The 42,177-nt window shown below is 74.8% G+C and carries 43 protein-coding genes; 17 read left to right on the forward strand and 26 right to left on the reverse strand.

Translation table 11 applies throughout. From position 1 onward, the window contains the following. Positions 1–114: 114 nt before the first annotated feature. A complete protein-coding gene (locus tag AB0N04_RS35195) occupies positions 115–603 on the forward strand; it encodes an ATP-binding protein (RefSeq protein WP_360223421.1) in 489 nt (162 codons plus the stop codon). Positions 604–856: 253 nt separating this feature from the next. On the opposite strand, the gene AB0N04_RS35200 is transcribed toward AB0N04_RS35195, so the two are convergent. Beyond that, on the reverse strand, positions 857–1,180 hold the full coding sequence (locus tag AB0N04_RS35200) for a plasmid stabilization protein (RefSeq protein WP_360223418.1): 324 nt from the start codon (positions 1,178–1,180) through the stop codon (positions 857–859). A gap of 277 nt (positions 1,181–1,457) precedes the next feature. On the opposite strand from AB0N04_RS35200, the gene AB0N04_RS35205 reads away from it, so the two are divergent. Continuing rightward, positions 1,458–2,396: a SigB/SigF/SigG family RNA polymerase sigma factor gene (locus AB0N04_RS35205; RefSeq protein WP_360223415.1), complete on the forward strand. Its 939-nt coding sequence runs from the start codon at positions 1,458–1,460 to the stop codon at positions 2,394–2,396. Between the two features lie 173 nt (positions 2,397–2,569). Here AB0N04_RS35205 and AB0N04_RS35210 read toward each other — a convergent pair whose 3' ends face one another. Next, positions 2,570–2,977 (reverse strand): SgcJ/EcaC family oxidoreductase, encoded by a 408-nt coding sequence (locus AB0N04_RS35210; RefSeq protein WP_360223412.1) that lies wholly within the window; start codon positions 2,975–2,977, stop codon positions 2,570–2,572. 91 nt (positions 2,978–3,068) lie between these two features. Then, complete coding sequence (locus AB0N04_RS35215; protein WP_360219412.1) at positions 3,069–3,620, reverse strand: hemerythrin domain-containing protein; 552 nt, start codon at positions 3,618–3,620, stop codon at positions 3,069–3,071. Between the two features lie 199 nt (positions 3,621–3,819). Between AB0N04_RS35215 and AB0N04_RS35220 the strand changes: the two genes are divergently transcribed. The 7 genes from AB0N04_RS35220 to AB0N04_RS35250 all read left to right on the forward strand — a co-directional run bounded on the left by AB0N04_RS35220 (position 3,820) and on the right by AB0N04_RS35250 (position 7,810). After that, positions 3,820–4,284, forward strand: a complete 465-nt coding sequence (locus tag AB0N04_RS35220; protein WP_360219409.1) for a hypothetical protein — start codon at positions 3,820–3,822, stop codon at positions 4,282–4,284. Between the two features lie 79 nt (positions 4,285–4,363). Beyond that, complete coding sequence (locus AB0N04_RS35225; RefSeq protein ID WP_360219407.1) at positions 4,364–5,296, forward strand: DUF5133 domain-containing protein; 933 nt, start codon at positions 4,364–4,366, stop codon at positions 5,294–5,296. A gap of 120 nt (positions 5,297–5,416) precedes the next feature. Then, positions 5,417–5,875, forward strand: coding sequence for an SRPBCC family protein (locus tag AB0N04_RS35230; RefSeq protein WP_360219404.1), 459 nt, complete (start codon positions 5,417–5,419; stop codon positions 5,873–5,875). Positions 5,876–6,046: 171 nt separating this feature from the next. Beyond that, a complete protein-coding gene (locus AB0N04_RS35235; protein WP_360219401.1) occupies positions 6,047–6,490 on the forward strand; it encodes a hypothetical protein in 444 nt (147 codons plus the stop codon). Between the two features lie 96 nt (positions 6,491–6,586). Continuing rightward, complete coding sequence (locus AB0N04_RS35240; protein WP_360219398.1) at positions 6,587–6,901, forward strand: DUF6296 family protein; 315 nt, start codon at positions 6,587–6,589, stop codon at positions 6,899–6,901. After that, positions 6,898–7,470: a type 1 glutamine amidotransferase domain-containing protein gene (locus tag AB0N04_RS35245; protein ID WP_360219395.1), complete on the forward strand. Its 573-nt coding sequence runs from the start codon at positions 6,898–6,900 to the stop codon at positions 7,468–7,470. The genes AB0N04_RS35240 and AB0N04_RS35245 overlap by 4 nt, the downstream gene beginning before the upstream one ends. 49 nt (positions 7,471–7,519) lie before the next feature. Further along, complete coding sequence (locus tag AB0N04_RS35250; protein ID WP_360219392.1) at positions 7,520–7,810, forward strand: helix-turn-helix domain-containing protein; 291 nt, start codon at positions 7,520–7,522, stop codon at positions 7,808–7,810. Between the two features lie 196 nt (positions 7,811–8,006). Here the strand turns inward: AB0N04_RS35250 and AB0N04_RS35255 are convergent, their stop codons facing one another. Both AB0N04_RS35255 and AB0N04_RS35260 read right to left on the reverse strand, forming a co-directional pair. Beyond that, positions 8,007–8,561: a dihydrofolate reductase family protein gene (locus AB0N04_RS35255; protein ID WP_360219389.1), complete on the reverse strand. Its 555-nt coding sequence runs from the start codon at positions 8,559–8,561 to the stop codon at positions 8,007–8,009. A gap of 649 nt (positions 8,562–9,210) precedes the next feature. Then, positions 9,211–10,146, reverse strand: a complete 936-nt coding sequence (locus AB0N04_RS35260) for a LysR substrate-binding domain-containing protein (protein ID WP_360219386.1) — start codon at positions 10,144–10,146, stop codon at positions 9,211–9,213. A gap of 81 nt (positions 10,147–10,227) precedes the next feature. Between AB0N04_RS35260 and AB0N04_RS35265 the strand changes: the two genes are divergently transcribed. Continuing rightward, a complete protein-coding gene (locus AB0N04_RS35265) occupies positions 10,228–11,139 on the forward strand; it encodes a serine/threonine dehydratase (protein WP_360219383.1) in 912 nt (303 codons plus the stop codon). A 231-nt stretch (positions 11,140–11,370) separates the two neighbouring features. Here the strand turns inward: AB0N04_RS35265 and AB0N04_RS35270 are convergent, their stop codons facing one another. Together AB0N04_RS35270 and AB0N04_RS35275 are read right to left on the reverse strand one after the other, a co-directional pair. Beyond that, complete coding sequence (locus tag AB0N04_RS35270) at positions 11,371–12,153, reverse strand: glucosamine-6-phosphate deaminase (RefSeq protein WP_360219380.1); 783 nt, start codon at positions 12,151–12,153, stop codon at positions 11,371–11,373. Between the two features lie 89 nt (positions 12,154–12,242). Beyond that, positions 12,243–13,583: a threonine/serine exporter family protein gene (locus tag AB0N04_RS35275; protein ID WP_360219377.1), complete on the reverse strand. Its 1,341-nt coding sequence runs from the start codon at positions 13,581–13,583 to the stop codon at positions 12,243–12,245. 284 nt (positions 13,584–13,867) lie between these two features. On the opposite strand from AB0N04_RS35275, the gene AB0N04_RS35280 reads away from it, so the two are divergent. Continuing rightward, a complete protein-coding gene (locus tag AB0N04_RS35280; protein WP_360219370.1) occupies positions 13,868–14,689 on the forward strand; it encodes a hypothetical protein in 822 nt (273 codons plus the stop codon). Between the two features lie 47 nt (positions 14,690–14,736). Here the strand turns inward: AB0N04_RS35280 and AB0N04_RS35285 are convergent, their stop codons facing one another. Then, positions 14,737–15,465 (reverse strand): hypothetical protein, encoded by a 729-nt coding sequence (locus tag AB0N04_RS35285; protein WP_360219367.1) that lies wholly within the window; start codon positions 15,463–15,465, stop codon positions 14,737–14,739. Between the two features lie 270 nt (positions 15,466–15,735). Then, entirely contained in the window at positions 15,736–15,942 is a 207-nt protein-coding gene (locus AB0N04_RS35290) for an alpha/beta hydrolase (RefSeq protein ID WP_360219364.1), read from the reverse strand. A gap of 176 nt (positions 15,943–16,118) precedes the next feature. Here AB0N04_RS35290 and AB0N04_RS35295 point away from each other — a divergent pair, with 176 nt between their 5' ends. Continuing rightward, the gene (locus tag AB0N04_RS35295; protein ID WP_360219361.1) at positions 16,119–16,901 is read left to right on the forward strand and encodes a methyltransferase domain-containing protein; all 783 of its coding nucleotides are present in this window, start codon (positions 16,119–16,121) and stop codon (positions 16,899–16,901) included. Between the two features lie 23 nt (positions 16,902–16,924). On the opposite strand, the gene AB0N04_RS35300 is transcribed toward AB0N04_RS35295, so the two are convergent. Continuing rightward, entirely contained in the window at positions 16,925–17,395 is a 471-nt protein-coding gene (locus tag AB0N04_RS35300) for an SRPBCC family protein (RefSeq protein ID WP_360219358.1), read from the reverse strand. A gap of 133 nt (positions 17,396–17,528) precedes the next feature. Next, positions 17,529–18,161 (reverse strand): AAA family ATPase, encoded by a 633-nt coding sequence (locus AB0N04_RS35305; RefSeq protein WP_360219355.1) that lies wholly within the window; start codon positions 18,159–18,161, stop codon positions 17,529–17,531. 231 nt (positions 18,162–18,392) lie between these two features. Here AB0N04_RS35305 and AB0N04_RS35310 point away from each other — a divergent pair, with 231 nt between their 5' ends. Both AB0N04_RS35310 and AB0N04_RS35315 read left to right on the forward strand, forming a co-directional pair. Then, a complete protein-coding gene (locus AB0N04_RS35310; protein ID WP_360219352.1) occupies positions 18,393–20,084 on the forward strand; it encodes an alpha/beta fold hydrolase in 1,692 nt (563 codons plus the stop codon). Then, complete coding sequence (locus AB0N04_RS35315) at positions 20,081–21,670, forward strand: alpha/beta fold hydrolase (protein ID WP_360219349.1); 1,590 nt, start codon at positions 20,081–20,083, stop codon at positions 21,668–21,670. The genes AB0N04_RS35310 and AB0N04_RS35315 overlap by 4 nt, the downstream gene beginning before the upstream one ends. 108 nt (positions 21,671–21,778) lie before the next feature. Here the strand turns inward: AB0N04_RS35315 and AB0N04_RS35320 are convergent, their stop codons facing one another. The 3 genes from AB0N04_RS35320 to AB0N04_RS35330 form a co-directional block, all read right to left on the reverse strand. Further along, a complete protein-coding gene (locus AB0N04_RS35320; RefSeq protein ID WP_360219346.1) occupies positions 21,779–22,333 on the reverse strand; it encodes a hypothetical protein in 555 nt (184 codons plus the stop codon). Positions 22,334–22,461: 128 nt separating this feature from the next. Then, positions 22,462–22,923 (reverse strand): MarR family transcriptional regulator, encoded by a 462-nt coding sequence (locus AB0N04_RS35325; protein WP_360219343.1) that lies wholly within the window; start codon positions 22,921–22,923, stop codon positions 22,462–22,464. 100 nt (positions 22,924–23,023) lie between these two features. After that, positions 23,024–23,494: a hypothetical protein gene (locus AB0N04_RS35330; RefSeq protein WP_360219340.1), complete on the reverse strand. Its 471-nt coding sequence runs from the start codon at positions 23,492–23,494 to the stop codon at positions 23,024–23,026. A 152-nt stretch (positions 23,495–23,646) separates the two neighbouring features. Between AB0N04_RS35330 and AB0N04_RS35335 the strand changes: the two genes are divergently transcribed. After that, positions 23,647–24,348 carry a DUF4328 domain-containing protein gene (locus AB0N04_RS35335; RefSeq protein ID WP_360219337.1) on the forward strand — a complete coding sequence of 234 codons (702 nt, stop codon included), beginning with the start codon at positions 23,647–23,649 and terminating at the stop codon, positions 24,346–24,348. Between the two features lie 63 nt (positions 24,349–24,411). On the opposite strand, the gene AB0N04_RS35340 is transcribed toward AB0N04_RS35335, so the two are convergent. The 6 genes from AB0N04_RS35340 to AB0N04_RS35365 form a co-directional block, all read right to left on the reverse strand. Further along, entirely contained in the window at positions 24,412–24,741 is a 330-nt protein-coding gene (locus tag AB0N04_RS35340) for a hypothetical protein (RefSeq protein ID WP_360219334.1), read from the reverse strand. A 224-nt stretch (positions 24,742–24,965) separates the two neighbouring features. Further along, complete coding sequence (locus tag AB0N04_RS35345) at positions 24,966–26,357, reverse strand: FAD-dependent oxidoreductase (RefSeq protein ID WP_360219331.1); 1,392 nt, start codon at positions 26,355–26,357, stop codon at positions 24,966–24,968. A gap of 97 nt (positions 26,358–26,454) precedes the next feature. Beyond that, the gene (locus AB0N04_RS35350) at positions 26,455–27,342 is read right to left on the reverse strand and encodes a hypothetical protein (RefSeq protein WP_360219328.1); all 888 of its coding nucleotides are present in this window, start codon (positions 27,340–27,342) and stop codon (positions 26,455–26,457) included. Between the two features lie 162 nt (positions 27,343–27,504). Next, positions 27,505–27,936, reverse strand: coding sequence for a tRNA (N6-threonylcarbamoyladenosine(37)-N6)-methyltransferase TrmO (gene tsaA, locus AB0N04_RS35355; protein WP_360219325.1), 432 nt, complete (start codon positions 27,934–27,936; stop codon positions 27,505–27,507). Between the two features lie 84 nt (positions 27,937–28,020). Next, on the reverse strand, positions 28,021–28,725 hold the full coding sequence (locus AB0N04_RS35360) for a hypothetical protein (protein ID WP_360219322.1): 705 nt from the start codon (positions 28,723–28,725) through the stop codon (positions 28,021–28,023). Between the two features lie 141 nt (positions 28,726–28,866). Next, positions 28,867–30,108 carry an MFS transporter gene (locus AB0N04_RS35365; RefSeq protein WP_360219319.1) on the reverse strand — a complete coding sequence of 414 codons (1,242 nt, stop codon included), beginning with the start codon at positions 30,106–30,108 and terminating at the stop codon, positions 28,867–28,869. 140 nt (positions 30,109–30,248) lie between these two features. On the opposite strand from AB0N04_RS35365, the gene AB0N04_RS35370 reads away from it, so the two are divergent. Then, positions 30,249–31,184, forward strand: a complete 936-nt coding sequence (locus tag AB0N04_RS35370; RefSeq protein WP_360219316.1) for a LysR family transcriptional regulator — start codon at positions 30,249–30,251, stop codon at positions 31,182–31,184. Positions 31,185–31,296: 112 nt separating this feature from the next. Here the strand turns inward: AB0N04_RS35370 and AB0N04_RS35375 are convergent, their stop codons facing one another. Beyond that, complete coding sequence (locus AB0N04_RS35375) at positions 31,297–31,983, reverse strand: LuxR C-terminal-related transcriptional regulator (protein WP_360219313.1); 687 nt, start codon at positions 31,981–31,983, stop codon at positions 31,297–31,299. Between the two features lie 327 nt (positions 31,984–32,310). On the opposite strand from AB0N04_RS35375, the gene AB0N04_RS35380 reads away from it, so the two are divergent. Then, positions 32,311–35,481: a cytochrome P450 gene (locus AB0N04_RS35380; RefSeq protein WP_360219415.1), complete on the forward strand. Its 3,171-nt coding sequence runs from the start codon at positions 32,311–32,313 to the stop codon at positions 35,479–35,481. Between the two features lie 69 nt (positions 35,482–35,550). Here the strand turns inward: AB0N04_RS35380 and AB0N04_RS35385 are convergent, their stop codons facing one another. The 5 genes from AB0N04_RS35385 to AB0N04_RS35405 all read right to left on the reverse strand — a co-directional run. Continuing rightward, complete coding sequence (locus AB0N04_RS35385; protein ID WP_360219310.1) at positions 35,551–37,257, reverse strand: ricin-type beta-trefoil lectin domain protein; 1,707 nt, start codon at positions 37,255–37,257, stop codon at positions 35,551–35,553. 164 nt (positions 37,258–37,421) lie between these two features. After that, positions 37,422–38,462, reverse strand: a complete 1,041-nt coding sequence (locus tag AB0N04_RS35390) for an ABC transporter permease (protein ID WP_363365645.1) — start codon at positions 38,460–38,462, stop codon at positions 37,422–37,424. Next, positions 38,459–40,111 carry a sugar ABC transporter ATP-binding protein gene (locus AB0N04_RS35395; protein WP_360219304.1) on the reverse strand — a complete coding sequence of 551 codons (1,653 nt, stop codon included), beginning with the start codon at positions 40,109–40,111 and terminating at the stop codon, positions 38,459–38,461. The genes AB0N04_RS35390 and AB0N04_RS35395 overlap by 4 nt, the downstream gene beginning before the upstream one ends. 162 nt (positions 40,112–40,273) lie before the next feature. After that, positions 40,274–41,323 carry a substrate-binding domain-containing protein gene (locus AB0N04_RS35400; protein ID WP_360219301.1) on the reverse strand — a complete coding sequence of 350 codons (1,050 nt, stop codon included), beginning with the start codon at positions 41,321–41,323 and terminating at the stop codon, positions 40,274–40,276. Between the two features lie 473 nt (positions 41,324–41,796). After that, positions 41,797–42,177, reverse strand: a 381-nt coding sequence (locus AB0N04_RS35405) for an amidohydrolase family protein (protein WP_360219298.1), incomplete at its 5' end; no start/stop codon positions are given.

The raw sequence follows: 42,177 nt of genomic DNA on the forward strand, positions 1-42,177 counted from the left end.
GATTCGTCGCCCGCGAGATCTACCGCCACCTACCCCGCACGATCCAAACCACTGAATCGCTCCCACAGACCGCTTGACGATCTATAGGAGCTTCCGAGACGGGAAGGTGGAGCCGTGAACGGCTATGTGAGACCGCCGCCGCTGGCGGGGGTCGACGAGACGAGGCGCCTCGCGTTCGCCACCAGCGTGGGTGCGGTGCGGTGCAGCCGTGCCTTCAGCCTCGAGGCGCTGCGGGCCTGGCACTGGTCCGGCACCTACGACTCCGGCACCGCCGCTGGGGAGGAGCGGCGGGCCGTCGTCGAGGACGTCCTGCTGATGGTCTCGGAGCTGGTCACCAACGCCTGCCTGTACGCTCCCGGTGGCCCGCGGGAGCTGCGGTTGTCCTGGGACGGTATCCGCCTGCGGGTCGAGGTGGTCGACGACAGCCCGCTGCCGCCCCGGCCGCGTCCGTTCGCGGAGCCGGGACGGCCTGGCGGGCACGGCCTGCGCGTGGTGGACCGGCTCGCCCGGGCCTGGGGCTCGGTGCCCGAGGGCCGGGGCAAGGCGGTCTGGCTGGAGGTCTCGCCCCCGCTCGACGGGCACGTCTACCGGGGGCGGTACTGACACCTTCCGTGCGCTCCACGCGGACGCCCTCCGGGCCCTACGTGCAGTGGACCGTCACCGCTGCCCGGGATGCGGCGCCGGGGGCGGCGCCGGATCGGGATCCGGAAACGGCGGCACCGGCGGGGGCACCGGATCGGGGCCCTCGCCCGGCCGGGGTGCGGGGTTGGGGTGCGGGAACGGCTCGGTGTCCGGGTCAGGTGGCGTCGGGATGGTCATGGCGATGTCTCCGTCCGGCGGCGGGGTGGGGGTGCGGTCAGCGGCCGAGCGCGTGCGCCAGCTCGCGCTTGTTCATCTTCGAACGGCCCTTGATGTTGCGCTGCCTGGCCTCGTTGTACAGCTGGTCGTAGGTCGGGCCCTGGGCGCCCTGGTGCGAGCGCAGCCCACCGCGGCGGCCGGACGAGATGTCGTGGGTGGAGCTGCGGCTCGCGGTCTTCGACTCGCCGTGCCGTGCGCGTTCCTTGTTGACCGTCCGGGCGGCGATCTCCTCGGCCCGGTCCTCACTCTCGCCGCGGTCGAGCGCACTCTCCTTGATGTGCTCGTACTGGCGCTCCCGCTTGGGGCTGGATCCTCGGGGCATGACCGGCACTCCTCTCGGCTTCGCGGTCGTTGCCCGGGCACGCCTACCCGGGCAAATCGAAACAAACCGGCCGAATCGTGAATTCAATGTCGCATGTCGGGTAGAACAACCGTGCGGCGGATCGGCAGAGACCCGCCGACCAGCACCGAACCGGGTGCCACCGGGACCTTCGCTTGAAGAAGCCGGGCACGGGTCCTGGGGGGAAGAAGCCCGCGATGCGCGAGCGAGAGCTCGCCGGCGTCGTCCGGGCGTTGACCCCGATGCCCAGGAGATTCAAGTGATCACTCCCCTCGATACCGCCAGTCCCACCGGCCGGGATCCCGCCGGGCCCGTCGACCCCGTCGAGTCCTCCGGCCTGCCCGCCGACCTTCCGCCGAAGCCCACCGAGGCCGAGCTGCGGGTGATGGGCAAGTCCGAGGCGCGCGAGCTCAGCGACGCGCTGTTCGAGCGCCTGGCCGGTCTCGCCCGTGAGACGCACGCGTACAGCTACGTCCGCGGCACGATCATCGAGCTCAACATGCCGCTGGTCCGCTTCATCGCGGCCCGGTTCCGGCACCGCCCCGAGGACATGGACGACATCCTCCAGGTCGGGACGATCGGCCTGATCAAGGCCGTCGACGGGTACGACCCGCAGCGTGGCGTCGAGTTCGTCACCTACGCCATCCCCACCATCGCGGGCGAGATCAAACGGTTCTTCCGGGACACCTCCTGGCCGGTGCGGGTGCCCCGCAGCATGCAGGAGCTGTACCTCACCGTGTCCCGCGGCTCGGACCGGCTGGAGCAGGAGCTCGGTAGGCTGCCGCGACCGGAGGAGATCGCCGAGGACCTGCACCTCACGGTCGAGGAGGCCACCGAGGGTCTGGTGGCCGGCCGGGTGTACCGGCCCAACTCGCTGGACGCATTGCGCGACCAGGACACCGACGAGAGCGGGAGCGCTCTGCTCGACCGCCTGGGCGCCTGCGACCCGGGCATCGAGCTCGCCGACTTCCGCACCGCCGTGCGCCCGCTCCTCGAACACCTGCCGGAGCGCGAGCAGACCGTGCTCAAACTGCGGTTCTGGGACGGCTGGACGCAGTCCCAGATCGCCGAGCGGATCGGCGTCTCCCAGATGCACGTCTCCCGGCTGCTCTCGGCGACCCTGGCGGGGCTGCGCGAACAGCTGGAGGACCAGGACGCCGACGGCTGGACGGACGACCCGCCGGAGGCGGAGGAGTGAGCCCCACGGGGCCGACGGGGGCCCGAGCGGGTGAACGCCCGGCGGCTTGATCCGCCGGGCGTTCACCCGCTGGCCCGCACGGTCGGCCCGCGGGCGTTCACCCGCTGGCCCGCACGGTCGGCCCGCGGGCGTTCGCCCGCCGGCCCGCACGGTCGGCCCGCCGCCCGGCGCGGTCAGTCCGCGTCGCCCGGGTCCGGGAACGAGTGGTGCTCGTGGGTGACCACCCAGCGCCCCGCGTCCTTGCGCAGGCCGACGGTCAGCCGCAGGCGCTGCGCGGGGCGGTCCGCGAGGTCCTGCGGCGTCCCGCAGCGCAGCAGGGCGAACGCGAACGCCACCTCCGACCCGGCGGTGACCTGCAGCGACTCGATCTCGAAGACGGCGCCCCGGGCCTGCCACTCGAAGAACGGCGGCCAGCTGTCCCGGTAGGCGTCGATGCCGCGCACCCCCTCGTACGGCGGGGGCACGTCGAACATCACCACGTCCGCCGCGTGGTCGGCCACGACGCCGTCCAGGTCGCCCGCGTGCACGGCCGCCGCCCAGCGCTCCACCAGTGCCCGGACCTGCTCCTCGTCAGTGGCCATGGTCAGGATGCTCCGCCACCCCGGCCCGCCCCGCAACGGCGGGGCGGGCCGGAGCCGCGGCCCGACCGGTGACCGGCGGGGCCGGGGTCGCTCAGGAGGACTTGCCGCGGCCGGTGACGAGGTCGCGGGCGCGGTCCACCAGGCCGGTGCCGGCGGCCAGCAGCTTGTTGTCCGGGGCGTTCGGGTGGGGCCGGGTGGGGGCGAGCTTCTTCGCCCGGCGCACCTGGTCCCCGAGTTCGTCGAGCGCCCCGGGCGGGCAGGCGTCCGCCAGGGCGGGGAAGAGGTTGCGCTCCTCGTCCTGGATGTGGGCCGTCACCTCGGCGACGAGGCGGTCGACCACCACGTCGAAGCGCACGTCGCCGCAGTCCACGCCCTCCAGCTCCTTGAGGAGCTTCTCCACCCGCTCGTGGTCGGCCACCTCGCGGTCCGCGATCGCGTCCCCGCCGGGGACGTGCTCGCGCACCGCCGGGTACAGGTACTGCTCCTCCGCCACCGAATGCCGGACCAGCTCGATGGTGACCTGGTCGGCGACCTCGCGGCGCCGTTCGTCGCCCACCGGAAGCGCCTGGAGCCGGGCGAACATCTCCTCCACCTCGCGGTGGTCCGTCATCAGCTCGTTGACCACGTTGCCGCCGTGTCCCATGACCTCTGCTCCTGTTCCCGACGAGTGTGCCGGTCGACGCTCGGACGCGTGCCCGCTCGGGCGCGGGCACCTCGGACCCGGCGTCTTTCCGTGTTCGGGCGAGATATGCAGGGACCGGGGGCGGCGCTAGAAATCCGGGCCGTCGGGTAGGCGCGCGGTGGTAGCGGGACGTCCGGTACCGGGACGGAAGGGGAACTCCATGTTTCTGCTGGGATTTCTGCTGTTCGCGGCGTCCGGCGCCTTCATCGGGCTGCTGATCGCGGACAACCTCTCCGGAGGCCCCGAATACCAGGTGACGGTCCTCGGCCACGACCTGGTGACGCTGAACAGCCTGGCGATCTTCCTGTCCGGCGTCGCCCTCGCGCTGCTCTTCTGCCTCGGCCTGGCTCTGATGGGGGCGGGTCGGCGGGTCCGGCGCCCGGCGCCGGTGGCTGCGGGCGGCACCGTCCACCGCGAGGCCGATCCGCAGCGTCCGGCCCGACGGTCGCGGGTCGGTGAGGAGCGGGTCGGTGAGGCGCGCGACGGCGAGGACCGGGCCGGTGCGGAGCAGGACGAATCGCTGACCGTCCCGGGGAGCCCGGCCGACGAGCAGGGCGGCCGAGCCGAAGCCATTCCCGTCGCGCCGCGCAAGGAGGCCCGCAGACGGCACCTGTTCGGCCACTGACCCGGCCGCGGCCCACGGCCGGGGGCGTGGCTCCCCGGCGTGAGCGGCTGCATACTGTCCGAACACGTCGGAGGTCCTCATGCCCATGGTGGATGTCGCCGCGCTCGCCCGGCTGGTCGCGGAGTACGACGCCCTGTCCGCGCTGCCGTCCGCCGAGGCCCGGCAGCGGCTGCGCGACGTCTGCTACACGATCGGCATCTACACCGGTGAGACCGACCCGGCCCGCGCGGTCGCCCGGGCCCGGACCCTGCTGGACCCGGCCCTCCGCGCCGCGGCGGCGGCCGCGGTGCAGCCGGTCGTGGCGGTCGCGGACCGGGCGACCGGTCCGCTGCTGGCCGAACTGGAGGAGCTCGCCGGCCGCGAGCGCGGACGGCACCGGCCGAGCCTGCACGACGTCGTCCAGCTGACCAGAGTGGTCCTCCCGGACTGCGTCGGCGCCGCCGTGAGCACCTGGTCCGACGACGGTTCCGTCGAGACCCTCGCGGCGAGCTCCCCACAGCTGCTGGCCCTCGAGCGGATCCAGGGCGAGGCGGGCACCGGGCCGCTCGCAAGGATCCGCGGCCAGGGGGAGGGGCAGGTCGTGGTCCACCTCGACCCGGGCCGCCCCGGCCGGTTCGCCGACCGGGCCAGGCGTTGCGGCGTGCGCGCCGTGGCGACGGAGCACCTGCGCACCCTGCCGCACGGGTGCACCGCCTTCAGCGCGTACCTGCGCACTCCGGTACAGCCCGGCACACCGGCGGCGGCCCTGGTCACCGTCCTCGCCCTGCAGGCGTCGGCCGCGCTGGACCGCTCCGCCCTGACCCGCACGGTCGCCGACCTGCTCGACCGGCGGCACGCCACCGGTCTGGCCCTCGGCATCACCATGGAGCGCTTCGGGGTCTCGGCGCACACCGCACTGACCCTGCTCGCCCGGGCGGCCCAGCGGCTGGGAACGGACCTCGACACCGTGGTCCGCCGCCTCGCCGCGGACGGCCGGCTGCTCCCCGCGGGCGCGGACGGGCCCGGTCCGTGACCGGTCCGGGGGAACGGCTTCCGTGCGGCCGGGCCCGGCGCGATGGTTACGCGGGCGGCGACCGGGCAGACGCGCGATCGGCCGGGAAGCGCCCGGTTGCACGACGCGAGGAGGCTTCAGATGAGCATGGTGAAGGAATCCGTCGACGTCGGCGTCCCCCTGCACGCCGCGTACAACCAGTGGACCCAGTTCGAGGAGTTCCCGCGGTTCATGGAGGGCGTCGAGTCGGTGACCCAGTTGGACGAGCGCCACAACCACTGGCGGACCAGCATCGGCGGCGTCACCCGGGAGTTCGACACCGAGATCGTCGACCAGCTGCCCGACGAGCGGATCGCCTGGCGCACCATGGACGGCGACGTCCGGCAGAAGGGCGTCGTGACCTTCCAGCGGCTCGACGACTCGCACACCCGCGTCAACATGGCCATCGACTTCCAGCCCACCGGGATGGTCGAGAGGGCTGGCGACGCCATGGGCATGGTCGACCGCAGGGTGAAGGGGGACCTGGTGCGGTTCAAGGACTTCATGGAGGAGCGCGGCCGGGCCGAGGGCGGCTGGCGGGGGCGGATCAGCCCGAGCTGAACCCGCCCTTCCGCCGTCCGGGCGGCTCCGGTCCCTCCCCGTGGGGCCGGAGCCGCCCGGGCTTCCGCCCGCCGCCGCCCGTGCTGCGGTGACCGGTCGCCTGCCTCCCGGTCGGGCCCGGTCCGCCACCCCGGCCGGAATGTCTTCGGCCCCCCGGGGTAGGCGCCCGACATGGAGGACACCGGACCCCCGGCGGACGACTGGACCACCGGCGACGACGCGGACGGGCTCGACCTGTGCGACCACTGCGGACAGGCCGTCGCCAACTCCGACCTGCTCGGCGCGCTGGTGCCGGACTCCTCGGCGCTGCACGCCACCGACCCGGCCCTGGACGGCAAACGGGTCCTGCTGGCCTGCTCCGTGGAGCACCTGGCCACCCTGATCGAGCACTACCGGGTCCGCCCGTTCGTCCCCGCGGAGCAGTGGGCGGGGAAGGTCTGCCGGGCGATCGCCGACTACGACGAGCCCGTACCGCTCAGCCTGGTCGCCCGGCTCAGTGGTCTCTCCGTGCAGGAGGCGTCGCAGGGCGTGGAATGGCACAACGCCCGCGCCCGGGAGTGGCGGGAGACCTACGGCGAACAGGGGGCGCCCGAAGAGGACGACGGCGAGCCGTGATCCGGTGGGCCGTCACCGCGAGAACGACGGTCACGACGGACCGCCGAACGACGGAGCCGTGAGAACGACGAGTCACGACGGGAAGGACGACGAGCCATGAGGAACGCCAGGCACTACCGTCTCATCGCCACCGACCCGCACCAGGAGATCCTGCTCACCGCCACCGGGGCGACGGGCAGTCAGGGCACCGAGGTGTACGTGGACGACTCCGGCGTCGTCCGGGCCGAGGTCGACGGCCACGGCGACGTGCGCACCGTCACCAGCACCCTCTTCCTGGGGCGCCCGCTCCGCATCGAACCCTGGTCTGACCCGGCCGGTCCGACCACCCGGGGGCGTTCGCGCCCCGACCCGACAGGCAGCCCGGCTGCCCCGACCCTGCACCGATCCCAGCCGACGCAGGAGGAGAGATGACCCATCACGCCAAGGCCCTGGCCATCGTCATGAACGACGGCGTCGAACAGGACGAACTCCTCGTCCCCGTACGCCACCTGCGCGAACAGGGAGTGCAGGTCGACATCGCCGCCCCCGAGCGGGACCCCATCCGAACCCTCGTCCGCGACAAGGAACCGGGAGAGACCGTCGACCCGACCCACACCCTCGACGAGGTCGACCCCACCGGCTACGACCTGCTGCTCATCCCCGGCGGCACCCTCAACGCGGACGCCCTCAGGCTCCGCCAGTCCGCCGTCGACACCGTGCTCGCCTTCACCACCGCCGGCCGGCCCGTCGCCGCCATCTGCCACGGACCGTGGTTGCTGGCCGAGGCCGGAGTCGCGTACGGCAAGCGCCTCACGTCCTTCCCGTCGCTGCGCACCGACCTCGCCAACGCCGGTGCGACCTGGGCCGACGAGCCCCTGGTCCAGGACGACGCGAACGGCTGGCGGCTGGTCACTTCCCGCAACCCCGACGACCTCGAACACTTCCTGCGGGGCGTCGACGCCGCGCTGCGTGAGCGCTCCGAGGCCGCCGGCCTGCGCTGATCAGCTCAGGGGGCTGAGCGGCGTGCGGATCCAGCCATATCCTGAAGCGATGAGCGACCAGCACCCGGTCTCGGGGTGGACCTTCCTCACCAACCACGCCCGCGTGCTGGTGCAGATCGCCCGGGACCCGGGCATCCGGGTGCGCGACATCGCCACCCGCTGCCTGCTCACCGAGCGGGCGGTGCAGCGGATCATCGTCGACCTCGAAGAGGCCGGCTACCTCACGCACGAGCGTCGCGGCCGCGCCAACCACTACGAGGTGATCGCGGGCAAGCAGCTGCGGCACCCGGCCGATGCGGGCCCGACCATCGCGGAGCTGCTGGCCGTCCTGCTGCGCTGACCGGCGGTCCTGCTGCGCCGGGGTGAGTGCTGCAGGACGGCCGACCGTGCGGTCACCGCGGCTGTCCGGCTCGGCCCGCGCCGCGTACGGCTGCGCATCGCGGCCTCGACACGCAGCGATCCCCGCCGTCCCCTTGCGTGGAATCCCCCTCGGGCGAAGGGGGCCGACGGGACGTCACCAGGGAGGTCCGGACGGCTCAGTCCCGGGCGCGGCGGTAGCGCTCGTAGACCACGCGGGAGGCGAAGACGCCGGTCTCGACCAGCTCCAGCCGGATCTGCTCGGTGACGGGCGGCAGGAAGGGGGTGCCGCCGCCGACGACGACCGGATGGCGGAGGATCCGCAGTTCGTCGACGAGGCCGAGTTCGACCGCCGCGGCGGCCAGGCCCGCACCGCCGACCGCGAGGTCGAGGTCGGTCGCGCCCTGTGCCGCAGCGGCCTCCTCGGTCAGCGGGGCCCGGGCGAGCCGGGCGTTGCCCCGGACGGTGTCCAGGGTGCGGCTGAAGACGACCTTGGGGACGGCGGACCAGGCGTCGGCGAACGCGGCGTGGAGCTCGTCGCCGCGCATCGACGGATCCGTCTCCCAGGGCAGCATGGTCTCGTAGAGCTTGCGGCCGCAGAGGAACCCGCCGAGCTCGCGGACCTGCCCGAGGTGGAAGCGGAACTGCTCGTCGCTCGGGATCGTCCAGGCGAACGCGCCCTCGCGGTCGGCGATGAAGCCGTCCACCGAGACGCCCATCGAGTAGATCAGCATGGCTTGGGCCTCCTGGGTGCCGGGGTGACGGACGGGGGTGTGACGCACCTCTCCCGCCCGGGTGATCGTACGGCCGGGCCCGCCGCCGGGCCGCGAACGCCGTGCCGCGGGTCGTGCGTGCGGGGCGGGCGTTGTGCGGCTGAGCCCCCGGCGTGCGCTCCCAGGCTGTGACGGAGGCGCCCTGCGCCGTGCGGAACTCCCTTGTCGGTGGCGGCGGTTAGTCTTGCGCCGCTGCCCCGCAGGTGGGTGGTGCCCGGGTGGCGGGCGGCGTTTGGCGGGAATCGGGGCGGTGGTGGTGCGGGTGGTGGACGTAGGGTGTGCGCTGCAGAACTGTGAACGACTCGACGGGGGACGACGATGAAGGTGGCTGCCAGAAGCCGGGACTTGGCCGGGCTGGAGCGCAAGCTCCGCAGCGCGGGGCGCCCGTGGACGCTCGCCGAGGTCGTGATGACCGCTGACGGGCAGTGGGCCGTGGGGGCGGCGAGCCGCCGGACGGCGAGCGGTCCGGAGCGGGGCCGGGAGGAGCACCGGGGGGCGGGTCCGCGCGACGCGGCTGGCGCCTGACCCCGGGCCGGACACGGCGTCAGGCCGCGGGCCTCGGGCCGGTCCGGCGGATCCTGCCAGGGCGCCGGGTCCCACCGGGCACGCGCTACCCGCCCTCGGCCGCGGTCTGCCGGGCGGCCGTGTGCAGGAAGGCGATCAGCTCGCGGACGAGGGTCGTCGGGCGGCGCTGGTGGACGATCGAGATCTCGCGGGCCGGCGCGCAGCCGGCCAGCCGGTGCAGGGCGAGCCGGGACCGGTCCGTCCTGGTCAGGACACTGGACGGGACGAGGGCGACGCCGAGCCCCGCGGTGATCAGCGCGAGGATGGCGTGGTAGTCCGCGGACTCGTACGCGACGCGCACCCCGACCTCGGCCTGCCGGGACAGGCCCTCCAGGCAGACCCGGTTGGGGATCCCCGGGGCGCCGGAGATCCAGGACTCACCGGCGAGCTCGCGCAGGCCGACGGGCCGGTGCGCCGGCCGGTCGGCGAGCGGGTGACCAGCCGGGACGACCAGACGCAGCGGGTCGTCGAGCAGCTTGTGCCGCTCGAGGCCCGGGTGCGGCGCCGCGGGCACGCCGGGATGGTAGCGGTGGGTGATCAGCGCGTCGAGGTCACCGGACGTCACCAGCCCGTAGCCGCCGGGCGGTTCGATGTCGACGAGGGAGAGTTCGGCCCGGGGGTGCCGGTCGCGCAGTGCGGCGAGGGCGGAGGGGACGAGGACCTGACCGGCGGTGGCGAACGCTCCCAGGGCCAGCCGCAGCGGTTGCTCGGCGATGACGGCGCCGATCTCGGCGCGCGCCCGGCGCAGCTCGCCGACGACCCGTTCGGCCTGGGCCAGGACGAGGGCGCCGACCGGGGTGAGGACGACGCCGGTGGCACGGCGTTCCAGGAGCCGGACGTCGAGGTCCTTCTCCAGTTTGGCGATCTGCTGGGACAGCGCCGATGGGGTGAAGGCGAGCCGGCGGGCGGCCTCGGCGATCGAGCCGGAGTGCGCCACCTCGACGAGGATGCGCAGCCGTTGGACGTCCAGTTCCCGTTCCATGCCGCCCACCGTAAGCGCGGCTAACGGCCGGCAAGGAATCCTCGCTGGTGCTGATGGCTCGGCGCCGCCGATCATGAGGGCATGAACCCGACGCAGACGCTCTCTCCCGCCGCCGTCGCCCGTGCCGCCGAGCGGATCGGCCCCTACGCCCGCCGGACCCCGCTGCTCGACCTGGAGCTGGACGGCCGGCGGGTCCTGCTGAAGCTGGAGCACCTGCAGCGCAGTGGCTCCTTCAAGTTCCGCGGCGCCGTCAACGCGGTGCTGGAGGCCGGGGCGGCCGGCCCGGTGGTGGCGGCCTCGGGCGGCAACCACGGTCTGGCGGTGGCCGAGGCGGCGCGGCTGCTGGGCGTGCCCGCCACCGTGTACGTGCCGGAGTCCGCGCCCGTCGCGAAGACCTCGCGGATCGAGGCGGCGGGTGCGCGCCTGGTGCGGCACGGCGCCAGGTTCGCGGAGGCCGCGGTGGCGGCCCGGGAGGCGGCGGACCGGGCCGGGCACCGCTTCCTGCACGCCTACGAGGACCCGATCGTGATCGCCGGGCAGGGGACGCTGGCCGCCGAGGTGGTGGCGCAGGCCCCCGAGGTCGACGCGATCGTGGTCGCCGCGGGCGGGGGCGGCCTCGCGGCAGGGACGGTGCTGGGCGCCGGTGGTCGGACGGTGGTGGCGGTGGAGCCCGAGGGCTGCCGGTGCCTCCATGACGCGCTCGCGGCGGGCGGGCCGGTGGACTCGTCGGTGGAGTCGGTGGCGGCCTCGGCGCTGGGTGCCACCCGGGTGGGCGACCTGGCCTTCGGGGTGCTGTCCGGGGCGGGGGTGCGGTCCGTGCTGGTCGGGGACGATCAGCTGGTGGCGGCGCGGGACCGGCTGTGGGAGGAGTGCCGGATCGCGGTCGAGCCGGCCGGGGCGGCGGGCTTCGCGGCCTGGCTGGCGGGGCTCGTGCCGGGGCGCCGGCCGTGCGTGGTGCTGTGCGGGGCCAACGCGGAGTGGACGGCCGGGTGACGCTCCCGGCGCCCGCCGGGTGACGCCGCGGCCGTCCCCGGGCCCGGCGGGTGCCGGGGAGCGTGCGGGCGGCCGGGAACGCGAAGGCTCATCGGGAACGCGGACGCCGCCGGGAACACGAAAGCTCGCCGGGAACGCGAACGCCGCCGGGACGGGTCGGTCCCGGCGGCGTGGCGTGGCGTGGCACGACGGCCGCGGTCGCCCGCGGCGCGGGCCGTGGAGGGACCGGCCCTACAGCCCCTGCCAGGCCGGCTTGGCGGCGTAGGTGTCGCGGAAGTAGCCGGCCAGCTTGAGGCCGGAGGCGGCGGCCTCGTCGACCACGACGGTGGCGTGCGGGTGCAGCTGGAGGGCCGAGGCGGGGACGGCCGCGGCGAGGGGGCCCTCGACGGCCAGCGCGACGGCCTCGGCCTTGGCCTCGCCGGTGGCGAGCAGGACGAGGTGGCGGGCCTCCAGGATGGTGCCGATGCCCTGGGTGATGACGTGGTGCGGCACGTCGTCGATGCTGTCGAAGAAGCGGGCGTTGTCCTCGCGGGTCTGCCGGGTGAGGGTCTTGATCCGGGTGCGGGAGGCCAGCGAGGAGCAGGGCTCGTTGAAGCCGATGTGGCCGTCGGTGCCGATGCCGAGCAGCTGGAGGTCGACGCCGCCGGCCTGGGCGAGGGCCCGGTCGTAGGCGGTGGCGGCGGTGGCGATGTCCTCGGCGTTGCCGTCCGGGCCGAGGAAGGAGGCCTCGGTCAGGCCCAGCGGTTCGACGACCTCGCGCAGCACGACCGAGCGGTAGGACTCGGGGTGGCCGGCGGGCAGGCCGACGTACTCGTCGAGCTGGCAGACGCGGGCACGGGAGGCGTCCAGCCGGCCGTCGCCGACGCGTGCGGCGAGGGCCTGGTAGATCGGCAGCGGGGTGGATCCGGTCGCCACGCCGAGCAGGGCGTCGGGTTTGCGCGACAGCAGATCGGTGATCGCCGTGGCGATGAGTTCGCCGGCCGCAGTGGCGTCAGGGACGATCACGATTTCCATACGGGTCCACCGTTTCTGAAAACGACAAGGAGGTCTAGACCATTCTGTCGTGAACGGGGGCCCCAGGTCCAGCCGGGTCCCGGGGCCGGTCACCAGGGGCCGGACCGGTGGTCGGGCGGTTCCGCGGCCGGCGGTGCGGGCGCGGCCGCCGGCGTGCCCGCGGAGGGGGCGGGGGACGGGCCGGCGGGCGGCGCGGACGACCGGCCGGACGGGAGCTCGGCGATGACGGCGCCCGCCAGCAGACCCACGGCGATCACGGTCAGGATGGTGACCAGCTTCGTGATGTCCCGGAAGCCCTCGATCGGGTGCCCGCCCGCCAGGTCCGTCAGCCCGCGCAGCCCCAGCGAGCCGACGGTGAGGGTGAAGAACCCCGGCAGCGCCAGGACGAGCCGGGGCGGCATGCCCGGCCGGCGACTGAGCAGGCCGGCGGCGGCCCCGAGCGCCACGGCCGCGACGAAGGTCCCGCCGAACTCGCCGAACAGCCAGGTGCCGACGGTCTGCACGCCGACGGTCAGGTAGACCAGCACCAGCAGCGCCGGCAGCAGCCGCCAGGGCACCGCGAAGGAGAGCACCGTGCCGACGGTGAAGACCACCCAGCTCAGGAACAGCATCCACCGCGGCAGGTCGCCGTGGGCCGCGACGTCGAACAGCGAGTGCCGCGGCGTCCCCGTGAAGACGAGCCCGAGCAGCACCCCGACGTACAGCTGCAGCAGCAGGAACACCGCGTAGACCAGCCGGATCGCGCCGGTGGTCAGGTACCCGGCGGCCAGCTCCGCGGCCGCGGCACTCAGGTAGTCGCCGGGGACGAAGTAGAACAGCGCAGGCAGCATCAGCAGGACCGGCCCGCCGTGGGCGGGGGTGTCGGCGAAGGCCTCCAGGGCGATCACCGAGACCGCCACCGCCGCGACCGGCGGCAGCAGGACGGCCAGCCGTGGCACGCGCTCGGCCCCCACGGCCAGCCCGGCGCTGACCGTGGCGAGCACCGCCGTCGTCCACACCTCGTACCAGGTGGCCTGCATCAGCGGGGCGAAGCCGACGGAGAACAGCACGATGCCCAGCATCCGCAGCCACCACGGGTAGGGCTGCGGGGCGTCGGCGATCGCGGCGAGCCGCCGGTCCGCCTCGGCCGCGCCGATCCGCCCGGCCGAGACCTCGGCCAGCAGGGGGCCGAGGGCGACCACCCGGTCGAGGCGGAACACCTCGGGGAACGCCCGCACCCCCGCCGTCGTGGTCCGCCCGTGCGAGGTCACCGTGACGGTGGCGCCGTCCGGCACCACCAGCAGGGCGGCGCTGCCCCCGCAGTCGCGGGCGGCCCGGCGCACCGTCCGCTCGACCTGCTCGGCGCCCTCCCCGCTGACGCCGAGCAGGACCTCCGTCAGCCGGGTCAGGAAACCGGCCAGCTCCTGGTGGGTGCCGGTCGGACGGTCCATCCGGGTACCTCCGCGGGTCGTGCCAGGGCGGTGGCGGCGGTCGCCGCGCGGCGCCGCGCGGGCGCTCAGGGGGTGCGATCCGTGATCCGTCCCACCCTGCCCCGGCCCGGGTGCCCCCGCCCGCCGGACACGGCCGTCAGGGCGCCCGGGCCGCCGGGCCGGGGACCCACGGCGACCAGCGCGATCAGGGCGACCACGGCGACCAGGACGGAGGCCCGGGTGCGGCGGCGTCCGGGCGGGCCGGTACATTCGCCCCCGTACCAGCCAGCGAGGGGAGAACTCCCGTGCCCGACCGGCCCAGCCTCCTGTACGTGACCGACCTGGCCTACCAGGCCCGCGGCCGGCGCTACTGCGACGAGGACATCCTGCTGACCTCCCGGCTCCGGTCCGAGTTCGACCTCGCGCTGTGCCACCCGCTGGACGCCCGCGCCCTGATGACGGGCTTCGACGCCGTGGTGGTCCGCAACAGCGGGCCGGTGCTGCACTACCGGGACGAGTACGCGCGCTTCCGCGAGCAGGCCCTCGCGGACGGCGTCCGGGTCTACAACCCGCTGACCGGGCGCGCGGACATGGCGGGGAAGCAGTACCTGCTGGACCTCACCGAGGCCGGCCACCCCGTCATCCCGACCGTCGACCGGCCCGGGGACCTGGACCGGCTGCCCGACAGCGCCGCCTACGCGGTCAAGCCCAAGGCCGGCGCGGACAGCATCGGCCTCGCCTTCCACCCGCGCGCGGAGCTCGCCGGGATCGACTGGACGGACGTCCTGGTCCAGCCCCGGATCGACTTCCGCTACGAGGTCTCGTTCTACTTCGTCGACGACGCCTTCCAGTACGCGCTGTACGCACCCGATCCGCACCGGCGCTGGGTGCTGGAGCCCTACCGGCCGAGCGAGGCCGACCTGGCCTTCGCGCGGCGCTTCGTCGCGTGGAACACCCTCGACCACGGGATCCAGCGGGTGGACGCCTGCCGGGCCCCGGACGGCGGGCTGCTCCTGGTGGAGCTGGAGGACCTCAACCCCTACCTGTCCCTGGACCGCGTCGACGACGCGACCACGGACCGGCTCGTCCGGGCCATGGCGGACTCCCTGCACCGCTTCCTCGGCTGAGGCAGGGGCCCGCACGCCCGCGAGCCCACGAGCCCCCGGGGCGGGCGTCAGCTCCGGGGCACGCCGCCGACGAAGTCCTTGAGGGCGTCGATCCGGGTGCGGCGCCCCGGCGGGAAGCGGCGAAGGGCGCGTTCGGCCCGGCGCGAGCCCTCCGGGTAGCGCCAGCGGGCCCACGGCGAGGCGGGCTTGGCCAGCCGCAGGCAGGCGACCATGGCGACGGGGGAGACCAGCAGTCCGATCACGCCCGTCGCCGTCTTGCCCTTGAGGATCGCGATGGCGCTCATCAGCGCGTTGACCAGCAGCACCAGGGTGAAGGTCAGATGGGCCGCGGTGCCGGAGCCGGCGTCGGAGAACGGGTTGAACCCGGCGACCAGCAGCAGCCCGACGGCCACCGCCAGGAAGGCGGCGTCGACCGACTTCCGGCCCTCGCGGCTCCAGTACACGTCCTCCAGGTGCAGCCAGAGCGCGTACTCGTCCAGCGCGAGCGCGGCGCCCGCGCCGAACAGCACCGCGAGGACCTGCACCCCCGGGCTGTCCGGGCGGTAGGCGAACTCGATCGCACCGGCCACCAGCATCGCGAGGATCCCGTACACCTGGTGGTGCACGTGGGTGCCGCCGACCTGGACGTCGCGGAAGGGCCCGCGACCGGCCCGGATCAGCCGGGTGATCACCCGGGTGCCGACGAAGGTCGCCACGAACGCGCCGAGCATCCAGAGCCCGATGCCGTGGTTCGGCACGGTGAGGTTCACCTCGATCCGCACTTCCGCGGTGTGCACGGCCGCCGTGCCCCGTCAGCCCCGGGGCCCGTGCGCGGCCCGCGCACGGGGCGGCCGGGGGAGCCACCGGACGGTCGTCGCCGCCACGCTTCGGGGGCCGCGCCCTGGCGGCGTTCGCTGTTCCGGCACCACTTCCGCACCTCCGTGGGCCGCGGCCGGCCCGCCCGTGCTCCGCGGGCCCGGGGCCCTCGCCCAGCCTATGCGGATTCCCCGCGCAGGGCCCGCGCCGGCGCCGGCGGGCCGGGTGCCCCGGTTCCCGTCCGCTCCTCGTCAGGCCTGGCCGGCCGCCGTCTCCGGTGCCCGGCAGGAGTCGATGAACGAGAGCAGGCGCTCGTTCACCAGGTCGGGGCGTTCCAGGGTGAGCCCGTGCCCGGCCCGCGGCACGATCTCGGCCCGGACCCCGGGGATCCGCGCCGTGACCCGATCCAGCGCCCGGCGCGGCCGGAGCAGGGCGCCGCGGCCGTTCTGCACTACCACCTCGGCCGGCTCTTCCCCGGTGCGCCGGCCCGCTCCGCCGACACCGGGTGACCGGCACCGGGTGACCGGCACCGGCCGGGGGACCGGTCGGGACCGGTGGGGACCGGGGCACCGCAGGACCGGGCCGCCGGAAAACCGCGAGCGCTCCCCGCCCCGGTCGTGCCAGGATGCTCGGCATGTCTGCTCGTGCCCTGAGCTTCGGCGCCGTCGCGGAAGCCTACGAACGGTTCCGGCCGGGATACCCCGACGAGCTCTTCGACCTGGTGGCGGCGTACGCGGGCCGGCCGTTGCGGACGGCCCTGGAGATCGGCGCCGGCACGGGCAAGGCGACCCGCCTGTTCGCCGGTCGGGGGGTCGCGGTCACGGCCACCGACCCCGACGCCGCCATGCTCGCCGAACTGGCCAGGGCCGTACCCGGGAACGTCACGACCGTACGGGCCGCCTTCGAGGACCTGCGGCCGGACGGGGCCCACGGGCTGGTCTACGCGGCGGCGGCCCTGCACTGGACGCGGCCGGAGGGCCGGTGGTCACGGGTGGCCGCGCTGCTGGAGCCGGCGGGCGTGTTCGCCTGCTTCGGCGGCCCCGTCCAGCTCGCCGACCAGGCCGTCGAGGCGGCCGTGCGCGCGGCACGGGCACCGTTCCTCGCGGACGACGAGGTGCCCGCCCCCGACGGCACCGCCCCGGGGGCGGAGCTGCAGTGGCCGGGCACCGAACTGCGCCGCTCCCCGCTCTTCCACGACGTCCGACAGGTGGTCGTCGCCCGGCGCCTGACGATGAGCGCCGCGGACTACGTCGGCCACCTGTCGACCGTCTCGGCCTACCTCCAGCTGCCGCCGGCGGTGCGGGAGCAGGCGTACGCCGCGATCACGGCCGCGCTGCCCGGCACGGTGGACATCGCCGCCGACATCACCGTCCACCTCGCCCGCCGCCGCCCCGCCCACGGCCTGCCGGGCAGCTGACGGGGACGCCCGCTGGACCGGCGCTAGGCCTCCAGCGAGCGCTTCAACGCGGCCAGCGTCTCCGTCATGGTCCGGCGGTTCCACTCCGCGCGGTGGCCGGTGCGCAGCACGGTCTCCGTCGTCCAGGCGCTGATCCGGTCCCGGCGGTCCTGCCAGAACTGCTCCACCACCGTCACCCCGTCGCCCCCGGTGAGGCGGAAGCCCCAGCGGGCGACCGGGATCGGCCCGAAGCTGACGTCCCAGGCGAAGGCGTGCCCCGGCTCGGCCTCGACGACCCGGCAGACGGTGTTCCAGCGGATGCCCCCCTTGCGGTTGTGGCCCCGGAACCGCGCACCCGGCACCGGAGCGGCCGGGCTGCCGCGCCAGGAGGCGCCGGTGCACTCGGGACTCCACTCGCCCATGCGCGTCACATCGGCGACGGCGGCCCAGACGGCGTCCGGCGCGGCGGCGATCTCCGCCCGCACGGAGACGGACTCACGGCCGGCACTGCTCATGCGAACCTCCTGAGGATGTTCCCGGCATCGCACCGCGCGCGGGCCCGCCGCGTCAACGTGCGCCGGATCACAGCGTCCTGACGGGCCCGCCGGAGCGGGGGCGGCCGGGAAGCGCCGGCCCGTCGGCCGCGGCTCAGTCGAAGCGGATGTGCTGCACGCCCGTCCAGGCCCGGCGGAGGCGCCCCCGGAGCGCGCCGTCGGTGTTCGGGGCGAGTTCCAGCCCGCAGGACGCGGCGACGTGATCGGCGACCTGGCGGATCGTGAGGCGGTCGGTCCAGAGGTGTTCGGCGAACTCCGGCTCGCGCAGGCGTTCCAGGCAGAGGTCGAGCTTCGACACGGCGAAGCTCTCCCGGCGCAGCGGAGCGTCCTTCCCGGCGACGAACCGCACGGCCTGCCCGAAGCCGCGTTCGCGCAGCCGTCGCAGGACGGTGTCCCGCCCGGCCAGCAACGCGAAGTGCCGGACGTCGTGGTGCCGCTCCCGCAGCCGGCCGACGATCTCGCGGAAGTACGACGGCTCCACCACCGTCATCGGCACGATCACCACACCGTCGTGCCCGGTGAGGGCGCGGTCCAGGACCTCGAAGACACCCTGCCGCCAGGCCGGGAGGTCCTGGAAGTCCCCGCGCAGCGCCGGCGGCATCATCCGGTGCAGCCCGAACCCGACGTGTTCGGGGTCGCAGACGACGCTGCCGGGGAGCCGCCGCCGGATCTCGTGCGCGGTCTGGGTCTTGCCTCCGCCGAAGGGCCCGTTGATCCACAGGAGCATGCCCGGGACCCTACCCGGCCCGCCCCGGCGGCACCGGCGCCGGGCCCTCCCGGGCCCCCGGCGGCCGCGGCCGCCGGGGGAGCCGGTCTGCTCCGAGTGGAGGCCACGAGTGGTGGGCGGCCGCCCGGCGTCCGACGCTGGCCAGGGCCCGCCCGGAACCACCCGGCGGCGGGCGCAGCCACCCGGCGCCGCCCCGATCGGGCGGCCGGGGCGTCAGAGAGACGGGATCGCATGACGGAACAGGGCATCACGGCGGACCACCCGCCGCCCGTGCGCGGAACCGGCGGGACCGGCCGGGCCGGACGGCGGTGGCCGGGGCAGCGGTCCGCGCGCGGACGTCGCCGGGGCGCGCCCGCCGCGGCGGCGCTCCTCGCCGGCGTGCTGGCCCTCGCCGTCGCGGTCGGCCCGACGCCGAGCACCGCCGCCGCGCCCGCCGACCGGGCGTCCCCGGCGACGGGGGGCCGGGCGCGGTTCGTACCGGGCCCCTGCCCCGAGACGCCCGAGCCGGTCCCCGGGCGGTGCGGGTTCCTGGAGGTCCCCGAGAGCCGCGAGCGGCACCAGCACGGCGAGCGGGGCGGTCCCGGCGAGCGGGGCGGCGGGCGCACGCTCCGGCTGGCCGTCGCGATCGTCCCGGCCGTCTCGGCGACGCCGGCCGCGGACCCGGTGGTGTTCATGGAGGGAGGCCCCGGCGGCGACGCGTTCGGCAGCATCCCCTTCCTGATCGGCTCCGGGGTGAACCGGGACCGCGAGCTGATCGTGATGGCCCAGCGGGGCACGCTGCACGCACAGCCGAACCTGGCCTGCCCGGAGATCGACCGGTTCAACGCGACAGCGGTGGGGCTGCGCTACGACGCCCCCTCGACCGGGCGCCTCCTGGTCCGGGCGGCCCGCGAGTGCCGGGACCGGCTGACGGCCGACGGCGTGGACCTGAGCGCCTACAACACCACCGAGAACGCCGCCGACTTCGCCGCGCTGCGCACGGCCCTGGGCGTCGAGCGGTGGAACGTCTACGGGTACTCCTACGGCACCGAACTGGCCCTCACCTACCTGCGGCTGCACCCCCGGGGGATCCGCTCGGTGGCGATCGACTCCGTCGTGCCCCCGCAGGTGGTGAGCCTGCCGTGGACCTGGGACAGCGCCCGGGAGGGGATCGGCGCGATCCTCGCGGCGTGCGCGGCACAGCCCCGCTGCGGGAGCCGCTACCCCGACCTCCCGGACACGCTCACACGGCAGGTCCGGCGGCTGGAGGAGCACCCGCTGAGGGTGACGGCGCAACCGCCGGCGGGAGGCGAGCCGGTGCAGGTCGTCCTGGACGGCGGCGCGCTGGTGAACCTGCTGGTCGCCAACGCGGTCAAGGCCGTCGACGTCCCCGCGGCGCTCGACGAACTCGCCCACGGGAACCCGGAGCGCTTCGCCCGCGCCCAGGCCGCCGGAGCGACGCCCGTCATCGGCGAGTTCGCCCACGGCCTGACGCAGTCGGTGGCCTGCGCCGAATGGGTCCCGGGCCACTCGGAGGCCGACCTGCTCCGGGCGGGCCGCCGGGCCTTCCCCGACTGGCCGGACACCGTCCTGGCGCAGGCCCCGCAACTCCCCTTCGAACACGACGTCTGCCGCGTGTGGAACGTCCCGGACCGCACCGGGGTCCAGCGGGTCGCCACCCGCAGCGACGTGCCGACCCTGATCGTCTCCGGCAGCTTCGACGCGAAGACCGGGGCGAGCTGGGGCCCGTTCACGGCCCGGACGCTGCCCCGTTCGACCACCGTGCTGATCCCCGGGACCGGCCACTTCGTCGTCCCCCAGTCGCCCTGCGCGCAGAGCGTCCTCGCGTCCTTCCTCGTGGCTCCGACCGCACCGGACACCGGGTGCGTCGCCGGACTCGCACCGCCACCGTTCACCATCACCCCAGAGACGGACACCGCATGACGCCGATTCCCCCGCCCCACCGCCGACGCGACCGGCGACGGATCCGGGTCACGCTGGCCGGGGCCACCGCCGGCGCGCTCCTCGCGGGCCTCGCCGCGCTGCCCGCCCGGGCCGCGGACGGCGCCGACGCACCGCTCGGTACGCTCGCCCGGACGGCGGGCCGGGCCCACTTCGAGCCCGGCCCCTGCCCGCGGACGGCGGACCCGACCCCGGCCCTCGACGGGGCCCGCTGCGGAACGCTCACCGTGCCCGAGAACCGCGCTCGGCACAACGGGCGGACCATCACCCTCGCCGTCGCCATCGTGCCGGCCGCGCGGAAACGGGCCCCCGACCCGATCGTCTGGCTCGCCGGCGGGCCCGGGGACGACGCGAACTCCGAGATCCAGCTGGCGCTCGGCGGCGGACTGAACCAGGACCGGGACGTCATCTTCATGTCCCAGCGGGGGACCTACTCGGCCGACCCCGCGCTCACCTGCCCGAACGTCGACCGGTTCGCCGCGGACTCGCTCGGCCTCGTCTACGGCGCGCCGTCCACCGGGCGCCTGCACGTCGACGCGACGCGCGCCTGCCGTGACCGGCTGGTGGGCCTCGGGGCCGACCTGAGCGCCTACAACAGCACCGAGAGCGCCCAGGACTACGCGGACCTGCGCCTCGCACTGGGCATCCGGCAGTGGAACCTCTTCGGCATCTCCTACGGCACCGACCTGGCCCTGCTCTACCAGCGCCTGCACCCGGAAGGCCTCCGGTCGGTCGGCATCGACGGCGTCCTGCCGCCCTCGCTGGCCGGGGGAGCCGTGACCTGGAAGGCCGCCCGGGAGGGCTTCGACGGCATCTTCCGGGCCTGCGCCGACCAGCCCGCCTGCAACGACCGTTACCCGGAGCTGAAGGCCACCTTCGAGCGCCTGGTCCGCGAGCTCGAAGCCCGGCCGGTCACCACGACCGTCACGCTCCCGGACCACCCGGACCCGGTGGAGGTCACCCTGGACGGCGGCGTCCTGGTGAACTGGCTGACCTTCGCCAGCCACCTGGCCGCCGGCGTGCCCCGCTCCATCGACGAGCTGGCCCACGGCGACCCGGGGCGGATCGCCACCCAGTGGGCGGGCGGCAAGCTCAGCCCGCAGGCCGTCGGGCGGATGTCCCACGGGCTCGCCTACGGAGTCTTCTGCAGCGAGTGGACACCGTTCGAGACCGAGCAGGACGTGATCGAGGCGGGGCGGCGGGCGTTCCCGTCGTTCCCCGAGTCGGTGCTGGCCAATGCACCGCTGCTGCCCTGGCTGCACGAGGACTGCCGCGCCTGGGACGTCCCCGCCGCGCCCGCCTCGGTCCGGGACGTGACCCACAGCGACATCCCGACCCTCGTCCTGTCCGGCGGCTTCGACGCCCAGACCGCACCCAGCAGCGGGCCGTACGCCGCCCGCACGCTGAGCCGCTCCACGGCCGTCACCGTCCCCTACGTCGCCCACGTGGTCTTCGCCGACTCGCCGTGCGCGCAGGCGATCACCCGTTCGTTCTTCGACGCGCCGACCGCGCCGGACACGGAGTGCCTGGCCTGTCTGCAGCCGCCCGAGTTCGAGATCGCCCCCTGAGACCGAGCGGCCGCGGGGCCCACCGGCCGACGACTCGGAGGCGGCCCCGGCGCGACCGGGCCCGGCGCAGCCGTCGCTGCGCCGGGCCCGGGGTCGTCGCTCCTCCGGTCAGCCGAGCGTCGCCCCGCGCTCCTGCGCCAGGGCCTCCAGACCGTACCTGGCCACGTGCTCGGCGTTGCCCAGGTCGATCGGCCGGACGCCCTCGGCCGTCAGCCGCTCGTTGATCGCGTCCAGATGACCCTGCACCAGCTGCTTCTCGGCCTCCGTGGTACGGCCCTTGTGCGGCCGGCCGGCGTGCTCCAGGCTGGCGTAGTTGACCCGCTCCCTGGATCCGGCCGGCGCCGCCTGGACCGGAACGGCCTGCGCCACCCGCTTGGCACCGCGCAGCACCTCGGCCATCGGGGCGGCGGACGCCAGCCGGTCGAAGGCCTCGGCCTCCAGCACCACCGTCTCCGGCTCGTCGGCATCCGGGTAGTGCAGCTCGATCGTCACCAGGTCGAGCGCCAGGTCCTCCACCGCGGTCAACTCACTGCTCAGCGCCTCGATCTCGACCGGGCCGCCGTCCAGCTCGGGGTGCTGGCGCACCACGATGCGCACCAGGTCCCCGTCGTTGTCCACGTGCTCGCCGGTCAGGTCCGAGAACCGGATGATCTTCTGGCCCATGTCTTCCTCTCGCGATGGCGGTGATCAGTCCGAGAGCCTACGCCCGCACCCGATCACCGCCGACGCGGCGGTGGAGGACCCGAGGCCGGACGGGAACGGAGAGGTCGCGCTCCGGGCCGGGTTCGCGCTCAGGCCGTCCCGCGCAGCGCGGCCGTCGAACGCTCCAGGAGGGTGCGCAGCTGGGCGCGCTCCCCGGCGTCGAGGGCGTCGGAGAGCCGCTGCTCCACGCCGCGGGCGAGGGCGTCCGCCTTCCGCGTGAGGGTGCGGCCGGACCGGGTGAGCCTGGCCACCAGCACCTTCTGGTGGATGCTGGAGGCCTCGCGGGTGATCAGGCCCTTGGCCTCCAGGTTGGTCAGGATCGTCGTCATGGTCTGCGGCGTGACCATGCACTCGCGGGCGAGCTGCGCCCCGGACATCCCGGAGGACTGCTGGAGCAGCAGCAGGGTGACGTACTGGGGCACCGTGAGGTCGACGGTGCGCAGCACCCGCGACTTCTCGCCGATCAGCGCCTGCTCGGCCCGCTTGATGGCGTGGCCGAGCCGGTCGTGGACCTCGGACGCGGCCTGCCGGTCGGAGCTGTCGTCGGTCACAGTGCTCGCACCCCTGGCTCCCCGGCTCCGGATCATTCGGGCTTTACGGTACATCAGGGGACTGCCGGGCCTCCACGGACGGACGGACCCGCTGCCCGGCTCAGGACGCCGAGCGGACCGGCGCCATCCCGTGCAGCACCCGGCCGGCGGCGCGCTCGCGGTCGAGCTGCTCGGTGAAGACGGCGAGTCGCTCCTCGGGCTCCAGCTCGATCAGGCCGGGCGGCCAGGTGCCCGGCGGCACCAGGACGACCAGGGCGGCCCCCCGGCCGCGGGCCGCCGTCAGCCAGCCGGGCGACACCTCGACCCGGGCGTCGGGCTCCCACACCGACCGGCCGCCGACCAGCACCAGGCGCACCACCCGGCCGCCGCCGACCTCGACGAGCCCGGTGGTGTCCGGAGGCTCCCCGGCGGCGATCACGAACCCGCTGTCGACCGCGGCCTCCACCAGTTCGCCGTGCAACGCGGGGCCGACCTCCACCAGCACCTCGGCGAACGGCAGCCCGTCCGCCGCCTCGCGCACCGCCAACGCCCACACCACCGGGGCCTGACCCCGGTCCGTCTCATCCGTCACACCGGATCAACGAGCCACCGCCGGTGAGGAGCCGGGCAGACGGGGTGGTTCGCGGAATTCGACTGGTGCGAACGGGCGTGCGACCTCTAACGTGGCGCTCCGTCACGCCGGCCCGCCGCAGGCACCAGTACCCGTTCCGGAGCTCCTCACCGATGCCCACGCCCACCGCGTACCGCTCGCCCCGGGCGGCCGCGACCGCCGCCGTCGTCCTGCTCGCCGTCGTCGGCGCGGCGACGCTGTTCGTGCTGGCCACCGACGTCCGCCTGTTCTCGCTGGCCGGAGGCCTCGCCGGCGGCGTCGTCCTGGCCGAGCAGGCCGACTTCACGGACGTGGACCAGCTGCAGCAGACGGCGGGCACGATCCACCTCGTGGCCTTCCTGGTCTCGGCGGTCGTCTTCGTCAACTGGTTCCAGCGGGTGCGGGCGAACGCGGGGGTGTTCGACCCGCTCGGGCACCGGTTCTCGCAGGGCTGGGCGGTCGGCGGCTGGGTCGTCCCCGTCGGGACGCTCTGGATCCCCCGTCAGATCGCCGGTGACATCTGGAAGGCCAGCGGCCGGCCGGACGAGTCGGGGGTGCGCCCGCCGGCGCCGCAGGGGCTGCTCAACCTCTGGTGGGGCGCCTTCTGGATCTCGAACCTGCTGGAGCGGATCGGCTCCCGGATCAACTCCGGGGCGGCCGACTGGGGCAGCTACCGGACGTCACTGCTCTGGATCATGGCCTCCGACGTGCTGGAGCTGGTCGCCGCGGGCCTCGCCGCCGCGGTGGTGCTCAGGCTGACGGGCATGCAGGAGCAGCGCTGCGCCGAGTCCACGGTCGGTCCCCACGGCGTGCACATCTCCGCCGTCGAGGGCTGACCCACCCGGCGCGGGGCCCGTTCCACGGCACGCGTAAGGAACGGGCCCGCACCGGGCGCCGGCTCAGTCGTGGGCGAGCGCCACCGCGCAACCGATCGCGATGAGCACGACCACGCCCCACAGGTGGCCGCCGCCGGCCGACAACTTCTCCTCGCTGATGCCGAGTTCGCCGACCAGCCGGCGGACGGCCGGCACGTCCTGCCGGACCAGGGCGTTCTGGAGGTCCAGGTGTTTCTCCGGGTACTTCTCGAGCGAGGTGAGGATGGCCCTGAGGTCGCTCGTGGCCAGCTCGACGTGCTTCGGGTCGAACTTCTCCGGTGTCGCCACCTTCATGATCCGGTCGCTGGTCACCGGTACGCCGTTGACGTCCTTCGTGACGTCGGCAAATCCCATGATCAAACTCATCTGCGGTACCCCTGTCGGCTGTCGGCCCCTTCTCGGTGAGGGGCCGCCGTGGTCATCGTGACCTCGCGGGGAGGGAGCCGGCCAACGGTGCTGGGCTGTCCAGCCGACGGCGCTCCGGGGCGCGGCGCCGCGCGTGGACGCGGGGCCCGGAGTGCCGTCGGCGGTTCGGCGTCCGGTGGTTCAGACGTCCGGCGGTTCAGGTGTTCGGCGGTTCAGGCGAGGACGAGGGCGTCCCACTGCTCCCGGGTGGGGCCGTCGTGCCGGGGGGAGAATTCCGGGCGGGCGTCGAGCCAGGCGGTGACGTGGCGTTCCACCTCGTCGCTGCCGTAGGCGTCCGCGGCCGACCGCACCAGGTGGCGCACCTGGGCGCGGGCCCGCATCACGACCGGGTCCTCGAAGGCGCAGGCGGACAGCGCGGCGGCGCGCCGTTCGGCGAGGGTCGTGCCCTCGGCGAGGCGCTGCTCGGCGGCTTGGTCGGCCTTGACCTGCGCGTCGAACCACGGGCGGAGGGACTGCCGCGTCCAGGCGTGGTAGTCGGCCGGGTCGGCGGCGATCCGGTCGGCGTGGGAGGCGAGCTGCTGGGCGGCCTGCAGGCCCAGGGCGACGCCGTGGCCGAGGGTGGGGTTGGTGTGGACGAGGCTGTCCCCGGCGTTGACCAGGCCGGTGACGACCGGTCCGGCCTCGTCGACGAGCGAGGTCCAGCGGTTGTCCAGGCCGGCCATCGGCAGGACGGCGGACTGCGGCTCCGGGTCGAGGTCGAGCCAGGCGGCGGTCGCGGGGAAGGTGCGGGCGACCGCCTCGAACACCGCGGGGTCGGTGAGCGCGGTGCGCGTCGGGTCACCGGTGGAGAGCACCATGCTCAGCGCGAAGGTGTCGTTGTCGGAGGGGAAGACACCGGCGAGCGCGAAGGCCGCGGTGGAGCCGTTCTGCACCCGCCCGGGGTTGCGCGGTCCTTCGGCGCGCAGGCGGTACCAGCGGCACAGGTAGGTGATCCCGGTGCGGTGGCTCTCGACCACGGGCGGTCGGCAGCCGGCCGAGACCAGCCAGCCGGGGACGGGCGAGCGGCGCCCGGCCGCGTCGACGACGAGGTCGGTCGGGTGGGTGTGCGCACCGGCCCGCACGCCGGTGACGCGGTCCGGGAGGTCCGGCCGGTCCGGGTCGTCCAGTGCGAAGTCGAGGCCGGTCACCCGGACGCCCCGCCGCACCTCGACGGTGGGTTCCCGCCGCACGGCCGCGGCCAGGGCCGCCTCCAGCACGATCCGGCGGGTGCGCAGGGTCACCAGCTCCTCGTCGCCGGGCCGGTGCGGAGGGTGCTCGTCGAACCAGTCGAAGTCGTGGTACTCCCGGGCCCCGCGGGCCAGCAGGTCCGCGTGGACGTCGGGGGCCTCGGCGCGCAGGACGGTGCGCACCGGGGCGAGGAAGGAGTGGGGCTGGTTGGCCTGCGGTATTCGGGGCCGGTTCCAGTCGTGGAAGTCGCGGTCGAGGTCGTCCCCGGCCTGGCGCGCGTCCTGTTCGAAGAGCGTGACCGGATGGCCCCGCCGGCCGAGCATGAGCGCCGTTCCCAGCCCACTGATACCGCCACCGATCACTGCAACCCGCGCCACTGGCTCCCCTTAGCTCTCGCGTCGTGTTGCGGAACGATCTTACCCGGTGGCACTGCGGCGCAGGTGGGGAGGGGGGCGCCTGCGCGCCCGGGGCCGGTCAGTCGACGTGCAGCGTGAGCTCCGCGGTGTGGACCCGGCCGTCGGTCTGGAACTGGAGGAAGACCCGCCAGTCGCCGGGCTCGCCGAGCAGGGCGAGGAAGGTGAGCGTCGGGCCGCCGTGGTCGCCGTCCACGGTGCCGGTCGGGTGGAGGTGTGCCAGGGACTGGTCGCCCTGGTGGAAGGCGCTCAGGTGGGCGTAGCTGTCCAGGTAGGGCTGGAGGTCGGTGACCGGGCTGCCGTCCCGGGTGACGGTCGCCGTCAACTGGTGGGCGCCGGCCATCGGTTCGGCGCGCAGCGCGACGGTGTAGCCGTCGACGGTGGCGCTGCCGGCCGGGGCGGGCAGCGGCACGGCGGCGGCCCGGCCGGGCACGGTGACGGTGCGGCTGAGGACGAGCTCCTGCCCGCGGCGGGCGTCGGCGGGGACGAACGAGGCGTACAGCCGCCAGGTGCCGGGGGCGAGGTCGGCGAGCTCGGCGGTCCAGGTGCCGTCGGGGGCCATCTCCGGGTGGAGGTGCTGGTAGCCGGTGAGGTCGGTGCGGATCGCGTAGAAGTGCATCGTGCGGGCCTGGTGGGCGGTGAAGCCGGTGACCGGCGCGCCGTTCGGCCCGATGACGCGGAAGCGGAAGGCGTTCGGGCGGCCCGCGGGCAGTTCGGTGGTGCCGGTGTCGAGCCGGTAGCCGTCCTGCTCGGCGGCGAGCCCCTGGCCGAGCGCCTGGCCGAGCGCCTGGGAGAGCCCCGGGTCGGTCGGGGAGGCGGTGGCCGGACCGCTGGGCCGGGGGTCGGGACTGGCCGGTGGCGCGGTCGCGACGACCCCGAGGACGAGCAGCGCGGGGATGCAGGAGGCGAGCAGCCAGCCTCGGGCGAACGGACGGGGGGCGGCGGTCACCGGTGGATCCTTCCCGTGGCGGCGGGCGTGCCTGCGGGCGGCGCCCGGGGCCGAGGGGTTCGGCCTCACAGGAGTGGAGACCGCCAGCGGGCCCGGCGATAACGGAAAAGTCCGATCAATCGTTCGGAGTCTCCCCCCGGTCGGCGCCGGCGGCCCTCGCCCCTACCGTTCGGTGCTGCGGGGCAGGACGGGCTTCACGTCCAGCACCGGGGTGCCGTCGACGGCCTCCAGGTCGCTGACGCGCAGGCGCGGCCCGTCCTCGGCCAGCAGGTCGACGGCGAGGATGGTGACCCGGTGCAGTCCGATCGGGTTGGGGCGGTCGGGCGAGCGGGTGGCGAATACCCCGGTCTCGGGCCGGGAGAGGTCTCCGCGGGGGTGGACGGCGAGCACCCCGCGGTCGGCCCGGTCGAGCCAGGTGAGCAGCAGGACGTCCTGTCCGACCCGGAGGTCGCGCAGGCCGCGCTCCACCGAGGGGTCGAAGCGGAGCCAGGCGTCGGGGCCGCCCTCGTCGCCCTGTTTGGGGGCGTCCGCGCGGTGGAGCAGCGGTGACTCCACCCGGCCGATGGCCCGGGCCCGGTAGTGCTCGTCCGTCATCGTTCGTTCCCTCTCCGCGTGGTGGACGCCGCCCGGTCGGTGTCCGAGCGTCCGGTGGGTCGCCGCCGGTGGGGGCGTCGTGCGTCACCGTCCTAGCAGAGGGGCGTCCGGGCCGCCGGGCGTTGGGGCGGCCCGTCGTCGCGTCCGGCTGCGGTGGACCAGTGCGCCGACCAGGGCGCAGGCGGTGGCGACGGCCAGCAGGACGACGTCGAAGAATCCGGCGAGGACGAGGTCCGCCCGGCCCGCCCCGGCTGCGGCGGAGAACTCCGGGTCGACCAGCCCGCCCGGGTCCTCGGTGACGTCGACCTGCTCCCCGACGGTGTCACCCGCCTGGCAGTGGACGCTCCGGACGCGTCCGGGCGCGTCCGCGTACCGCACGGCGCAGCGGTAGCTGGTCGTCCTGCCGTGGATCTCCCGCACCTCGGTGACCGTGCCGGAGTGGGCGACGCCGCGGGCCGTCAGCACGGCCGCCTGTGCGGTGCTCATGCTCAGCAGGGGTACCGCGATCACCGGGCCGAACACCAGCGCCAGCGCCACCCGCCGCAGGACGCCCGTCGGGCAGAGGCAGCACAGGGCGGTGATCAGACCGACCAGCCCGGTGATCACGAGAACCAGGGCGGGCGCCAGCAGCCAGGGGCCGAAGGCGCCGAGCGCGCCGCCGACCGGTAGCAGGACGGCCGCGGCGGGGAGCCACAGGGCCGTCAGCAGCGGGCGCGCCGGCCACGCGTCGTCACTTCCGCGGCTCCTGCGCCGTCGTGGGCGCCGCGGCGCGGGCACGTCGTTCGTCATGGCGGGAGATCCTGCCAGGTGACCCGGACAGCGGGTGCGGCGGGCGCTTCGGACGGGTGCCACCGCCGGGTGGCGGGCGCTTCGGACGGGTGTCACCGCCGGGTGGCGGACGGGCCGGACGCGTCGGACGCCTCGGGGGCCTCAGGCGCGGCTGCGGGCCGGCTCCCGGTCGGCCCGCGGCGCCGGCTCGCGGCGGGGGAGCAGCAGCGGGGTCGCCAGGGCGAGCAGTCCGGCGGCGGCGAGGGCGGTGCGCGGGCCGGTGACGCCGGCGAGCAGTCCGCCGAGCGCGGTGAGGACGGCGACGGAGGCCTGCTGGCCGATCGACCAGGCGGCCAGGGTCCGGGCCACGAGGTGCCCGGGCGTGCGTTCGAGCCGGTAGGTGGCGAGCACCGGGGTGTACAGGCTCATGTGGACGATGATCGCCAGCTCGACGGCGATCACCGTGACCAGGCCGGTCACGCCGGGGCGGACGAAGGCGAGGCCGATCAGCCAGACCACGCGCAGGGTGCCGACGGTCCGCAGGACCCGGTGCCGGCCGTGCCGGGCCACGACACGGCGGGCCAGCCGCGATCCGACGAGCCCGCCGAGGCAGGGCAGGGCGAAGGCGAGGCCGTACTCCCAGGGAGCGAACCCGAGCCGGCGGACGAGGAGCACGGCCAGCACCGGTTCGGTGGCCATGATCAGGCCGGAGACGAGCAGGTTGTTGAGGTACAGGGCCCGCAGCCCGGGATCGCCGAGGATGTGGCGCCAGCCGTCCAGCACCGCGCCCGCCCGCACCGGGCTGCCGCCGGTCGGCCGCGGTGCCTCCCGGCCCCGGATCGCGCCGACGGCCAGGGCGGAGAACAGGTAGCTGACCGCGTCGGCCAGCACGGTGGCGACCGGGCCGAACAGGCCGATCGCGGCGCCGCCCAGGGGCGGTCCCACCGCGAGGGAGCTCCAGGTGGTGGACTCGAAACGGGCGTTGGCCACCAGCAGGTCCTCCGGTCGGACGAGGGTCTTGAGGTACGCGCCGGAGGCCGCGGTGAACGCGATCCTGGCGGCGGCGACCACGGCCGAGACCGCCAGCAGCTGGGCGAAGCCGAGCACACCCAGGGCGTACGCGGCCGGGACCGTCGCCATGGCCGCGAACCTGGTCAGGTCCATGGCGATCATGGCGGGGCGCCTGCGCCGGACCTCCACCCACGGTGCGAGCGGAAGTGCGATCAGCGCGCCCACCGCGGGCCCGACCGCCGACAGGGCGGACACCTCGGCGGGGCCGGCGTGCACCACCAGCACGGCGACCAGCGGCAGTGCCCCGAACCCCAGCCCGGAGCCGTAGGCGCTGACCGCGTACGCCGACCACAGCCAGCCGAACTCCCGGCCCAACGGCCTCCTGTCCACCATGCCCAGCACGCTCCCCTGCCCGCCCCGACCGAACAAACCCGAGTTGACCGGAGAGAGCCAACCGGTCCGGACAAGCGCAGGTCAAACAACCTCATGGACCCACACCCACAACCATCCGTTGTTCCCTACAGTGGGTCGGCATGGACCTCGAAGCCGTACGCACCTTCGCCGCCGTCGCGGAGGCGGGCCAGTTCCAGCTGGCCGCCGCCGAGCTGTCGATCACCCAGCAGGCCGTCTCCAAGCGCGTCGCCGCCCTGGAGCGCGACCTCGGAGTGCGCCTGTTCACCCGCACGCCCCGCGGCGCCGACCTCACCATCGACGGCCAGGCGTTCCTGCCCCACGCCCGCGAGCTGCTGCGCGTCGCCGAGCGCGCGGCCGGATCCGTGCGCACCGACCGCCGCCCGCTGCGGGTGGACGTGATCAACTCGCGCGGCGCGGCCTCGGCGCTGATGCGCGGCTTCCACCGCACGCACCCCGGGATCGACCTGGACGTGCTGATGCTCCTCGACATCGAGAACGCCGTGGCCGCCATCCGCTCCGGCGCGATCGACGCGTCCTTCCGCGCCGTCGCGATGCCCGGCCGGCCGCTCCCCGAGGACATCGCCTCCGTCCGGGTGGTCGACGAAACCCTGCAGCTCCTCACCGGCCCCGCCCACGCCCTGGCGGAGGCACGGTCGGTGACCCCCGCCGAGCTCGCCGGCCACCGGATCTGGATCCCCGGCATCGTCCCCGGCAGCGAATGGGGCGCCTACTACGACGACCTCGCCGCCGAGTTCGGTCTCACCATCGAGGCCACCGGCCCCAACTTCGGCTCCGACGCCCTGCTCGACACCATCGCCGACACCCCGGCCCTGGCCACCTTCACGGGAGTGGACACCCGCCTGGTCTGGCCCACCGGCCACGGGCTGCGCCGCATCCCGGTGACCGCTCCGACGCCCGTCTACCCGCACTCGCTGCTGTGGCACCGGGACAACCCCCACCCGGCGCTGGCCACCCTGCGCACCCACCTGGCCGCGACGGCGGCCGGCCACGACGCGGCCGGGACCTGGCGGCCGGGCTGGGTGTCCCCGCGCTGAACGCGGCGCCAGGGCCGCGCGCGTTCGAGGGAGCCGGGGCCGAACGGGCCGGGATCGGACGTGTCGGGTCCGGACGGGCCGGGTTCGCGCGCCCCGGGCCGGGCGGGCCCGCTCAGACCGTCGCGACCCTGGCGGGCTCCGGGGGCCAGGTGCCGGCGGCCAGCACACCGGTGGCGTAGGCGTGGGCGACCAGCGCGGTGCGGTTGGGCACCTGCCAGCGCCGGCTCAGCCGGGCGAGGTGGTAGTTGACGCCGTCCGGGGTGAGCCCGATCTCCCGGGCGATGTGGGCGGTGGTGGCGCCCCGGGCGGCGGCGGCCAGGATCCGGGCCTCGACCGGGCTGGCCTCGGCGCGCCGGTCCGCCGGCGGCACGGCGGGCGCGGGCGCGGGCGCGTCCACGCGGCTGAGCGAGAGCAGCAGGGAGGGCGTCTCCTCCGGGGTGTCGCCGACCAGGTCGACGGTCATCTCGCCGTGCCGCCGGGTGCCGTCGGCGGGGGACCAGGAGACCCGGGCCGGGTACCGCGAGCGGCGGTGCAGCCGGACGGCCTCGGCCAGGGCCGGCAGGGTGGCGCTGTCCCGGAGGGTGAAGAACTCCAGGATCCTCCGGTTCCGCAGCTGGCCCGGCAGGAGGCCGAACTCGGCGGCCATCGCCCGGTTGGCGATCAGCAGGCGGCCGCCGAACTCGCAGACGGCGATGGGCATCGACACGTGGTCGAGCAGCCGCAGGGCGCGGTTGCGCCAGACCACCGCGGGGTTCTGCCGGGGGTCCGTCGCCAGCCCGCATTCGTCGATGGCTCCCATGCGCCGTTCGTCTCCTCCGGTAGCCGGGTGGGTCGGGTCCGCAGGGTCGGCAGGCAGACCTGACGGTTCGTAGGCAAGTCTGCGGACCGCGTCGGCACTACACAATCATGTAGTGACCGCGGCCCGCGGGTCCGTACGGCGGCTCAGAGTGGAGGGAGAGCCGACAACGTTCCTGCTGCGGAAGGCGGACCACTGATGACGGACACCGTGCCGGACTCCTCGACCGGGTCCCTGGCCACGTCCCTGACCGGGTTCCTGACCGAGTTCCTACCCGACTCGTCGACCGAGTCCCTGACCGAGCCCCTGACCCGGGCGTCGGCCGGTGCCATGACCGGAGTTCCGGTGGTGGACATCTCCTCGGCCCCTCCGACGGCCGCCCCCGTCCTGCGCACCCTGGAACTGGGCAGAACACACGGCCCCGCCTTCGTCCAGCGGCTGCACGGCCGGGACACCCTGATCGTCGGCAGCCTGGAACTGGTCGCCGAGCTGGCCGACGAGGAGCGCTTCACCAAGGCGATCGGCCCGGCGCTGGAGAACGTCCGCGAGTTCACCGGGGACGGCCTGTTCACCGCCTACAACGGCGAGCCGAACTGGTCCAGGGCGCACGACATCCTGATGCCCGCCTTCGCCCTCGGCTCGATGCGCACCTACCACCCGGTGATGCTGCGGGTGGCCCGCCGGCTGATCGACACCTGGGACCGTCGGGCGGCCGCCGGACTGACGGTGGACGTGTCCGGCGACATGACCCGGATGACCCTGGACACCATCGGGCTGGCCGGGTTCGGCTTCGACTTCGGCTCCTTCGAGCGGGACGAGCCGCACCCGTTCGTCGAGGCGATGGTGCGCTGCCTGGAATGGGCGATGACCAGGCTCATCCGCTCCCCGGAGCTCGACCACACCGAACGTGACGCGGCCTTCCGCCGGGACGCCGACTACCTGGCCTCGGTGGTGGACGAGGTGATCGCGGCGCGCACCTCGGACGGGCGGCAGGACGGCGCGGCGGCCGCTGCGACGCATGGGGAGCCGGCCGAGGATTTGCTCGGCCTGATGCTGGGCGCGGTCCACCCCGCCGACGGGACGCGGCTGGACCCGGCGAACATCCGCAACCAGGTGATCACCTTCCTGATCGCCGGGCACGAGACCACCTCGGGCGCGCTGTCCTTCGCGCTCTACCACCTCGTCAAGCACCCGTCCGTGCTGCGGCAGGTCCAGCAGGAGGTGGACGCGCTCTGGGGCGACCAGGCCGACCCGCAGCCCTCCTACGAGGACGTCGGACGGCTGCGCCACACCCGGCAGGTGCTCAACGAGGCGCTGCGACTGTGGCCGACGGCCCCCGCCTTCAGCCGCGAGGCCCGGGCGGACACCCTGCTCGGCGGCCGGATCCCGGTCCGCGCCGGGGAGCCCGTCCTGGTGGCGACCACGATGCTGCACCGGGACCCGGCCTGGGGCGACAACCCGGAGCTGTTCGACCCGTCCCGGTTCGACCCGGAGGCGGAGGCGGCGCGCTCGCCGCACGCCTTCAAGCCCTTCGGCACCGGCGAACGGGCCTGCATCGGGCGGCAGTTCGCGCTGCACGAGGCGACCATGCTGCTCGCCATGCTGGTGCACCGCTACCGGCTGATCGACCACGCGGACTACCGGCTCGCCGTCAAGCAGACCCTCACCATCAAGCCCGACGGCTTCACCCTCGCCCTCGCCCCGCGCACGCCCACACCCCCGGCCGCCGCCGACACCCCCTCCGCACCCGACGCACCCGACTCACCCGCACGCGCCGCGACCGGTCGGCCCGGACGCGTCCGCCAGGGCACCGGCCTGCTGCTCCTGCACGGCTCCAACTACGGGGCCTGCCGCGAGTTCACCCGGCAGCTCGCGGAGGCGGCCGCCGAGCTCGGCTGCGAGACCGCGACCGCCCCGCTGGACGCCTACGCGGACGGGCTGCCCACCGGCCGCCCGGTGGTGATCACCGCCGCCTCCTACAACGGGCAACCGACCGACGACGCGGCCGGGTTCGTCCGGAGCCTGCGGGAGTCGCCGGACGGCGCGGCCGACGGCGTCGAGTACGCGGTGCTGGGCATCGGCGACCGCACTTACGCCGCCACCTACCAGCGCGTCCCGGTGCTGATCGACGAGCGGCTCGCCGCCCTCGGCGGTACCCGGCTGCTCACCCGTGGCGAGGCCGACGCCTCCGGCGACCTGGCCGGCGCGGTGGAGGCGTTCACCACCGCCCTGCGCGACCTCCTGCTGGAGCGGTACGGGGACGCCGAGGCGCCCGCCGAACGCCCGGTGGAGGAGGCGGCGGCCTACACGGTGACCGAACTGGTCGGCGGCCCGCTGGACGCGCTGGCCGCCCGGCACGGTATGAGCGAACTCACCGTCACCGAGGTCGGCCACCTGACCGACCCGGGATACCCCCGGGTGAAGCGGCTGGTCCGCCTGAGGCTGCCGGCGGGCGTCGACTACCGGACGGCCGACCACCTCACCGTGCTGCCGGCCAACGACCCGGCGCTGGTCGAGCAGGCCGCCGGGCTGTTCGGCGCCGACCCGGAGACGGTGCTCTCCGTCGTGGCGCACCGGCGCACCGGCCCGGCCGTCGACCGCCCGCTGACCGTCCGCGAACTGCTCACCCACCACGTGGAGTTGCAGGACCGGCCGACCGCCGCGCAGCGCGCCGCACTGGCCGCGCTCAACCCCTGCCCGCCCGAGCGCGCCGCCCTGGCCGGGCTCCGCGAGGACGACCCGCGCACCCTGCTGGACCTGATCGAGGACCACCCGGCCCTGCGCGGGGTGCTGACCTGGCCGGTGCTGCTGGAGCTGCTGCCGCCGATCCGCCCCCGGCACTACTCGATCTCCTCCTCTCCCACCGGCGACGCGCGGCAGGTCGACCTGATGGTCTCCGTGCTCAGCGCCCCCGCCCGTTCGGGCCGCGGCACCTTCCGCGGCACCGGCTCCGGGTACCTGGACCGGCTGGCCGTCGGGGCGACCGTGCTGGCCCGGGTCCGGCCCTGCCGGGAGGTGTTCCGCATCGGCCACCGCGCCCCGGTGATCATGATCGCGGCGGGCACCGGGCTGGCGCCCTTCCGCGGTGCCGTGGCCGACCGCCGCGCGCTGCTCGCCACGGGGGCCGAACTCTCCCCGGCGCTGCTGTACTTCGGCTGCGACGACGCGGCGGCCGACTACCTGCACCGGGGCGAACTCGAGGCGGCCGAGCGGGCCGGCGCGGTGTCGCTGCGGCCCGCGTTCAGCGAGCGGCCCGTCGACGGGCGGCGCTTCGTCCAGGACCGCGTCGCGGCCGAGGGGGCGGAGGTCTGGGCGCTGCTCGCGGCCGGCGCGCAGGTGTACGTGTGCGGGGACGGCGCCCGGATGGCGCCGGGCGTGCGGGCCGCCTTCCGCGACCTCTTCCTGCGGCGGACGCCGGGCGCGGACGAGCAGCGGGCCCGCGGCTGGCTCCAGGGGCTGGTCGAGGACGGCCGCTACGTGGAGGACGTGTACGCGGGCTGACCCGGCGCCGGGTGACCGACCGGTTCCGCCGGAGGGCCGTGGCGCCCCCGGCGGAACCGGTCGCGGGCGTCAGACCGGCAGTGACCAGTACTGGTTGGCCTGGTGGTCGCCGCAGGTCCACAGCTGCACCCGGGTGCCGTTGGCGCTGCCGCCGCCGTAGACGTCCAGGCAGAGGCCGGAGCCGGCGAGCGTGCCGTCCGGCCCGGCCGTCCACTGCTGGAGCCCGCTGCCGCAGGTGCTCAGCACCACCGCGCTGCCGGCCGTGGCGCCCGTGGCGGTCAGGCACTTGCCGAGGGTGCGGACGGTGCCGTCGGCGGCCCTGGCCCAGCGCTGGTTGGCGTTGCCGGTGCAGTCGTAGAGGATCACCGGGTTGCCGTCGGCGGTGCCGCTGCCGGAGTCGTCCAGGCAGCGGGCGCCGTTGCCGGTGACCTGGCCGGTGGGCACGGCGGCCGCACAGCCGGCGCCGGGGGTGAGCCGCCAGACGGCGGTGCCGTGGGCCGGGACGCTCTGGCTCAGGGCCGTCGAGGTGGTCGATGTGGCGCCGGTCCAGAGGTCCCGGGCCGTGACGGTGCAGCCGGGCAGGCCGACGGCGCTCAGCGCGACGCCGAGCGTCTGCGTGCTGTTCGAGCGGTTGAGCACGGCCACCGCGCGGTCGCCTCCGGTGAGCGGCCTGGCCAGCACGTCGGCGGCCGCCGTGCTGGAGACCACGGCGGCCTGCCGGCCCAGCGGGTCCTGGTCGACGGCGATCAGCGCGGTGTTGCCGAGCGCGCCGAGGCCGGCCGCGGAGAGCCTGGAGACGTCGGAGGAGAGGATCAGCGGCGCGGCCGACATCGACCAGAGCGCGACCTGGCTGCGGGCCTCGTCGTCGGACAGTCCGGTGTCGCCGGCGATCAGGAAGTCCGGGTCGTTCCAGTGGCCGGGCGAGGCGAAGGAGCCGATCCAGCGGTTGTAGCCGTAGTTGCCGAGGACGCTGGACCAGCGGCTCGCGTTCGGGTGTGCGGCGTCGTAGGTCGCGATGTCGTAGCCCTCGCGCCAGAGCTGGCCGTCCTGGCCGACCCAGGACAGCACCTTGAACCAGTCGGCGTTGCCCCACTCGCCGGACTGGAAGTAGGCGGGCGCGGACTCGGAGAAGACGATGTCCCGGCCGGCGGCGCGCAGCGCGGCCGCCTGGGCGTCGTAGGCCTGGCGGTAGGCCTGCTGCTGGCTCTGGCCGGGCGAGAGGTGGAGGTTGCAGCCGTCGAGCTTGAGGTAGTCGACGCCCCAGGCGGCGAAGGCGGCGGCGTCCTGGGCGAAGTGGTCGGGTTCGCCGCGGGTGCCGAGGCCACTGCCGGGGTAGCCGCCGCAGGTCGTGGAGCCGGCGTCCTCGTAGATGCCGAACTTCAGGCCGCGGGCGTGCAGGTAGGAGCCGAGCCAGGCCATGCCGTGCGGGAACTTGGCCGGGTCGGCGGTGAGGTTGCCGGCGAGGTCGCGGGCCGTGGACATCCAGCAGTCGTCCACGGTCACGGTGTCGTAGCCCTTGGCGGCGAGTCCGGTGGAGACCAGGGCGTCGGCGTTGGCGGTGACGGTGCGTTCGTCGATGGCGCACTGGTAGTGGGCCCAGTCGTTCCAGCCCATCGGCGGGGTGGCGGCGAGGGTTCGGGGGGCGGCTGCGGTGGCGGCGGGCTCGGGCGTGGGGGAGGCCTGGGCGGGTGCGGTGGACACCAGGGACAGGGCGAGCAGCGCGGCGGACAGGGCGCCGGCGGCGAGCCGGCGCCGGGGTGTGCGGGAGGGGGGCACGGCGGACTCCTTGCTCAGGGGGAGGTGAGGAGAAGTGCGCCCCAAGTGCACTGCGTCTGCGCAGTACTGTCAATATGAATGACCTAATGAGCAACTCTGAGCAGAGTCTGCCGAGTTCTGGACACAGGGTCTGCCGCGGCGCTCCCGCGCAGGGGAGCGCCCGGTCAGGCGGGCAGACCGACCGCGCGCTCGCGGTTGCGGCGCTGCTGGATGACGACGGCGGCGACCAGCAGGGCGCCCTGGGCGACGTTCTGCCAGAAGGAGTTGATGCCCTGCACGGTGAGGCCGTTCTGCAGCGCGCCGAGCAGGGCGACGGCGAGCAGCGTGCCGCCGACACCGCCCCGGCCGCCCTTGAGGGCGCAGCCGCCGAGGGCGGCGGCGGTGATCGACTGCAGCTCCAGGCCCTCGCTGCCGGAGACGGGCTGGCCGCTGCCGGTACGGGCGGTGAGCAGGACGCCCGCCAGGGCTGCGACGGTGCCGGAGAGGGCGTAGGCCGCGAGGAGGTACTTGTTGAGGTTGATGCCGGCCAGGCGGGCGGCGGTGTCGTTGCCGCCGATCGCGTAGACGTTGCGGCCGATGTCGGTGTACGTGAGCAGGGCGTGCACGGCGACGGCCGTGAGGATCAGCAGCCAGACCATGGTGGGCAGGCCGGCGATCCTGCCGCGGCTGAGGAAGACGAACACCGGATCGCCCAGGACGTAGCCCTGGGCGCGGCCGTCCGAGACGAGTTGGGCGACGCCCTTGTAGGCGGCGAGCCCGGCGAGGGTGGCGATGGTGGGGTTGACCCGGCCGTAGACGATCACGGCCCCGTTGAAGAGTCCGATGCCGGCGCCGATGGCCAGAGCGGCGCCGATGCCGAGGTAGGGGTCGGCGCCGGCGGAGGTGAACACCATGGCGCTGGTGACGGAGGCGAGGCCGGCCTGGGAGCCGACCGAGATGTCCAGGCCTCCGCAGATGATCACGACGGTCTGCACGACGGCCAGCAGGCCGGAGATGGTGGCCGCCTCGGCGATGACCCGGATGTTGTCCCAGCCCACGAAGTTGGGGTCGAGCCAGCCGAACAGGGCGACCACGGCGACGAGGGCGCCGATCAGGCTGAGGTTCTGGCCGCCGATCGCGGCGAGCAGGCGGCGCGGGCCGCCGGACCGTGCGGGCAGGGCCCCGGCGTCGGGGGCCGGGGCGGTCGGGGGAGTGGCGGTGGTCATCGGGTCTCTCCGGTCTGGGCTGCGTCGGCGTCTGCGTCGGGGGTTGCGTCGGTGGCGCTGGCGGTCGCTGCGTCGGCGCAGGCGCCGGTGGTGGTGGGGTCGGCGGCCGCGGCGAGGTCCTCGGCCATGGCGAGGGCGAGGACGGCCTCCTCCGTCGCCTGGTCGCGGCTGAGTTCGCCGGTCGTGCGGCCGTTCTGCATCACCACGATCCGGTCGGCCAGGCCGAGGACCTCGGGCAGTTCGGAGGAGATGACCAGGACGGCGGTGCCCTCGCGGGCGAGGTCGGCGATGATCCGGTAGATCTCGGCCTTGGCGCCGACGTCGACGCCGCGGGTGGGTTCGTCGAGGATCAGCAGGTCGGGCTTGCGGGCGAGCCAGCGGGCCAGGACGACCTTCTGCTGGTTGCCGCCGGAGAGGGTGCGGACGTCGGCCTCGACGGAGGGGGCGCGGACCCGCAGGCGGTCGGCGTACTCCTGGGCGAGGGCCCGCTCCTGGCGGCGCCGCACGAAGCGCCAGCGGCGGAGCCGGTGCAGGCTCACCAGGGAGGTGTTGTCGCGGATCGAGCGCTGCAGGAACAGCGCCTGGGCCTTGCGCTCCTCCGGGGCCAGGCCGATTCCGGCGGCGACGGCGTCACGCGGGTTCCGCAGCCGTAGCACCTCGCCGTTGAGGGCCACCGTGCCCGAGCGGACGGGGGCGTCGCCGGCCAGGGCGAGCGCGAGCTCGGAGCGCCCGGCGCCGATCAGGCCGGCCAGCGCGACCACCTCGCCCGCCCGGACCCGGAGACTGACACCGGCGACGTCGTCGGTGGTGAGGCCCCGGACGTCGAGGACCACGCGCTCGGTGGCGACCTGCTGACGGACGAACAGCGAGGAGAGGTCCCGGCCGACCATGAGGCGCACGAGCTCCGCCTCGTCGGTGGCGGCGGCCTCGACCACGCCGGCGACCCGGCCGTCGCGCAGTACGGCGATGCGGTCGGCGAGCCGGAAGACCTCCTTCATCCGGTGGGAGACGTAGACGACCGCGACGCCCGCGTCCCGCAGCCGTCCGATCAGGGCGAAGAGGGCCTCGACCTCGTGCTCGGAGAGCGAGGAGGTGGGCTCGTCGAAGGCGATCGCCCGGGGCGGGACGGAGCCGGTGAGGGCTCGCATGATCTCGACCAACTGGCGCTGGGCAGGGGTGAGTTCGGAGCCGAGCAGGTCGGGGTCGAGCACCTTGGCGAAGCCCAGCCGGGCCAGGTCCGCGGTGATCCGGCGACGCAGCCCGGCGCGGTCCAGGAGGCGCAGCCGGGTACGTGGCAACGCGCCGGCGTAGACGTTCTCGGCGACCGGCACGTGCGGGATGATCTCGGGCTCCTGCGGGATGATCCGGATCCCCGCGCGGCGGGCGTCCTGCGGGGAGTGCAGGTCGACGGTCTCGCCGTCCAGCAGGACGCGCCCCTCGGTGGGGCGGTGGTCGCCGGTGAGGATGCGCAGCAGGGTGGACTTGCCGGCGCCGTTCTCGCCCATCAGGGCGGTGACCCGGCCGGGAGGGAAGTCGAGCGTGACGCCCTCCAGCGCCCGGACGGCGCCGAAGCGCTTGGAAACGCCCTCGGCGCTCAGGCCCGGGGACCGGTTCGGTGGTGGGACGGGGGGCGGTACGGGTGTGGTCATCTGGGCCTCGTCGGCGGTGCGGTGCGAACGGTCGGGAGGGGCCGTGGGTCCGGCCGGGGGGAGGGGCGCTCGCGTCCGGCCGGCGCGGCCGGGGGCGGGGCCTGCCGGGGCGACGCCCGCGGCGCGGTGGCGGACCGCCACCGGTGGGCGCCGGACGAGGCGTCAGCTGCAGGACACGCCCGCGGACCGCCAGGTGGCGGGGTCGACCATGGTGGTCGGGGCGAACGCCTCCTGCGGGAAGTCCTTGCCGTTCTTGAGCTTGTCGTACATGGTCTGCACCGACAGGGCGCCGACGTCCCGGCCGCTGATGAACAGGGCGGCCTTCATCCCGGAGGGCTTGCCGGCGGCCCAGTCCTTGCAGGCGAGGTAGGCGCCCAGGCCGACGCCGTCGATGTCGTCCGGGCTGATCCCGGCGTTCTGCAGGGCGGTGACGGCGCCCTGGACGTTCTCGTCGTTGCAGCCCCAGACCACCCAGTGCTTCACGCCGGGGTTGGCGGTGATGGTGGCGGCGACCTTGTCCTGCGCGCCGGTGGGGGAGTTGTCGGTGGCGACGTCGAGCAGCTGCACGCCCGGCACGGCCTGGTCGAAGGCGGCCCCGGCGGCCTTCACGCGGTCGCCGCAGACGGTGACGTCCTGCTTCCACGCGGAGATGATCCGGGTGTCGGCGGCGTTCCACCCGGCCTTCCGGAACTCCTCGGCGGCGCGCCGGCCGACCTGCTGGCCCATCTGCTGGCCGGAGAAGCCGATCCGCGGCACCAGGTCGGTCGCCGCGCACTGTGCCGGCGCCGGTCCGCTGGTGCAGACCTGGTCGTCGGAGGTGAGCAGTGCGGCCTTCGCGTCCCGGGCCGTCTGCACGACCTGCGGGCCGACGGCCGGGTCCGGCACCACGATGATCAGGCCGTTGCTCTTCCGGGCGATCGCGGCCTGCACTTCGCCGACCGTCCGGTTGGCGTCGTTGCCGAGGTTCACCACCTTCAGGTCGGCGCCCAGTTCGGCGGCCTTGGCCTTCGCGCCCGCGGCCTCGTCCACGAAGTACTGCTGGTCGCCCTGTTTCTGCAGGTAGGTGATCGAGACCTTGCCGGACACCGGCGCGACCGGGGCGTCGGCGGCGCCGGAGGAGGTCTGCCCGGTGGAGCAGGCGGTCAGCCCTAGGGAGGTGACCAGGCTCAGGGCGGCGATCGGGGCCAGTCGGCCACGGGGGGAGAGGTGCATGGCGGGGCTCCTGAGGGGTGGGGGACGAGCTACGGGAAACAACAGAAGCGATCAGAAAACATCGCAATCAAACGTGACGGTTCCTGGGAGGGTGCCCAGCTCGGAGGCGGGTCAAGCCCAGGTTTCGCGACGGGAGTCGGGGAGGCCTTGTGGTGGTGTCACCACGCCGCAGACGGTGGTGAGGTCGGTGGTTTGAGTCGTTATTTCCTCTGTCACAGCAGGTAGTTGCTGTGATCGGGCGCGCCTGTCGGCTGCTGCTCCGTTGCCCTGGACAGCTTCGAGCAAAGCCGGGGCAGCGTCAATAGGCCTGGCAGGGGCATGCCGGCAGGGCGGTCCGGGGCCCGCTGGTGGCCCCGGACTCGCCGTAGTTGCGTACCGTCAGGCTGGCTGAATTTGTTGATTGGTGTTTATATCTGGCGCCTCTCCCCGCCCGTCCCCGTGGGGGAGGGCGGCCGTCGGCGTCCCGGGGGCCGTCAGGCGGGTGTCACCACGTCGAAGCGCTCGGCGCCGAGGACCCAGCGGCCGCGGCGCATGACGGCGACCAGGTCGTGGGTCTCGGAGTCGAGGGCGACGAGGTCGGCGAGTTTGCCGGTCTCGAGGGAGCCGGTGGTGTCGGCGAGGCCGAGCAGCCGGGCGGGGGTGGTGGAGAGCGACTCGACGGCCTGGGCGAGGGTCAACCCGCCCACGGTGACGGCCCGTTGGAACACCCGGTCGAGGGTCAGCGTGGAGCCGGCGATGGAGCTGCCGTCGGGGAGCATGGCGACGCCGTCCTGGACGCGGACCTGGAGGGGGCCGAGGGGGTAGAGGCCGTCGCCCATGCCGGCGGCGCCCATGGCGTCGGTGATCAGGGCGAC

Source organism: Kitasatospora sp. NPDC051702, from assembly GCF_040681575.1.
Taxonomy (GTDB): Bacteria; Actinomycetota; Actinomycetes; order Streptomycetales; family Streptomycetaceae; genus Kitasatospora.

What these genes read in the sequence shown, in the direction of transcription:
- AB0N04_RS35200 (WP_360223418.1), bottom strand. Translation starts at nt 1,180, where the DNA reads ATGCCCCGAGGATCCAGCCCCAAGCGGGAGCGCCAGTACGAGCACATC.
- AB0N04_RS35210 (WP_360223412.1), bottom strand. Translation starts at nt 2,977, where the DNA reads ATGGCCACTGACGAGGAGCAGGTCCGGGCACTGGTGGAGCGCTGGGCG.
- AB0N04_RS35215 (WP_360219412.1), bottom strand. Translation starts at nt 3,620, where the DNA reads ATGGGACACGGCGGCAACGTGGTCAACGAGCTGATGACGGACCACCGC.
- AB0N04_RS35220 (WP_360219409.1), top strand. Translation starts at nt 3,820, where the DNA reads ATGTTTCTGCTGGGATTTCTGCTGTTCGCGGCGTCCGGCGCCTTCATC.
- AB0N04_RS35225 (WP_360219407.1), top strand. Translation starts at nt 4,364, where the DNA reads ATGCCCATGGTGGATGTCGCCGCGCTCGCCCGGCTGGTCGCGGAGTAC.
- AB0N04_RS35230 (WP_360219404.1), top strand. Translation starts at nt 5,417, where the DNA reads ATGAGCATGGTGAAGGAATCCGTCGACGTCGGCGTCCCCCTGCACGCC.
- AB0N04_RS35235 (WP_360219401.1), top strand. Translation starts at nt 6,047, where the DNA reads ATGGAGGACACCGGACCCCCGGCGGACGACTGGACCACCGGCGACGAC.
- AB0N04_RS35240 (WP_360219398.1), top strand. Translation starts at nt 6,587, where the DNA reads ATGAGGAACGCCAGGCACTACCGTCTCATCGCCACCGACCCGCACCAG.
- AB0N04_RS35245 (WP_360219395.1), top strand. Translation starts at nt 6,898, where the DNA reads ATGACCCATCACGCCAAGGCCCTGGCCATCGTCATGAACGACGGCGTC.
- AB0N04_RS35250 (WP_360219392.1), top strand. Translation starts at nt 7,520, where the DNA reads ATGAGCGACCAGCACCCGGTCTCGGGGTGGACCTTCCTCACCAACCAC.
- AB0N04_RS35255 (WP_360219389.1), bottom strand. Translation starts at nt 8,561, where the DNA reads ATGCTGATCTACTCGATGGGCGTCTCGGTGGACGGCTTCATCGCCGAC.
- AB0N04_RS35260 (WP_360219386.1), bottom strand. Translation starts at nt 10,146, where the DNA reads ATGGAACGGGAACTGGACGTCCAACGGCTGCGCATCCTCGTCGAGGTG.
- AB0N04_RS35265 (WP_360219383.1), top strand. Translation starts at nt 10,228, where the DNA reads ATGAACCCGACGCAGACGCTCTCTCCCGCCGCCGTCGCCCGTGCCGCC.
- AB0N04_RS35270 (WP_360219380.1), bottom strand. Translation starts at nt 12,153, where the DNA reads ATGGAAATCGTGATCGTCCCTGACGCCACTGCGGCCGGCGAACTCATC.
- AB0N04_RS35275 (WP_360219377.1), bottom strand. Translation starts at nt 13,583, where the DNA reads ATGGACCGTCCGACCGGCACCCACCAGGAGCTGGCCGGTTTCCTGACC.
- AB0N04_RS35295 (WP_360219361.1), top strand. Translation starts at nt 16,119, where the DNA reads ATGTCTGCTCGTGCCCTGAGCTTCGGCGCCGTCGCGGAAGCCTACGAA.
- AB0N04_RS35300 (WP_360219358.1), bottom strand. Translation starts at nt 17,395, where the DNA reads ATGAGCAGTGCCGGCCGTGAGTCCGTCTCCGTGCGGGCGGAGATCGCC.
- AB0N04_RS35305 (WP_360219355.1), bottom strand. Translation starts at nt 18,161, where the DNA reads ATGCTCCTGTGGATCAACGGGCCCTTCGGCGGAGGCAAGACCCAGACC.
- AB0N04_RS35310 (WP_360219352.1), top strand. Translation starts at nt 18,393, where the DNA reads ATGACGGAACAGGGCATCACGGCGGACCACCCGCCGCCCGTGCGCGGA.
- AB0N04_RS35315 (WP_360219349.1), top strand. Translation starts at nt 20,081, where the DNA reads ATGACGCCGATTCCCCCGCCCCACCGCCGACGCGACCGGCGACGGATC.
- AB0N04_RS35320 (WP_360219346.1), bottom strand. Translation starts at nt 22,333, where the DNA reads ATGGGCCAGAAGATCATCCGGTTCTCGGACCTGACCGGCGAGCACGTG.
- AB0N04_RS35335 (WP_360219337.1), top strand. Translation starts at nt 23,647, where the DNA reads ATGCCCACGCCCACCGCGTACCGCTCGCCCCGGGCGGCCGCGACCGCC.
- AB0N04_RS35340 (WP_360219334.1), bottom strand. Translation starts at nt 24,741, where the DNA reads ATGGGATTTGCCGACGTCACGAAGGACGTCAACGGCGTACCGGTGACC.
- tsaA (WP_360219325.1), bottom strand. Translation starts at nt 27,936, where the DNA reads ATGACGGACGAGCACTACCGGGCCCGGGCCATCGGCCGGGTGGAGTCA.
- AB0N04_RS35360 (WP_360219322.1), bottom strand. Translation starts at nt 28,725, where the DNA reads ATGACGAACGACGTGCCCGCGCCGCGGCGCCCACGACGGCGCAGGAGC.
- AB0N04_RS35365 (WP_360219319.1), bottom strand. Translation starts at nt 30,108, where the DNA reads ATGGTGGACAGGAGGCCGTTGGGCCGGGAGTTCGGCTGGCTGTGGTCG.
- AB0N04_RS35370 (WP_360219316.1), top strand. Translation starts at nt 30,249, where the DNA reads ATGGACCTCGAAGCCGTACGCACCTTCGCCGCCGTCGCGGAGGCGGGC.
- AB0N04_RS35375 (WP_360219313.1), bottom strand. Translation starts at nt 31,983, where the DNA reads ATGGGAGCCATCGACGAATGCGGGCTGGCGACGGACCCCCGGCAGAAC.
- AB0N04_RS35380 (WP_360219415.1), top strand. Translation starts at nt 32,311, where the DNA reads ATGACCGGAGTTCCGGTGGTGGACATCTCCTCGGCCCCTCCGACGGCC.
- AB0N04_RS35390 (WP_363365645.1), bottom strand. Translation starts at nt 38,462, where the DNA reads ATGACCACCGCCACTCCCCCGACCGCCCCGGCCCCCGACGCCGGGGCC.
- AB0N04_RS35395 (WP_360219304.1), bottom strand. Translation starts at nt 40,111, where the DNA reads ATGACCACACCCGTACCGCCCCCCGTCCCACCACCGAACCGGTCCCCG.
- AB0N04_RS35400 (WP_360219301.1), bottom strand. Translation starts at nt 41,323, where the DNA reads ATGCACCTCTCCCCCCGTGGCCGACTGGCCCCGATCGCCGCCCTGAGC.